This window comes from Vibrio sp. Vb0349 (assembly GCF_033338975.1).
The window spans coordinates 57,672-112,186 of sequence record NZ_JAWOTS010000004.1; the positions used below are offsets into that span (position 1 = coordinate 57,672).

Annotated in this window: 38 protein-coding genes (1 of these 38 only partly in view); 22 read left to right on the forward strand and 16 right to left on the reverse strand. The window is 44.6% G+C overall.

Annotated elements, in window-relative coordinates; genetic code table 11:
- Together R7Q47_RS06760 and pepT are read left to right on the forward strand one after the other, a co-directional pair.
- Window positions 1-528: the 3' portion of a DUF6279 family lipoprotein gene (locus R7Q47_RS06760; RefSeq protein WP_213962674.1), read on the forward strand. The gene continues 336 nt to the left of window position 1, outside the view; the window shows 528 of its 864 coding nt (coding positions 337-864); the start codon falls outside the window, past its left edge; it ends in the stop codon at window positions 526-528.
- A gap of 170 nt (window positions 529-698) precedes the next feature.
- Window positions 699-1,928, forward strand: coding sequence for a peptidase T (gene pepT, locus R7Q47_RS06765; protein WP_033906377.1), 1,230 nt, complete (start codon window positions 699-701; stop codon window positions 1,926-1,928).
- Between the two features lie 82 nt (window positions 1,929-2,010).
- Here pepT and R7Q47_RS06770 read toward each other — a convergent pair whose 3' ends face one another.
- On the reverse strand, window positions 2,011-2,475 hold the full coding sequence (locus R7Q47_RS06770) for a dCMP deaminase family protein (protein WP_005373515.1): 465 nt from the start codon (window positions 2,473-2,475) through the stop codon (window positions 2,011-2,013).
- 419 nt (window positions 2,476-2,894) lie between these two features.
- On the opposite strand from R7Q47_RS06770, the gene vmeY reads away from it, so the two are divergent.
- Window positions 2,895-4,022 carry a multidrug efflux RND transporter periplasmic adaptor subunit VmeY gene (vmeY, locus tag R7Q47_RS06775; RefSeq protein ID WP_064369359.1) on the forward strand — a complete coding sequence of 376 codons (1,128 nt, stop codon included), beginning with the start codon at window positions 2,895-2,897 and terminating at the stop codon, window positions 4,020-4,022.
- 8 nt (window positions 4,023-4,030) lie between these two features.
- The gene (gene vmeZ, locus R7Q47_RS06780) at window positions 4,031-7,183 is read left to right on the forward strand and encodes a multidrug efflux RND transporter permease subunit VmeZ (RefSeq protein WP_017635194.1); all 3,153 of its coding nucleotides are present in this window, start codon (window positions 4,031-4,033) and stop codon (window positions 7,181-7,183) included.
- A 90-nt stretch (window positions 7,184-7,273) separates the two neighbouring features.
- On the opposite strand, the gene R7Q47_RS06785 is transcribed toward vmeZ, so the two are convergent.
- Complete coding sequence (locus R7Q47_RS06785) at window positions 7,274-9,043, reverse strand: methyl-accepting chemotaxis protein (RefSeq protein ID WP_025767924.1); 1,770 nt, start codon at window positions 9,041-9,043, stop codon at window positions 7,274-7,276.
- A gap of 100 nt (window positions 9,044-9,143) precedes the next feature.
- Window positions 9,144-9,557: an alternative ribosome rescue aminoacyl-tRNA hydrolase ArfB gene (gene arfB, locus R7Q47_RS06790; protein WP_318088761.1), complete on the reverse strand. Its 414-nt coding sequence runs from the start codon at window positions 9,555-9,557 to the stop codon at window positions 9,144-9,146.
- 76 nt (window positions 9,558-9,633) lie between these two features.
- Between arfB and R7Q47_RS06795 the strand changes: the two genes are divergently transcribed.
- Window positions 9,634-10,236 carry a beta-phosphoglucomutase family hydrolase gene (locus R7Q47_RS06795; RefSeq protein ID WP_213901436.1) on the forward strand — a complete coding sequence of 201 codons (603 nt, stop codon included), beginning with the start codon at window positions 9,634-9,636 and terminating at the stop codon, window positions 10,234-10,236.
- An 88-nt stretch (window positions 10,237-10,324) separates the two neighbouring features.
- On the opposite strand, the gene R7Q47_RS06800 is transcribed toward R7Q47_RS06795, so the two are convergent.
- A complete protein-coding gene (locus tag R7Q47_RS06800) occupies window positions 10,325-11,317 on the reverse strand; it encodes an OmpA family protein (protein WP_005373499.1) in 993 nt (330 codons plus the stop codon).
- 459 nt (window positions 11,318-11,776) lie between these two features.
- On the opposite strand from R7Q47_RS06800, the gene aroG reads away from it, so the two are divergent.
- From aroG to R7Q47_RS06815, 3 genes are all read left to right on the forward strand, one after another.
- Window positions 11,777-12,829: a 3-deoxy-7-phosphoheptulonate synthase AroG gene (gene aroG, locus R7Q47_RS06805; protein WP_005389030.1), complete on the forward strand. Its 1,053-nt coding sequence runs from the start codon at window positions 11,777-11,779 to the stop codon at window positions 12,827-12,829.
- 159 nt (window positions 12,830-12,988) lie between these two features.
- On the forward strand, window positions 12,989-14,161 hold the full coding sequence (locus R7Q47_RS06810) for an MFS transporter (protein ID WP_021035943.1): 1,173 nt from the start codon (window positions 12,989-12,991) through the stop codon (window positions 14,159-14,161).
- A gap of 209 nt (window positions 14,162-14,370) precedes the next feature.
- Window positions 14,371-15,933: a methyl-accepting chemotaxis protein gene (locus R7Q47_RS06815; RefSeq protein ID WP_065275191.1), complete on the forward strand. Its 1,563-nt coding sequence runs from the start codon at window positions 14,371-14,373 to the stop codon at window positions 15,931-15,933.
- 141 nt (window positions 15,934-16,074) lie between these two features.
- On the opposite strand, the gene tkt is transcribed toward R7Q47_RS06815, so the two are convergent.
- Entirely contained in the window at window positions 16,075-18,066 is a 1,992-nt protein-coding gene (gene tkt / locus R7Q47_RS06820; RefSeq protein ID WP_318088766.1) for a transketolase, read from the reverse strand.
- A 125-nt stretch (window positions 18,067-18,191) separates the two neighbouring features.
- Window positions 18,192-19,142 carry a transaldolase gene (gene tal, locus R7Q47_RS06825; protein WP_005373488.1) on the reverse strand — a complete coding sequence of 317 codons (951 nt, stop codon included), beginning with the start codon at window positions 19,140-19,142 and terminating at the stop codon, window positions 18,192-18,194.
- A 466-nt stretch (window positions 19,143-19,608) separates the two neighbouring features.
- On the opposite strand from tal, the gene R7Q47_RS06830 reads away from it, so the two are divergent.
- Window positions 19,609-20,610, forward strand: a complete 1,002-nt coding sequence (locus R7Q47_RS06830) for a sugar-binding transcriptional regulator (RefSeq protein WP_005387670.1) — start codon at window positions 19,609-19,611, stop codon at window positions 20,608-20,610.
- Window positions 20,611-20,775: 165 nt separating this feature from the next.
- On the opposite strand, the gene R7Q47_RS06835 is transcribed toward R7Q47_RS06830, so the two are convergent.
- The 5 genes from R7Q47_RS06835 to moeA all read right to left on the reverse strand — a co-directional run bounded on the left by R7Q47_RS06835 (window position 20,776) and on the right by moeA (window position 26,524).
- Window positions 20,776-21,606, reverse strand: coding sequence for a sulfurtransferase (locus R7Q47_RS06835; protein ID WP_318088768.1), 831 nt, complete (start codon window positions 21,604-21,606; stop codon window positions 20,776-20,778).
- 129 nt (window positions 21,607-21,735) lie between these two features.
- On the reverse strand, window positions 21,736-22,236 hold the full coding sequence (locus R7Q47_RS06840) for a hypothetical protein (RefSeq protein WP_137282758.1): 501 nt from the start codon (window positions 22,234-22,236) through the stop codon (window positions 21,736-21,738).
- Window positions 22,237-22,248: 12 nt separating this feature from the next.
- On the reverse strand, window positions 22,249-24,354 hold the full coding sequence (locus tag R7Q47_RS06845) for an LruC domain-containing protein (protein WP_256902770.1): 2,106 nt from the start codon (window positions 24,352-24,354) through the stop codon (window positions 22,249-22,251).
- Between the two features lie 175 nt (window positions 24,355-24,529).
- Complete coding sequence (gene moeB, locus R7Q47_RS06850) at window positions 24,530-25,279, reverse strand: molybdopterin-synthase adenylyltransferase MoeB (protein WP_010647133.1); 750 nt, start codon at window positions 25,277-25,279, stop codon at window positions 24,530-24,532.
- Between the two features lie 9 nt (window positions 25,280-25,288).
- Complete coding sequence (gene moeA, locus R7Q47_RS06855) at window positions 25,289-26,524, reverse strand: molybdopterin molybdotransferase MoeA (protein WP_256902769.1); 1,236 nt, start codon at window positions 26,522-26,524, stop codon at window positions 25,289-25,291.
- A 287-nt stretch (window positions 26,525-26,811) separates the two neighbouring features.
- Between moeA and folE the strand changes: the two genes are divergently transcribed.
- Window positions 26,812-27,465, forward strand: a complete 654-nt coding sequence (gene folE / locus R7Q47_RS06860) for a GTP cyclohydrolase I FolE (protein WP_005373478.1) — start codon at window positions 26,812-26,814, stop codon at window positions 27,463-27,465.
- A gap of 45 nt (window positions 27,466-27,510) precedes the next feature.
- Here folE and R7Q47_RS06865 read toward each other — a convergent pair whose 3' ends face one another.
- Together R7Q47_RS06865 and clcA are read right to left on the reverse strand one after the other, a co-directional pair.
- Window positions 27,511-28,458 carry a TDT family transporter gene (locus tag R7Q47_RS06865; RefSeq protein ID WP_318088773.1) on the reverse strand — a complete coding sequence of 316 codons (948 nt, stop codon included), beginning with the start codon at window positions 28,456-28,458 and terminating at the stop codon, window positions 27,511-27,513.
- Between the two features lie 261 nt (window positions 28,459-28,719).
- A complete protein-coding gene (gene clcA / locus R7Q47_RS06870) occupies window positions 28,720-30,123 on the reverse strand; it encodes a H(+)/Cl(-) exchange transporter ClcA (RefSeq protein ID WP_005373473.1) in 1,404 nt (467 codons plus the stop codon).
- 456 nt (window positions 30,124-30,579) lie between these two features.
- On the opposite strand from clcA, the gene R7Q47_RS06875 reads away from it, so the two are divergent.
- The gene (locus R7Q47_RS06875; RefSeq protein WP_080659228.1) at window positions 30,580-31,194 is read left to right on the forward strand and encodes a hypothetical protein; all 615 of its coding nucleotides are present in this window, start codon (window positions 30,580-30,582) and stop codon (window positions 31,192-31,194) included.
- Here R7Q47_RS06875 and R7Q47_RS06880 read toward each other — a convergent pair.
- On the reverse strand, window positions 31,175-31,588 hold the full coding sequence (locus tag R7Q47_RS06880) for a helix-turn-helix domain-containing protein (RefSeq protein ID WP_005373470.1): 414 nt from the start codon (window positions 31,586-31,588) through the stop codon (window positions 31,175-31,177). The genes R7Q47_RS06875 and R7Q47_RS06880 overlap by 20 nt on opposite strands.
- Window positions 31,589-31,683: 95 nt before the next feature.
- Between R7Q47_RS06880 and R7Q47_RS06885 the strand changes: the two genes are divergently transcribed.
- From R7Q47_RS06885 to R7Q47_RS06905, 5 genes are all read left to right on the forward strand, one after another.
- Window positions 31,684-32,592: an aldo/keto reductase family oxidoreductase gene (locus R7Q47_RS06885; RefSeq protein WP_005387688.1), complete on the forward strand. Its 909-nt coding sequence runs from the start codon at window positions 31,684-31,686 to the stop codon at window positions 32,590-32,592.
- Between the two features lie 367 nt (window positions 32,593-32,959).
- Window positions 32,960-33,964 carry a response regulator gene (locus R7Q47_RS06890; protein ID WP_005373466.1) on the forward strand — a complete coding sequence of 335 codons (1,005 nt, stop codon included), beginning with the start codon at window positions 32,960-32,962 and terminating at the stop codon, window positions 33,962-33,964.
- The gene (locus tag R7Q47_RS06895; RefSeq protein WP_005373463.1) at window positions 33,964-34,401 is read left to right on the forward strand and encodes a PAS domain-containing protein; all 438 of its coding nucleotides are present in this window, start codon (window positions 33,964-33,966) and stop codon (window positions 34,399-34,401) included. The genes R7Q47_RS06890 and R7Q47_RS06895 overlap by 1 nt, the downstream gene beginning before the upstream one ends.
- 86 nt (window positions 34,402-34,487) lie before the next feature.
- The gene (locus tag R7Q47_RS06900; RefSeq protein WP_318088774.1) at window positions 34,488-36,029 is read left to right on the forward strand and encodes an NAD(P)H-hydrate dehydratase; all 1,542 of its coding nucleotides are present in this window, start codon (window positions 34,488-34,490) and stop codon (window positions 36,027-36,029) included.
- 436 nt (window positions 36,030-36,465) lie between these two features.
- Window positions 36,466-37,509, forward strand: a complete 1,044-nt coding sequence (locus R7Q47_RS06905; protein WP_005373458.1) for a GMP reductase — start codon at window positions 36,466-36,468, stop codon at window positions 37,507-37,509.
- A gap of 618 nt (window positions 37,510-38,127) precedes the next feature.
- Here the strand turns inward: R7Q47_RS06905 and R7Q47_RS06910 are convergent.
- Entirely contained in the window at window positions 38,128-40,272 is a 2,145-nt protein-coding gene (locus R7Q47_RS06910; RefSeq protein ID WP_213966607.1) for a TonB-dependent receptor, read from the reverse strand.
- Window positions 40,273-40,414: 142 nt separating this feature from the next.
- Here R7Q47_RS06910 and R7Q47_RS06915 point away from each other — a divergent pair, with 142 nt between their 5' ends.
- Genes R7Q47_RS06915 through R7Q47_RS06935 form a run of 5 tightly spaced genes read left to right on the forward strand, consistent with a single transcriptional unit; the run spans window position 40,415 to window position 44,966 of the window.
- Entirely contained in the window at window positions 40,415-41,374 is a 960-nt protein-coding gene (locus tag R7Q47_RS06915; RefSeq protein ID WP_047101249.1) for an ABC transporter substrate-binding protein, read from the forward strand.
- Complete coding sequence (locus R7Q47_RS06920) at window positions 41,358-42,341, forward strand: FecCD family ABC transporter permease (protein WP_213966606.1); 984 nt, start codon at window positions 41,358-41,360, stop codon at window positions 42,339-42,341. Before R7Q47_RS06915 ends, R7Q47_RS06920 begins: the two co-directional genes overlap by 17 nt.
- On the forward strand, window positions 42,341-43,303 hold the full coding sequence (locus R7Q47_RS06925; RefSeq protein WP_213886143.1) for a FecCD family ABC transporter permease: 963 nt from the start codon (window positions 42,341-42,343) through the stop codon (window positions 43,301-43,303). Before R7Q47_RS06920 ends, R7Q47_RS06925 begins: the two co-directional genes overlap by 1 nt.
- On the forward strand, window positions 43,303-44,106 hold the full coding sequence (locus R7Q47_RS06930; RefSeq protein WP_213966604.1) for an ABC transporter ATP-binding protein: 804 nt from the start codon (window positions 43,303-43,305) through the stop codon (window positions 44,104-44,106). The genes R7Q47_RS06925 and R7Q47_RS06930 overlap by 1 nt, the downstream gene beginning before the upstream one ends.
- Entirely contained in the window at window positions 44,106-44,966 is an 861-nt protein-coding gene (locus tag R7Q47_RS06935; protein ID WP_213966603.1) for a (2Fe-2S)-binding protein, read from the forward strand. The genes R7Q47_RS06930 and R7Q47_RS06935 overlap by 1 nt, the downstream gene beginning before the upstream one ends.
- 153 nt (window positions 44,967-45,119) lie before the next feature.
- Here the strand turns inward: R7Q47_RS06935 and R7Q47_RS06940 are convergent, their stop codons facing one another.
- The gene (locus R7Q47_RS06940; protein WP_053304503.1) at window positions 45,120-46,094 is read right to left on the reverse strand and encodes a peptidoglycan DD-metalloendopeptidase family protein; all 975 of its coding nucleotides are present in this window, start codon (window positions 46,092-46,094) and stop codon (window positions 45,120-45,122) included.
- Between the two features lie 253 nt (window positions 46,095-46,347).
- Between R7Q47_RS06940 and R7Q47_RS06945 the strand changes: the two genes are divergently transcribed.
- Window positions 46,348-54,515, forward strand: an 8,168-nt coding sequence (locus R7Q47_RS06945; RefSeq protein WP_318088776.1) for a hypothetical protein, incomplete at its 3' end; no start/stop codon positions are given.

Below are 54,515 nucleotides of genomic sequence, written 5' to 3' on the forward strand. Positions count from 1 at the left end.
AGCAAAGCAGCACCAGATCTTTTTGCGTTAAGTTTGCAATTAACGAAAGAGCAAGAACGCGAGTTTTTGAGTAATGTACAAGAACACTATCAAGAGCGAAACGCAAAATATGCCGATAAGACAGAAGACGAAGTGCGTGAAATTATTCTGGATAACACTGAAGAGTGGATGGAAGAATGGCTAGGGAATCTATCAGGAAATCAGCGTCAATTAGCTCAAACATTTTCTCAGCAAGTTATTTTAAACAGCCCTTTATGGAGAGATTATCGAGCCACGGTATATCAAGAGCTCGAATACTTGTTCGACAACAAATCTAATGTTGTGACTTATCAAGATATATTTATGCGACTCTTGTTCGAGCCAGAGAGTTATTATAGTGAGCAGCTTTCTCTGAATATTGACTCTAACTTTGCATTGGTTGATCAACTGACATTAGATGTTTCTCGTTCGATGACCGATAAGCAATGGCGTCATTTTCGTGAAAAGGTTAAAGAGTGGCGAGTACTGGCAGAGGAACTTTTAGATTAAATTCATGCTTCAATGAGCGGAAGCAAAGCGCAAAAGCCTTTCTTATCAAAAAATGATTCAAAGCAAATTCTTATTGAACTAAGAGCGTAACATAGCGTGAGGTTTGATGAGGCAACGTCAGCTTATCAATGTGTGATAAGGCCTCATCGTACAAAACAATGAGAATAAATATGAAACATTTAGTTGAAAGATTTCTTCGATACGTCACGTTTGATACCCAATCCAATCCACATGTGACGCTTTGCCCAAGTTCACCTGGTCAGCTTGTGTTTGCTGAGTTACTTAAAAAAGAGATGATCGAGCTTGGTTTAAGTGACGTGACTTTGGATAAAAATGGCTATTTGATGGCTAAACTGCCAGCCAATATTGACTATGAGGTTCCTCCTATCGGCTTCATTGCCCATATGGATACCGCGCCGGATGCATCTGGCAAAAACGTAAAGCCGCAATTCATCGAAGATTACCAAGGTGGCGATATTGCATTAGGGTTGGGGGATGAAGTGTTATCTCCCGTGCAATACCCCGATTTACATCACCTACATGGCCACAATCTTATTACTACCGATGGCACTACATTACTTGGCGCGGATAACAAAGCCGGTATCGCAGAGATTCTTTCCGCGGTAGCTCTGCTACTGGAAAACCCAGACATTCCACACGGCGACATTTGTATCGGTTTTACTCCGGATGAAGAAATCGGTCGTGGTGCAGATTTGTTTAATGTTAAAAAATTTGGCGCGAAATGGGCATACACTATAGATGGTGGCCCGCAAGGTGAGTTGGAATACGAAAACTTTAATGCAGCAAACGCTGATGTAATTTTTCATGGTGTTAGCGTTCATCCAGGTACTGCAAAAGGCAAAATGGTCAATGCGATGAACTTGGCTGCGAAATTTCAAGTTCAAATGCCCCAAGATCAAACTCCGGAAACAACCGAAGGTTACGAAGGGTTCTTCCATCTAAAATCGGCAGAAATGGGCGTTGCACGAAGCGAGCTAGGTTACATTATTAGAGACTTTGACCGTCAAAGACTTGAGGATCGAAAAGCCTTTATGCAGAAACTCGTCGATGAAATGAACACGGGTTTACGCCATGGTTCTGTAGAGCTAAAAATAAAAGACAGCTATTACAATATGAGAGAAATGGTTGAGCCTTACCCTCATATCATTGAGCTGGCAAAGCAAGCGATGGAAGCGTGTGATGTGGAACCGATTATAAAACCTATTCGTGGTGGTACAGATGGTGCTCGTTTATCTTTTATGGGTTTGCCGTGCCCGAATATCTTCACCGGCGGTTTTAACTTCCACGGAATTCATGAGTTTATTTCTGTTGAAATGATGGAAAAATCAGTACTCGTTATCGTCAAAATTGCTGAGCTTACAGCGAAAAAACACAGTTAAAAGACTACGTCGAGACCTCTTGCAGATTTAATAACAAAATAGCCCAGATCTTCCTGGGCTATTTAAATATTAAGATGGAATACTAGCGCACGTCTTTGTCTTCAATTTCAATGTCTTCTAGTGGTAACCAGTCGACTTTCACACCCGCTTGATCGAACATATCTTGACTGACTTGGATTTTATCTCCCCAGCGAGATAAAAAGTCTTCAGACTGCTCAGGGCAGTGTACGTGTGAGATCCCTGTTTGAATGATCTTTGCCGCGCAGTTAGGGCAAGGAAAATGCGTTACCCAAATATCACATCCGTCTAAGTCACGTTTTGAGAACAAAATTGCGTTCTCTTCCGCGTGCAGTGTTTTAAGGTATTTCAACTCGCGCTCATCGGTGTCGACACTGTCAGAAACACCATGCGGATAGCCATTAAATCCAACAGATACAATGCGATTCTGTTTAGTAATAACGGCACCGACTTGTGTTGATGGGTCCTTACTCCAAGATGCCACTAGTTCTGCCATCTGGTAAAAGCGTTTCGCCCATTTAGAAATCATAGTCATCCTCTCTGTCGAAGGCGTTGAATTAATTGAATGATAACCCATTTATATTAAAAAAATAGTCAAAATCGGGGTCTTGAGTATGAAGGCGTCACTTTTTACCTTTTTAGCCATAAAACGTTCTTATCTTGAGCACTGAATCTCACTTTACGCCCGAATACAATACTCCCGTTAGTGTTTCCAAACTCAAATTAAAACTCGCGATCTCCTAAGGCGTATATTAAATAGTTATGATTGAGTTGTATGTATATTGCTCATTGAATACCACTGTTAACTAAATTACTTTATTTTCCTTTTGTTTCTCATGTTTACATTTAGAAACACCTTGGGCGCTTTTCAGTGAAGTTTTCAGTGGCAGCAAGGAGTAAGGTTGATAGGAATTCAACAATATCCTGTTCTATAAAGACGGTAAATACATGCAAAAGAAACCACTTGTCGCACTAATGGCGGCTACAGCAATCCTCGCTGGATGCGGGGAAGCTAATAATGCCCAAACGAAAGGTCAAGCGCCTCTCGTAGTGACTCAGGATGTCACGGTTATCGACTACCAACCGAGCAAGTCTTATATCGGTCGCATTGAAGCAGTAGAAGATACCAATATTACCGCGCAGATTTCTGGCTACTTAAAAGCTCGTCACTTTGAAGAGGGGCAAATGGTAGAAAAAGGGCAGCTCCTTTACTCTATCGAGCCATCTTCTTTTGAAGCCCAAGTCGCGAGTGCTAAAGCCGCACTTGCACAAGCTAAAGCGGCGCTAAAAAAAGCCGAATTAGATCATACTCGAGGTAAAAACTTGTTGCCTCGCGGTAGTATCTCTCAATCTGAGTTTGATGCTTTAACTGCGGCACTTCTTGGTGCGAGAGCAGAGCTAGAAGCGGCAAATGCTCAACTTAAACTTGCTGAAGTTAACCTTTCCTATACTCAAATCCGAGCACCTTTTAGCGGACGTATTAGTGATACCAAAGTGAGTACGGGTGATCTGGTTTCTCCATCATCTGGCGTGCTGACGACATTGGTGAGCTTAGACCCAGTGCATACTTCATTTAGTGTGAGTGAGCGCGAGCGTTTAGCTATGGGTATGGATCAAGTAAAAGGTGATGGCTCGGCTGAATCAAACCGCGTTGAAGTTCAGCTTGAACTGGAAAATGGACAGTTTTTTGAGCATCTCGGTAAGCTTGATTTCTTAGGTAATCGTATTGACACCAAAACGGGTACGATTGCTATGCGCGCGCTAGTGCCAAACCCAGAGCAGAAGTTGCTTCCGGGTCAACACATCAAAGTGAACTTGAGAGATAAGAACACGAAAGACGTTATTGTTATTCCACGACGTGCCGTTCAGACTGACTTAGAAGGTGACTTTGTGATGGTGATGGCTGAGGGAAATGTGGCAGAGCGTCGTAACGTCGAGCTTGGCCCTCAGGTTGAACAAGGCATTATCATTCGAGAAGGGCTCGATCAGGAAGATACGGTTATTACACAAGGCCTACAACGTGTGCGTAATGGTGTAGAAGTGCGCCTTCAAGCACCTGCTGAAGACAAGCAGTAGGGGGCACTATGTTAAGTCGTTTCTTTATTCAGAGACCTAAATTCGCGCTGGTTATTTCGATCATATTAACGCTAGCCGGCGCGATCTCACTGGCGATTTTGCCAGTGGCTGAGTATCCACAGATAAGCCCGCCATCAGTAAGCGTTTCGGCTTACTACACTGGCGCGAGTGCGGAAGTTGTCGAGCAGGCCATTGCGGACCCCATAGAGACCTCAGTCAACGGCGTTGAGGATATGATATACATGTCTTCAAAGAGCGCGAACGATGGCTCTTATAGCCTAAACGTCACGTTCGATGTCGGCACCGATCCAGATATGGCGCAAGTTAACGTGCAAAACCGCGTGTCACAGATTGAGTCAAAACTGCCTCAAGAAGTTCGCATGGTTGGTGTGACGGTGAAAAAGCGTTCACCTGACTTGCTGATGGTGCTTAACTTCTATTCACCTGATGGCAAATACGATGATCAGTTCTTGATTAACTACATTAACTTGAATGTAAAAGATCAGTTGGCTCGTGCGAAAGGTATCAGTGAAGTTAACGTGATTGGTGGTGGCGAATATGCAATGCGTGTTTGGTTAGATCCTGAAAAAATGGCCAACCTTAAGCTAACCACGTCAGACGTATACGCCGCTTTGGCTGAACAGAACGTTCAAGTTGCGGCAGGGCGTGTAGGTGCAGCACCATACAACAATCCGCAAGAAGTTCAGTTTAACCTTGTGACCAAAGGTCGCTTGGAAAGCGTGAGTGAGTTTGAGAACGTAGTCCTTCGAGCTAATCCCAATGGCTCTACGGTTTATCTGAAAGATGTTGCTCGCGTTGAACTAGGCAAAAAGTTCTACGATGGTAACGGTAAGTTCCGTGGCCAGGACGCGTCAATCGTTGCGTTGTCTCTTCAATCGGATGCGAATGCGTTAGAAAGTGGTCAGGCCGTCATGGAGCTCCTTGAAGGCTTGAGCAAAAACTTCCCAGAGGGAATGGAATACGAGACCAGCTACGATACAACCGTGTTCGTATCTGAATCGATCAAAGGGGTAGTAAAAACACTGATTGAAGCGATTCTATTGGTGATTGCTGTAACTTACTTGTTCTTGGGTAGTGCGCGTGCAACGTTGATTCCTGTTGTCGCGATCCCCGTTTCTCTGATTGGTACGTTTGCCATCATGCAGGCAACGGGCTTCACCATTAATACGGTTACTTTGTTTGGCTTGATCCTTGCGATTGGTATCGTGGTGGACGATGCGATTCTGGTTATCGAAAACGTCGATACTACCATGGCGAAAGACCCAACCATTTCACCGCGTAAAGCGACGTTGCTAGCGATGAAAGAAGTCACGGGACCAATCATCACGTCGACCTTGGTTCTACTTGCGGTATTCATACCCGTCGCCATGCTGCCAGGTATCACCGGTATCATGTATCGCCAGTTCGCTTTGACCATCTGTATTTCGGTTGTGATTTCATCCATCAATGCATTGACGCTGTCCCCAGCACTTTGTTCTCTGGTATTGAAGCAGGGTGGGGGCAATACCGCTAACTGGTTCCAGGCTTTCAACCGAGGCTTAGAGCGCATCACTACGCGTTATGGCCAGATCGCTGGTTTCTTGGTGAAGAAGTCTTTACTGCTCGTGACGTTCTTTATAGTTGCTATCGCAGCGGTCACTTTCTTTGCGAAAACCACCTCTACAGCGTTTGTTCCTCAAGAAGATAAAGGCATTTTGCTGGTTAACGTACAGCTACCAGATTCAGCCTCTTTATCACGTACTGAAGAAGTCACCAATGATTTAATGAAAATGATCGGTGAAGAACCTGGTGTGGATGGTGTGACGGTTGCGAACGGTTACTCGTTTATGACAGGCGCAGCAGCATCAAACGGTGCTTCTGTATTTATCAAATTGCATGACTGGGATACTCGTAACTCGCTGCAAGGAGAGCACTCTGCTAATGCTATCGCGGCACGTATTAACGGTCGAGCGGCGACAGAGTTACCTCAAGCGGTTGTTTTTGCGATGGGACCACCAGCGGTTCCTGGTATGGGCGCTGCGTCTGGTTTTGAGTTTGTGCTTGAAGACACGCTAGGGCGAAGTCGTACCGACTTGTCGATGGTCATGGGAGAAATGATCCAAGCGGCTAACCAAGCGCCTGAAATTGCCTACACGTTTAGCACGTTCCGCGCGAATGTTCCGCACTACTACGTTGATATCGATCGTGAGAAAGCGCAGCAATTAGGTATTTCGCTGTCGTCTATTTTCCAAACCTTGCAAGGCAACTTAGGTTCGCTTTATGTGAATGACTTCACCATGTTTGGTAAGAACTTCCGCGTAACCATGCAAGCTGATAGCCAGCACCGTAGCAGCATGGAAGATCTAGAGCGTTTCCATGTTCGTTCTTCGAACGGTGATATGGTCCCGTTAAGTACGCTAGTGAGCTACGAGCAAGTGTTTGAGCCTGATGTGGCGTGGCGTTACAACATGTACCGCAGTGCTATCATTCAAGGCCAACCAGCTCCGGGTTACTCTAGTGGTGATGCGATTGCAGCAATGGAACGCGTTGCTGCTGAAGTTCTTCCGCAAGGGTACACGTATGAATGGACAGGTATGGCTTATCAGGAAGTGCTCGCGGGTAACCAAGCCATTTATGCGTTTGCGCTGGCTTTGATCTTCATTTACTTGTTTATGGTGGCTCAGTATGAGAGTTGGAGTATTCCACTGGCTATTATCTTGGTGGTCCCAGTAGCAACGTTAGGTTCCTTCCTTGCGTTGAATCTAACTGGCACGCCGCTTAACTTGTATGCCCAAATTGGTCTTGTCTTGCTCATAGCCTTGGCGGCGAAAAACGCAATTTTGATTGTGGAGTTCGCCAAGCAAGAGCGAGAAGAAAAAGATGCTGATATCGATAGTGCAGCGGTTAAAGGAGGCACTTTACGTTTCCGCGCTGTGAATATGACATCTTGGTCATTTATTTTGGGTATCTTCCCGCTTATCTTTGCCGCTGGCGCGGGGCACGTGAGTCAAAACTCACTCGGCGTGTCGCTGATTGGTGGTCTATTGTGTGTGCTTCTAGCAGGTACATTCTTGATCCCAGGCTTCTACGCTCTGGTGCAAAGACAGCGTGAGAAAGTTCATGGTGGCAACACCAAGCTGGTTCCTCTTGATGATGAATAATCACATCCGAAGTGCGCAGTAAGCACGAAGTGACAATTGAAAAAAAGCCCGAAGCAATGATTGCCTCGGGCTTTCTATTTTGAAAAAGGGTTATTTTAGCGCAGTTTTGAATTGTGCAACGGCTTCATCCATATCATGAGCTTGAGCAGAGACAGAGTTCACTTCATGCAAGCATTCCTGAGCGGATTGCATGTTATTCTCAGATATTGCGTTTAGCTCGGTGATTGAACCGCTAACTTGGTTCATCACGATACCTTGTTCTTCAATTGCTGAAGCTATGCGCTCCGAATTACCTTGAATTGAATGCATGTCAGTGATGATCTGCTGTAGGCTAGAATCCAGTTTTTCAGAAGCATTAAGTGTTTGTTGCCCTTGATCGTTACATTGATCAATATCAGCAACAACTGTCGACATTTGAGTTTGAATATCTGCAACGACCCGCGTGATTTCCTCTGTGGATTGATGAGTTCGGCTAGCTAGGGCGCGTACTTCATCGGCAACAACTGCAAACCCGCGGCCTTGTTCGCCTGCTCGCGCGGCTTCAATTGCTGCGTTGAGAGCTAGTAGGTTGGTTTGCTCTGCTATTTCTTGGATGATGTTCACGGCACCACCAATTTTATCTACATGCTGATTCAGCGAGCCAATCGACTGCTGGCTGTTTGATAAAATCGTGGTTAGTTGACCGATGTTGGTTACCGTCGCCTCAACAACTCCTCGACCTTGTTCGGCATTATTCGCTGCCTGATGTACGCCTTCTACCGCAACTGATGTGCTTTCAGAGATTTCACCTATTGTGGCAACCATTTGCTGAACTGCCGTCGCCATTGATGCAGTGTGGTCAGTTTGAGTGTGGAATTGCTCCATAACGCCTTCTAACTCACGATGCATATTATCGGTACTTGCAGTGAGTTGCGCCGATTTTTCTTGGGTACTACTAATTAGATGCTCAAGCTTATCCAATAGGTCATTGAGGTGATGACTGATATCAAATAGCTCGTCTTGACCTTTCAAATCAGATCGAAGTCCCATGTTGTTCGTTTCGCTGATACTTCGAATGGTGCCAAGTAAGCTATTCACTCGCGTATTGATTGAACGTGAAATTTGCCAAATCAATGCGAAAATAACGACTAAGATCAGAGCTGTAATGACCTGCTTGATGGTCGACATTTGTTCATCACGTTGTGCGGCAGCAGAGCTAAGGGCTGTGGAAAAGGTTTCAAATTGCTCTTCTACGGCATGAGATAATGCGCGAGTTTCACCGAGTAGGCCTTTGTCATAAGCAACCCCAACAACTTGCTTTTGGGCCGCCAATTGCTTACCTGTTTTGATAAGCTCCGGAGCATATTGCCCCTCAAGCAAGTCACTATTGAATAGTCCTGCTTTTACCGCAGAGTCAAAACGGACTAATGCCAATAACTGCTGGTGGTCTGAACGTTGTTTAGCTTCTAATAGTGCTTGTTCGTAACCGGCGAGAAGCCCACTCTTTGAATCAAGCCCGTATCGTTGGTAAGCGCTGACCAGATTCTGAAAGCCCCTTTGGTATGCGAGCAAGTCTTGCTTAAATTGTTGACTGGAAGGTAATTCATTACTCTTGAGTATGTTCGCAAGCTCTTTTTCTGTGTCTATAAACTTGTCAACATTGGCGTCAAACTTATTTAGATATTTGTCATTACTACGCAGTAGGAAATCTTTTTCATTTCTGCGTAAGTTGAGTAAGCGTATTTCTAGATCACCAACGAGTTTGATGGCGTGATTAAGATCATTGCTCTTATTTTCAAAATGGGATGACGTACCCAAAAGGGCCACGATGCCTAAAATGGCGATAACTCCGAGGAAGTAGAGTTTTTGCCTAATAGTCATATTGTTGTTTCCTGAATAAGTAACTAAAAAGAGAAATCCAATGAGATTTCCAAGGGCTAGCAAACGTTGTTCAACTAACATGTCGAGAAAACGACATGCACTAATACAGCACTTTTTTACGTTGCTGTTTTTTCGCTCCGTGCTTGTTTTTTGTATCAAGTCGTCGGCGTTGAGAAGCGCGGGTTGGTTTCGTTTTAATACGCTTCTTCTCCTGTAAAGCGGCAGCTTTTATCAATGCTTGAAGCCGATTTAGGGCGTCTTCCTTATTTTGTTCTTGTGTCCGAAATTGTTGCGCTTTGATGATGATCACGCCATCTTTACGTATACGACTATCAGAAAGTGCAAGTAATCGCTCTTTGTAAAAGTCAGGTAAGCTTGAATGCCGGATATCAAAGCGCAGGTGTATAGCGGACGCTACCTTGTTAACGTTCTGGCCACCATTTCCTTGAGCTCTAATTGGGGATAATTGAATTTCCCACTCTTGAATTGTGACGGAGTTCGAAATTTTGAGCATGATAAGTAAATGCCGGTAAGGACGATTGAAAGAGCTGATAAATTAACATTACAGATGCACAAATAGAAGAAAAGACATGAGCACGATTGATTTTAGACCCTATGAGGGATTCATATTTGATATGGATGGTACTCTAATCGATACCATGCCAGCCCACTTGGCAGCTTGGCAAGCAACTGCTGAGCGTTTTGATTTTCCGTTTTGTCAGGAGTGGTTTCACAGTTTAGGAGGGATGCCGAGCTTTAAAATTGTTGAGGAACTAAATCGTGTGCATGAGCTTTCATTAGATCCTAAAACTGTCGCGACATTTAAAATGGAAACATTCGCTGCTATCGAGCTTCATGTTGACGTTATTCCTTGCACGAACATCGTGTTAGAGGAATATTTAGGCCATAAGAAAATTGCAGTCGGGACTGGCAGCCAACGAGAAAGTGCCATGCGCTTATTAAGCCATGCAGGTTTATTAGACAAGTTGGATGTTGTAGTAACCGCGAGTGATGTAGAGAACCATAAACCCTTTCCAGATACTTTTTTGGTGGCCGCGGAACAACTCGACTTGGAGGCGTCACAGTGTCTTGTGTTCGAGGATACTGAGTTGGGGAAGCGAGCGGCGCATGCAGCTGGTATGGATTGTGTTATGGTGCAAGATAATGAGTTGATCTTTTTCCCAAAACCATAGTGGCAATATCCCTTAATATGAGATCAAAATGGGGTGCAAATGCACCCCATAAATTTTTGCCACATCATCGATCATGAATCATAGATGCTTATTCTGGTTGAACTAGCTCTTGGTATTCAAATGAAGGTACTACAACTTCTACGCGACGGTTTTTCTCACGACCTTCGCGAGTGCTGTTGTCAGCAACTGGGTTTTCTTCACCCATACCTTTGACTGTCAAACGATCTGAACCAATGCCAGCTGCGGTTAGGTAATCAGCAACAGATTGAGCACGACGCTCAGACAGTTTTTGGTTGTATGCCGCAGGGCCTGAGCTATCTGTGTAACCAGTAATCTCTACTTGAGCTTGAGGATATTCGTTCAAGAATGAAACAAAGTTGTCCAGACGTTCAGAAACGGACTCTGTTAACTTAGCACTATCGAATTCAAACGTACCTGTACCGTACTCTTCTTTGTGCACCTTGCTCATCATCACTGGTTCTGGATCTGGCTCGATCACTTCTTCCGTTACAACTGCTGCAACAACTGGAGCTGCTGCGAATTTGTAGTTAACACCGATACCAAAGAAGTTAGCATCCATGTCGTCCCACACGTCGTCAGACATGTCTTGGTAACGTTGGTATTCAGCGCGAACACTCCAGTTTCTATCGATCGAGTATTCAGCACCCAAAGAACCTGTTGGGACAAAGTCTGTTTCGTCATCAGACATCATGTAAGCACCACCGATCTTAGCAAATAGATTCCAAGAGTCGTTTAAGTGCCAGTTGAATTTAGGTGCAAGTGTTAAAGCCGTTAGATTGCCGTCAATCGTATTAATCGTATTAGCCCCTGACCTAGAGTTTCCTTCATAGTCGCCTAAGAAGTCTACGCCGTACTCTAGCCCGATGATATCGGTAAAGTCATAACCGATATGTAGTCCTGCACCGAACGCTTCATCATCACAAGGGCTATTTAGATAGCAAGCGTCGTCAAGTGTAGTCATGCCCACTTTGCCCCCGATGTACATTTCAGCTTGAGCAGAGTTTAAAAGCGCGCTACTACCAGCTACCACTGCTGCTACTGCAATTGCTACTTTGTTCATAATGTTTCCTTGTATTGATTGCATATTAACTTCTACTTCGTTTTATCAAAAAATTAGAAAAAACCAGCGTTTATAAGAAATTAGTTTAATATTCTAATCATTTCATATCAAGCAACAATATATTTGAACTTGATCAACATTTACTACCCAAAAATACCTCACAAACTTCTGATATTTCTTACATTGTAGTAAAGATTTTTTGGTGCATAAGAAAATTGATGATTATTTTGAACTTTTTTTCGTAAACTTTACTTTACATTGTGCGCGGTGGTTAACAGGTGGTTTTTATTTGCATTTATTTGCAAAAACTGATTGCAAGTCTACGCCTAAGCCGATAAGTTACTTAAACGCTAGACAGAAAATGACCACAGCCCTTGATGCTGCTCGCTTTGTGAACAATGTTGCAATGAGTTCAGTTGGTAAAAATGGGGTCGGAAATAAAACCAGGAAGTAGAAGTAATGTTTCAAACTGATGATGTAAGAATAAATAGAGTAAAAGAGTTATTGCCACCTGTTGCAGTATTAGAGAAGTTCCCAGCGACTGAAACCGCTTCTTCGACCACTTTTGATTGCCGTAACGCCATTCACAATATTCTTGAAGGAAAAGACGATCGATTACTCGTGATCGTTGGCCCGTGTTCTATTCACGATCCGGCTGCCGCGGTTGAGTACGGCAAAAAGCTAAAAGTACTACGTGATGAACTGGGCGAGCAGCTTGAAGTTGTTATGCGAGTTTATTTTGAAAAGCCGCGTACGACCGTTGGTTGGAAAGGCCTTATCAATGACCCTTACTTAAATGACACCTATAAGCTAAATGATGGTCTACGTATCGGACGTAAACTTCTTCTTGATCTGACCGATATGGGCTTGCCAACGGCAAGTGAATTCTTAGATATGATCACACCTCAGTACGTGGCGGATTTGATCAGTTGGGGCGCTATCGGTGCTCGTACGACAGAATCTCAGGTTCACCGCGAGCTAGCTTCTGGTCTTTCTTGTCCTGTAGGTTTCAAAAACGGTACTGACGGGAATATTAAAATAGCGAGCGACGCGATTCGTTCTGCAAGCGCTTCCCATCACTTCCTTTCAGTAACAAAATACGGTCATTCCGCGATCGTAGAAACCGCTGGTAATCCAGACTGCCATATTATTCTACGTGGCGGTAAAGAACCAAACTACAGTGCAGCACATGTAGCTCAAATTAAAGATGAGCTGGACACTGCAGGTCTGCCGAAAAAAGTGATGATTGATTTTAGCCATGCTAACAGCTCGAAGCAGTTCAAGCGTCAAATGCTGGTGTCTGATGATGTATCCGAGCAAATCTCTGGTGGCGAAGAAGCCATTTTTGGAGTGATGATCGAGTCTCATTTAGTTGAAGGTCGCCAAGACTTAGTGGATGGTAAAGCAGCCACTTATGGTCAGTCGATCACTGATGCATGTATTGGCTGGGAAGACACGGAAACGGTACTTCGTCAGCTTTCTGATGCAGTAAAAGCGCGCCGCAACAAGTAAGCTCAACAGAAAAACTTTTTAAAAGCGAAAAGTGAATAGTGAAGAGCCAGAGGTACTATGCCTCTGGCTCTTTTTGTTGAGAATTACTCTCATATCTTTCTATTGTTTCTGCTTTCCTATATGTTATCTGTATACGTTGTAACCAAAAGGAATTTGGAATTGAATCGTAATGTATGGCTTCTATCCCTCTGCCAAGCCTTATTAATGACAGGGAATATTTTACTCATATCTGTTATTGCCCTTATTGGCAAAACACTTGCGCCGTCATCAAGTTTTATCACATTACCAGTTGCACTGCAGTTTTTGGGACTGATGGCCGCGACAATTCCTGCGTCGCTAATTATGGGCAAGTTAGGGCGTCGCCTTGGTTTTAGCCTTGGTAATGTCATTGGCATTTTGGGTGCTAGTCTAGCGACGTATGCATTAAGTCAACAAAACTTCTATCTGTTCTGCATGTCTACGTTTTTGCTTGGTGTTGGTATAGGTTTCGGTACTCTATACAGGTTTGCTGCCATTGAAGTGTGTGAAGAGTCGGCAAGGCATAGGGCGATTTCGATATCTATGGCGGGTGGGGTGTTAGCGGCGATCCTTGGGCCTAATTTGGCCGTGTACTCGCAGCAGTGGTCAGATGATGGCTTATACATTAGTGCATTTGCTGTGCTTGTCGTGCTTTATATAACCGCGTTGGTTGTGCTACAAACCATTCGTTTTCCACCTGCACACACGCAGGCGCTACACGCTAAGGCGGATAAGCTGAGACTGATTATTCGTCGACCTAATTTCATGCTGGCCGTTATCGCGGCAATGGTTGCGTACGCGGTGATGAACATTTTAATGACAGCAACTCCTTTAGCGATGATTGGTTGTGGCTTTGATTTTGATAAAGCGGCGGGAGTGATCGAATGGCACGTGTTGGGTATGTTTGCACCTGCGTTTGTCACGGGCCGTCTGATAGAGCGGTTTGGCGCTAAGAATATGATTTTGGCGGGTGGGTTGCTATTTGTTGCTTGCATTGGAATTAATATACATGGAGTGTCTATCTGGCATTTTAGTCTTGCTTTAATCCTGTTAGGAATAGGGTGGAACTTTATGTTTATCGCAGCAACCGGGCTGTTTAGTCAAAGCTATGAAGCGAAAAACAGAAGCAAGGCTCAAGCGTTTAATGAATTCTTCGTGTTCAGTTGTGTCACCATCACCGCATTACTATCTGGTTGGCTTGAGTCTACCGTAGGTTGGCAGAATCTTAATTTGTATGTTCTTCCATTTGTGTTACTCGTTATCGCGATGTTTGCGTTAAAAACGAATAAAAAGCCAGAATCACAAACCGCTTAATTAAGTCTTAATATATAACCCGGCCTATCGTGTCGGGTTTGTTTATTAGCTCAAATCAACAATCTCTTCTTTATGTTTTTATCGATAATGTGAATTCCCACAATAAAAATGTCGATTTGATAAGACTTTTTATCTAACTTTTTGTAATAAAAATAAAAATCCTGTATATATCTTGCCGAAAATCAATAAAAACTAAAGAAGTTTCGTCTATGTCAGCCAATATTTCTCATAAAGCTCAAGAAACTCTCGTGAGGGAGTCTGAGGAACTCGTCTCAACAACGAACTTACAAGGTGTTATTACATATTGTAATGAAGCCTTTTGCCGCGTTGCTGAATACACTCACGAAGAACTTGTCGGTCAGAACCACAATATAGTTCGTCATAATGATATGCCTAAAGCCGCTTTCGGTGATATGTGGGCACGCCTTAAACAAGGTAAAGCCTGGCGTGGAATGGTTAAGAATGCCACTAAGTCTGGCGGTTACTATTGGGTTGATGCTTATGTCACCCCTATCTACGAAGACAACCATGTTGTTGGGTATCAATCAGTGCGCGTGAAACCAAAGCGAGAGTGGGTTGATATTGCGACAAAAGCCTACAAAAGCATGCGTGCTGCAGAGAAGTCTGGCCGAACTTGGTCGTTGAAAATCAATGAAACCATTCGCTATGCGATTCTACTTGGTGCACTAACCGCACCTGCAACCGCATATGCGTTGTCTGTTGAAGGGCCGTTGGCTTGGCTTGCAAGTGCGTTACCTGCAAGTGTTCTAGCTCTGTTATTCCGCCAAGAGTTAATTGATACACCTCAGCAACTTAAAAAGTTACAAAAGCAATATGACAGCGTAAGTCGCTTGATCTATTCCGGTAACACGGCATTTTCGATTGCCGATTTCCATATCAAAATGCTATCCGCAAGAATTCGAACCGTGTTAGGAAGAATGACTGACTCCGCATTGCCTTTACAGCATTGCGCCGAAGAGCTTAGTCAAACAACGGCAGAAGTCTCGGCTGCATTAAATCAGCAAAATACCGATATTCATCGTGTGCGAGATGCTACCCAAGAGGTGGAGTTGTCGGCAAATTCGGTTTCTTCGAGTACCAATGATGCCCATATGTTGATTGATGATACATTGAAGTCATGCTTGATGGCGAAGGAGACCATTGATCAAACGCACACCAATCTAGCGCAATTAAGCCTTCAAGCTGAAAAAGCGACGGAAACGACGTATCAACTGAGTGATCAGGCGCAGAAGGTGAACCATTTGATGGAAGAGATTGGTGGGATCGCAGAGCAAACCAATTTACTGGCACTTAACGCGGCGATTGAAGCAGCAAGGGCAGGGGAGCAAGGTCGTGGTTTTGCTGTTGTAGCTGATGAGGTCCGCGCGCTTTCTGGGCGTACATCCAATGCAACTGAACAAATCCAAGCTTCTATCTCCACTATGTTGGCAACGATTCAAAGTTGGCAGAAAGATATTCTGGCAAACAAAGAGCAAACCGATGCCTGCTCTCAAGTAGCAGAACAAAGCGCGTTGCGTTTGTCTGAAGTTGAACAGATGATGCAAACCATGAGTGGGCTGATGGTTGATGTAGCAGAAGCGGCGAATAACCAGTTAAAGCTATCTAGTGATGTAAACCAGCACATTCATTCTATCGCTTCGACCGCAGAACAAAACTTGGCAGCAACACATTCAGTTGAGCAAAATAGCCGACAGTTGAAAGACCAAGTACAAGATTTCTATCAGCTCGCACTTCGATTTGAAGACAAATAGTCGTAACGAAAGTTGTGATGTTTATGCCCTGGCTGCGTTTATGCGAATAGGAGCCAGATAAAAGAAAGCCCCGCCATTGCTGGTGGGGCTTTTCAGTTTTCACATTCGCAATAGAGAAAACTGACTATCTTTTTACTGCAATTACGCGAATAGCTCTTTTGCTGTGTTCACTACGTTTTCAGTCGTGAAGCCAAACATTTTGAATAGTTCGCCAGCTGGTGCAGATTCACCGAATGAAGTCATACCGATGATGCGACCGTCGAAGCCTACGTACTTGTACCAGAAGTCAGCAATACCTGCTTCAATTGCGATACGTGCTGTTACGTCTGATGGCAGTACAGCTTCACGGTAAGCGGCGTCTTGTTTGTCAAATGCATCTGTTGATGGCATTGAAACAACGCGTACTTTCTTACCTTCAGCAGTTAGCTGTGCTGCTGCTTCTACTGCTAGTTCAACTTCAGAACCTGTTGCGATAAGGATTAGCTCTGGCTTGCCTTCGCAATCTTTCAGAATGTAAGCACCTTTCGCGATGTCTGCTACTTGTTCTGCTGTGCGCTCTTGTTGCGCAAGGTTTTGACGAGAGAAGATAAGTGCTGTCGGTGCATCTTTACGTTCAATCGCTAGTTTCCAAGCTACAGCGGACTCAACTTGGTCACATGGACGCCATGTGCTCATGTTTGGTGTTAGGCGTAGCGATGCCATTTGCTCAACTGGTTGGTGAGTTGGACCATCTTCGCCAAGACCGATAGAGTCATGCGTGTACACTTGGATGTTCTGAATTTTCATCAGCGCAGCCATACGCATTGCGTTACGTGCGTACTCCATGAACATTAGGAATGTTGCGCCGTAAGGAACGAAACCACCATGTAGCGCGATACCGTTCATGATCGCTGTCATACCGAATTCACGTACGCCGTAGTGGATGTAGTTACCAGAGAAGTCGCTTGCTTCTAGAGACTTAGAACCAGACCACATGGTTAGGTTAGAAGGTGCTAGGTCAGCAGAGCCACCCATGAACTCTGGTAGTAGAGCACCAAATGCTTCTAGAGCATTTTGAGACGCTTTACGTGATGCAATGTTTGCTGGGTTAGCTTGAAGATCAGCAATGATTTGGCTTGCTTTCTCTTCCCACTGTGCAGGAAGCTCACCGTTTACGCGGCGTTTAAATTCAGCTGCCAGCTCAGGGTACGCTGCTTCATAAGCTGCAAATTTCTCGTTCCACGCTGCTTCCTTAGCTGCGCCTGTTTCTTTCGCTGACCATTCTGCGTAGACTTCTTGCGGAATTTCAAAAGGACCGTGCTCCCAACCTAGTTCTTTGCGTGTTGCTGCGATTTCTTCTGCACCTAGTGGCGCACCGTGACAATCGTGTGAACCAGATTTGTTTGGTGAACCAAAACCGATGATAGTCTTAGTACAGATAAGTGTAGGACGTGGATCCGCTTTCGCCGCTTCAATTGCTGCGTTGATTGCGTCAGCATCGTGACCATCGACTGCAGGGATTACGTGCCAACCGTAAGCTTCGAAACGCTTAGGTGTGTCGTCAGAGAACCAACCTTCAACGTGACCGTCGATAGAGATGCCGTTGTCATCCCAGAACGCGATCAGCTTGCCTAGACCAAGAGTACCTGCAAGAGAGCATGCCTCGTGCGAAATACCTTCCATCAGACAGCCGTCGCCCATGAACACGTAAGTGAAGTGGTCAACGATGTCGTGGCCTTCTTTGTTGAATTGCGCTGCTAGCGCTTTTTCAGCTAGAGCCATACCAACCGCGTTAGTGATGCCTTGACCTAGCGGACCCGTTGTGGTCTCGATACCTGGCGCGTAACCATACTCTGGGTGACCAGGAGTTTTAGAGTGAAGCTGACGGAAGTTTTTCAGATCGTCGATAGACAACTCGTAACCTGCAAGGTGCAGTAGAGAGTAAATCAGCATTGAGCCATGGCCGTTAGACAGTACGAAACGGTCGCGGTCTGCCCACTCAGGGTTTGATGGGTTGTGGTTTAGATGAGAGCGCCAAAGAACTTCAGCGATGTCAGCCATACCCATAGGTGCACCTGGGTGACCAGAGTTAGCTTGTTGAACACCATCCATGCTTAGCGCACGGATTGCATTTGCTAGATGTTTACGATCCATAGTGATTACTTCTCGATATTTGATTTAAATAGAGGGAACTCGCCGAAACAAGTTCAAATAGAATTTTTTGAAAATAGTGCTGATGGTAAAAGCGAGTAGACGGGCTACTCGCTTTTGGTAAGCAATTAAAGCTTAGCTTCGATCATCGCTTCTAGTTTGCCTTGGTCAACGGCGAAGTTGCGGATACCTTCAGCCAGCTTCTCAACAGCCATTGGGTCTTGGTTATGTTCCCATAGGAACTCTGCGTGAGTCATTGGTGCTGGACGCTCAGCTGCGCCTTTAGAATCAACTAGTTTCTCAACTACTTCACCTTCAGCTGCTTCTAGTTCTGCAAGTAGAGCAGGAGCGATAGTTAGACGGTCACAACCAGCTAGTTCTAAGATCTCACCGATATTACGGAAGCTTGCGCCCATAACTACAGTTTTGTAGCCGTATTCTTTGTAGTAGTTGTAGATCTTAGTTACAGATAGTACGCCTGGATCTTCTTGAGCTTCGAAGTCACGGCCTTCTTTCGCTTTGTACCAGTCCATGATACGACCAACGAATGGCGAGATTAGGAATACACCCGCTTCTGCACAAGCACGTGCTTGAGCGAACGAGAATAGAAGCGTTAGGTTACAGTTGATGCCTTCTTTTTCTAGGATCTCAGCTGCGCGAATGCCTTCCCAAGTTGAAGCCAGTTTGATAAGGATACGGTCGTTAGTGATGCCAGCATCGTTGTACATTTTCACTAGTTGACGAGCTTTCGCTACGCTGCCTTCCATATCGTAAGATAGACGAGCGTCTACTTCTGTAGAGATACGACCTGGGATAGTTTTTAGGATTTCTTTACCGATGTTTACTGCAAGCATGTCACAAGTATCTTGAACTTGTTGAGCTTTGTCGTTGCTCTGTGCTTTAGCGTATTCGATTGAAGCATCGATTAGAGGTGCGTACTCTGCGATTTGAGCGGCTTTAAGGATAAGAGAAGGGTTAGTTGTTGCGTCTTCTGGCTGATACTTTTTAATTGCATCAATCTCGCCAGTGTCTGCTACTACAGTCGTTAGTTTACGAAGTTGCTCTAACTTGTTGCTCATAATCGATCATCCTATTTAAATGGGCTTAAGCGTGATTTTTGTTATCACAGCTTGTGCATTTGCAAGCGAGTTAGCTAACCGTCTCATCGCATTTAATGAGACATCTGCTCAGCCAACTACGGAAAATTTCGTTACCGAACAAATGCTATGAACATTTGATCGATAGCTGAGTAAATGATGTGTCCATATTTATCCTATCTATGCTGAAAGTCAATCGCTGAAATGGACTTATAGTGAACTTCATCAACGTTTTTTTACTGTGTGTTTAGTGGTTAACCCAAATAAACGTTTGCCCTTATTGTTCAAAGCTTGAGCGTTGTCCAAGAGGGTAAAAAATTGTAGTGAGAAAATGTTATTGCGATGAGCAAATGTAGCGTTTAAATTGATAAAGAACATATGCTAAGTCAATGAGCATATGTTCACTTATTGCATACAATATCGATCCTCTTAAAGGGCGAGAGAAACCATGAGCAGTTCTAATCAAGATATTTCCATTGAAAACACGGATTTGTTGACAGAGATTTCCGTCGCGTATTATCAAGACGGTGCGACTCAGGAAGAGATATCGAGAAAATTTGCCATATCACGCGCAAAGGTCGGGCGAATGCTCAAGCAGGCGCGTGATGAAGGCATTGTTGAAATTACCGTTAAATACCATCCGGTGTTCAGCGCCAAGATTGAACAACGTTTGATCGAGCGATTCGGCGTTAAGCGCGCGCTTGTTGCTCTTGATCAACCGAATGAAGAAGCGCAACGACTACAGGTATCGGGATTGGTGTCCAATTATCTCACTAGCACGCTCAAAAACGGCATGGTGGTGACGGTCGGACAAGGGCGCAACGTATCGTCCGTCGCTCACCATATAGGTGTTATTACGCCGCGTGACTGTAAATTTGTGTGTGGTATTGGTGGTATTCACCCGCGTGGCGGTATGTATAACGCCGACCATATTTGTCGTCAGTTGGCGAAGAAGTATGGGGGAACCTCTGAAACCCTTTATGCGCCGGCATACGCAGAAAATAGAGAACAGAAGTTGGCCTTCATGCAAAATGCAACCGTGAAACAAACGCTCGACCTAGCGCGTAAAGCCGATGTCGCTTTGGTTGGTATTGGTGACATGAGCGAAAACAGTTACATGGTCGACTTAGGTTGGTTTACGCCTGATGAAGTGGTTCAGTCGAGACTTCAACAAGGTGTGGTAGGGGATTTTGCAGGTTATGACTTCTTTGATATTCACGGTAATGTAGCGAACACGGTAATGAGTGACCGAGTAATTGGACTTGGTATTGAAGAGTTTCGGCCGATCTCGGAAGTTATTGCGATCGCAGCTGAGAACAGCAAGCCACTCGCTCTACTCGGAGCATTAAGAACTGGAGCGATAGACGTGATCGCCACGAGCGTTAGCAACGCATTAACCGTGCTCAACTTAGATGAGCAAATGCACGGTAACGCGACATCTGAACGCTAACGGAAATAGTCGGCTTTTGATGTAGTCAGGCTATGAGGAGGGACAAATCACTCATAGCCAGTTTCTATTTCGAAATGATAAGTTTGGTTTAGAAGCTGCGTTTAGTTTATTGGAACACATCATCTTTAGATAAACGTAAGATACTATGTTAAACAGACACTTGTCTTAACGCTCGATAGGTAGAGAGTGGTCTGCACCCCATTCGGTCCAAGAACCGTCGTACACCGACAGGTTGTCCAGACCAATTTGATACGCCGCGAGTAATAAAATGCATGCGGTTACACCGGAACCGCAACTAAAAATAATCGAATTGTCACTATCTATCGTTAGTGCGCTAAATATCTGTTGCAACTCTGAATTTGGTTTAATGTGACCGTTGGTCAAGAGTTCTTGAAACGGTAAGCAAACCGAATTTGGAATGTGCCCACTACGTAGACCTTCTCGTGGCTCAGGCACTTCACCAAGGAAGCGAGCTTTGGCTCTGGCATCGATGATATTGGCACTTTTATTGGTTGAATGAGCAAGAACATCTTGTGCACTCAAAAAGGCATTTTGGTTGAGCTTACCCGTAAAGTTGCCTTCTTCGCTTGGTTGCGATAGGGCACTTTCGGCAGGGAGTCCTGCTTCAATCCAAGCTGGAAGACCGCCATTTAAGACTCGAACATTATCATGTCCCATAGCTTTGAACATCCACCAAGCTCTTGGCGCGGCTAAAGTGCCAGAGTTGTCGTAAACCACAATCAAATCTTCGTTGTTCAAACCGAGTTCTTGCGCACTTTGGTTGAAGCCTTCTTCTGTTGGCATCATATGCGGCAGGGAGGAACCGGGTAAACAAAAGTCATTGTCGTAATCAAAGCGTAAAGTGTTTGGAATCCACTTATCTTGGATCTTTTTACCTTCAGAAGGGATTTGAAACGCAATACTAGCGTCGAGGAGCTTGACGTTAGGTTGGCCGAGAAGGCTATTGAGTTCATCAGTACTAATCAGTGCTTGCATTGTCTTTAGTTTGCTAGGTGGATAATCTTACTGTTTTACAACAAAAAAATCGCATGTTCAAAAGAACGATGCGATTTTTAAGTTAAAGATTGAAGATTTGTTCTGAAAGACAGCTTTCGATTTACCCAGTTACATGGTCCAAGTGTTGTCTCCAGAAGTAATCACTTTCTGAATTGGGTCACTACCGTCATAGAACCAAATTTCAACAAGTAGGCTACCTTGGCTATCAGAAACATTAAAGTCGACATTTGCTGTACCATTGTTGAGTGGAACCGATGCGACTTTGCTTGGGTATTTTGCATCGTAGTTACCTGAACTGTTCTCGACAAACTCTTTGTACACGCTTAGGTGTGCTCGTTGTGAAGAAAAACCACTGATGTCTACATTGAGCGTACCTTCCGTCACTGGGTTGTAGCTAAAGCCATCCGGTACTACTAGATCCTGCATGGTTGCATCTTCCACTGTTACCGTTGTCTCTTCTTCAGTAGTTTCTTCCTGCTGGGTAGTATCTTCCTCTGGCACCGTGGTTTGGGTTGGTGGAGGTGGTGTACTGTTACCACCTCCGCCGCCACCGCCTCCGCCACAAGCCGTTAGTGCTAATCCCATGATGATTGTGATAAGTGCTTTCATAATGTTATCTCCCTATGGAATGTAGCATTTGTTAGGTGTTGGAGCGGTGTGCCAATCTGTGCTTAGTTCGCCACCAGACTCAGCCCAAGTTTGGAATTGAGGGTATGCATCGACCATGTCTACACGCTCTAGCGGCCAATCCCAATCTTCTACTATCAACAGTGCCCAAGGTAAGTTGTTTGCTGTTTTGAAGTACACACCTTGTGCTGGGTCACTTGCATCGACGCCGACACCGAAGAGGTTTTGGTCATCAAACTGTTCTGTTGGTGCTTGGTCTGCTAAGTGAACTTCCCATTTACGACCTGGTTGGAAGGTAATACCATCGCCATGGTAAGTGCCCGGTGTTGCAAAGATGAACGGGTCGTATGGCATGGCTTGAATGGCTGAACGGTCAGATCCTTCAGTGAAGTACACATTCAAGGTAAAGGTGAGTGAAACGTTATCATCACAGCCAGACTCTGTGCGGAAGTAGCTACAGCTGCTCGCCGCGTGTGTGCTTAAGTCTTCACTGATGATGAAAATTGCTTCATCAGAAATACTTTCCAAGCCATTAGATGCTTGCTCTACACCATTGAAGGATAGCGTCGTTAATCCATTTTCAATCGAGCTTCTCAATACACCCGGTAGTCGGATTGCGAAGCCATTTTTGTAGCTTGCGCCGTAAGCCGCTAGGTCACCTGTAATCTGAATATTCTCAACATGACCAGCAAGACTGGTTTCAGTGATGCGGAATTTCACGACCACATCGTTCATGTCGTAGTCTGCGGTGTATGGCCAATTATCTTCATAAGCCACGGTGGCGTAATCTTCTGCACTCGGGAAATATTCCACTGAGTAGCCATTACCAGTGATGGTAATTGGGTAATCTTCCACCTCACCAGATGTCGAACCACCATCGTAGTTTAATCCGGTTTGTTGGCTAAAGCGGAATCGACTCCAGCTTGAACCTTCCGTTGCAGCGGTTGAAACGACAAACGGTAGGGGATTATTACCCGCAGACAGTAGTTGGTCGGTAAAGACTTGCTCGCCTTCATCATCAAAGTCACCATCGCGGTTCCAGTCAAACCATGCTGATAGGTAGCCAGAAGTGGAAGCTGTCACATTCACAATTGAGCTTAAGCCTGGATCAAGTGCGGATACAAAACCAACACCATCTTCATCGGCTGTGCCCACAGAGTTATCGTTTGCCTGTCCGTCGGCATCACCATCTGGAGCAACAGAGCCAAGCCAAGTTGCACCGTCCACTTCGTGGCGAGGACCGTTTGACGCAAGCGTGGTGTGGTAGCTGTCTGGAGCATCACCAAAATCAATTGGCTCGTCTTCGTTAATCACCGGAGCATTTGCACAACGTGCACCGTCATTTTGGCTTGAGCTTGGACCGTTGGATACAAACTCAACCGCAGGAACGATACCTGCTGCGATATTGGCTGCGTTATCTTCCGAAAGGTCAACGCGATAAATTTTGCCATCTTGGTTACGTGACACGTAGTAGTTGCCGTTTACATCGAAGTAGCCAGCACCAAATGTGCCTTTCTCACCTGTGTCACCTATCGCAGTTGCGCTACCATTTGATGGGTTGAACTGATATAGCACACCAGAGTTGTTGTCGATGCCGTAAAGGGAGCCATCACCTGGATGGAATGCAAAGTCGGTTAGGTTCACAGTCGCTGTTGAGCTGATTTTCACGATGCTCAATGTCGCATTTGGATCAGAATCGAGCGGAGAAAGGTCAATGGAGAAAAGTCCTTTGCCTTTGCGGTACAAGTAGTAGACGTGGTTGTAAACGTCACCTACGTAAAACGTGTGGTCGGTAGGAAGACCCGAAACATCAAGTGTCTCTGCTTGGAAGTCTTGACCAAGACGAACAATCTTTTTGTTTGTGGTGTCGTAGCCGTAGATATAACGGTCAGTGAAGTTAAAGCCTACACCGTTGATGCCCGAAGCCAAACCTGTGTCGTCCTCTAAAAGAGTCGTAGAGCCTGTAACCAAATTGACGCCATAGATTTGAACCGGGGTTGATTGGAACAGGTATGCTTGGCTTGGGCACGTATCAAATGGCGCCGCTTGTGCGTAAGCGCTCGCTATTAGAGACCCAAGTAGTAGTGATGTCCTTTTCATAATTCGCCCTCTCATTGGTTCGTGATATATGCAATGAAAGGAATGTGCCAAGTTTTAAGTTGTTGAATTTTATTGATTTAATGTTTGTAAGAAGAAGGGTTGTAAATCTGATTGTCAAAATGAGAAAAAGCCCAACATCGAGTTGGGCTTTTTGGGAATGATTAGAGGTTTAGAACTAACTACAAACCGGACAGGTGGGCATTTTCATCAGATTCATTTCTCGCCAAGACATGCTGAGCGCATCCAAAATCAGAATTTTGCCTTTCTTTGGTTGGCCGTAATCAGCAATCACTTTGATCGCCTCCATCGCCTGTACTGCGCCAACAATACCCACAACAGGAGCCATGACTCCGGCTTCGACACAACTTAACGCACCGCTGCCGAAGAGGGCACTTAAGCACTGGTAACATGGTTGCGCTGGGTCGTCGTAAGTAAACACACTCACTTGTCCTTCCATACGAATGGCCGCGCCTGAAATTAGCGGTGTTTTGGTCGCAAAACATAGGCGGTTAAGTTGATTGCGCGTATCGACGTTATCTGATGCATCAACAACAATTGTGTGCTGTTCGATCAAGCTTTTTAGCTCTGTATCATCAAGACGCTTTGCTATGGTATCTACAATAATGTGCGGATTAAGTTCACGTAGTGCATCAGCAGCCGATTCGACCTTCTTACGACCAATATCCGCATCGTGGTGCAGAACTTGGCGCTGAAGATTAGACAACTCGACGATATCATCATCAATCAGCGTAATTTTACCGACACCAGCAGTGGCCAAATATTGGCTTGATGCACAGCCTAAACCGCCAGCACCAAGCATCAATACTGATGCTTGTTTGAGTGCTTCTTGTCCTTCAAAGTCAAACTGACGAAGAATGATTTGGCGGTTGTAACGCAGCATTTCCTGATCGGAAAGAATATCCACAACGACTTCCTAGTAAAGGGTTGAGTTGAATAGTTGAATCTGAACCGTTTCGCCCACTTCAACTCGGCCGCGTTCACGTTCCAATACAACAAAGCAGTTCGCTAGGCTCATTGAGCGGAACGCACCAGAGCTTTGGTTGCCCGTTGTTTCAACCACAAACTTGCCATCTTCCAATGTGTAGATACCACGTTGGTAATCGGTACGACCTGGCGCTTTCTTAAAGGCGGTTTTAGTTGCTGCTGGAATAGATTCGGGTGCTTTCCATTCTGTATGGCCTGCAAGTTTTGCCAGCATTGGTTGAACAAGCACATACATAGTCAGAACTGCAGAAACCGGGTTCCCCGGCAGACCACAGAACCAAGCTGTACTTAACTTACCAAACGCGAAAGGTTTACCCGGCTTGATTGCTAGCTTCCAGAAACCGATTTCCCCAAGTTCTTCAAGAATGTCTTTGGTGTAATCCGCTTCGCCCACACTGACACCGCCTGAGGTCACGACCACATCTGCCAATGTTTGTGCTTTCTCAAAAGTTGCTTTCAGAGTCTCTGGGCAATCTGGAATGATGCCAAGATCAACGGCTTCACAACCGAAGTTCTCGATAAGCGGTTTAATGCCGTAACGGTTGCTGTCGTAGATCTGACCTTCGTCTAGCGGTTCGCCCAGTGCTTTAAGTTCATCACCAGTAGAGAAGAAAGCAACTTTGGGTTTACGCACTACTGTCACATGGCTTATACCAAGAGACGCAATCATCGGAATATCGCGAGGTGTCAAACGTGCACCTTTTGCCAGTACGATGTCGCCTTGCTTGATGTCGTCACCTGTTGGGCGGATGTTGTTTTGCGGCTTCACGTCAGTTTGGTTGAACTGAACGCCAGCATCTGTTACTTCAGTGTTTTCTTGCATGATAACGGCATCACAACTCTGTGGGATTTTTGCGCCAGTCATGATGCGAACACAGGTACCTTGAGGCCATTCACCTTCAAAAGGTTGTCCTGCAAATGATTTACCTGCCAGAGGCAATACAGAAGATGACTCAAGATCTTGAATGCGAATAGCGTAGCCATCCATTGCTGAGTTATCGAATGGTGGTACGTGAATAGGAGACAAAATGTCTTCTGCCAGTACAAAACCCAGTGCGTCAGCAAGTGGAAGAGAAAGCGTTGTTTGGATAGGTTTGATTCGCGATAGCATTTTGTCCATCGCTTCTTCAATTGGCATCAAGCCAGGTGCGTCGCAGCAGCCCATTGAGAAAATCCTGTGTTCTTTTGTTTTGTGGCAACTTTACCATAAAAGGGGACTGAGTAAGAATGTCCACCTATAAAATATGGGTGTAATTATTCAAAAATCCGAGTATCCTTGTCAGCCATCCAAAAGGGGTAAAAAACCTGCGGAGCTCAAGAAAATCAGCTCAGTACCTTCATCTGATGTGACTTGGTGTAAAGACACGAACTGAGCAACTCAAAGCGAAAAGTATGAATGCAATTTTGATTGGGTTTGTACGAAGGCTGAAGTAAAACAAAAGAGGAAGTGGAATGTCAGGTCTTAGCGAGTCAGCGAAGTTAGTAAAAGAAGCGCTAGAGCAACGCGGTTTGGAAACGCCAATGCGTCCAAACAACGTAAGTCGTGAAGAGAAGAAAGAGAAGATCGAACACCACATGCGTGAGATCTTAGGTCTACTTCAACTTGACCTCACTGACGATAGCCTAGAAGAAACCCCTCACCGCATTGCTAAGATGTACGTTGACGAAATCTTCTCTGGTCTGGATTACTCCAACTTTCCTAAAATCACGGTGATTGAGAACAAGATGAACGTGAGCGAGATGGTTCGCGTGAAGGACATCACAGTGACCAGTACTTGTGAACACCACCTTGTGACCATCGATGGCAAGGCTGCTGTGGCTTACATTCCACGTGGCAAGATCATTGGCCTGTCAAAGATCAACCGTATCGTTCGCTTCTTTGCCCAGCGTCCACAAGTTCAAGAGCGTATGACTCAGCAAATTCTTGTTGCACTTCAAACGCTGCTTGAGTCCGATGATGTGGCAGTGACGATTGACGCAACACACTACTGCGTGAAATCTCGCGGTGTGATGGATGCAACCAGCGAAACCACGACAACAGCATTGGGCGGTATCTTCAAAAGCAACCCAGCAACGCGTGCCGAGTTTCTGCACGGTTTACGTTAGGTAACCAAGCACTATTCTAAGAGGATGGCAAACGCCATCCTTTTTTTATGCTTGTTTAGAAAATGACTTCATGATTTCTGGCCAGTACATTTTGACGTAACCTGCCGATACCCAAACAACCAATACAGTCGCGATACTGAGCTCTAGAAAACCAAAGTCGTGTAGCCAGTGCCAGTGAGGGTGCGATTCGGCAAAAAAAGAGGTTAAGCGATGCATTGCGATAGCGCTGATCACGGAAGGAAAGGTTACTGCCGCGATAGAAGGTTGAAACTTCAAGCGAAGTAAGCGGAAGTAACATAAGTAGATCAATAAAGTCATAGTGATGGCGATCCCTGCCAATGCGCCTGTTAGTATCGGATCAGGTAAGGGAAAGTTCACCAAGTATGCTGCTAATGACAAGTTTACCGGCGCGGCCATAATCGCGAGGGTCGGTCTTGCTCGCTTTGGTAGAGAGCCGAAAAACACCAAACGATACAACACGAGTGGCAGCATGAAGAAATAAATACCGATGCACATCATCGCTAGCGTTTCGGAGAATAAGTTGTGACCTAGTTGAGAACCGGCTAGTGAACTACTGATCAGCCCCACCGGATAAAGAAACCAACTCGGTACGATATTGGACATTTTGAAGTTCATTAGCTGAAAGCTAAAAAACAGCACCATCATAGTAAAATGCAGCAAAAGCGCCATAAACCAAAGTGGATAAGCGATGATAGGCGCTACAGCGGCAAGATAATCTGCAAGGATCAGTAACGCCATACTCATTGGTGCCATTAAACTACCACTTAGCGGGTGACGAATGTCGACCATGAATAATCGTGGATTAGCGGCATATTTTATGAGTACAGGGGCGAGTAAAAGTGCGCCGAGTGACGCCAAAAATGGGCGTATCGGTTCACCAATCTCGGGAACATAGAGTGCCCAAGCTTGCCCTAAACCTATCATACCTAGTGCCAACGCGGCTTGAGACGGCGGGACACTATAAAACTGCACAAGTCTTCTCCAGTTCAAATCTACTCCATTTGATTTTTGCCTGAATGAAACGAAACATGACGATTTGGATGAAATGCTCTATTTAAGTAGCAAATACTAACAAGTATGGAGAGGGGTTTCTCATGAAAGGTGGTGAGCAAATATCAGAGAATGATAATTTTGTGAGTTTGGTATCGAATATTTGGGAAAAGATGTAAAAATGCAGAGTTTATCGCTCCAAACCCTTCGATAGTCTGGAGCGAAGTGATAACAAAGAGAATGTTATGTTGATTGATTCTCCGGTAGATCCTGCTGGCGTAACTTTTCGTTTTTGATTGTGCGATGCAGCAACTGGCTGTAAATAGGTTGTCCACCCAACAATTGAGCAATAATCACAGCGCCCAAACAAGTAATGATCAATGGCAGGATTAAGTAGTAGTTATTCGTCATTTCAATCACTAACAGAATACCTGTAATCGGTGCACGTACCGTCGCAGCAAACAGGGCACCCATGCCCGCAATCGCAAATACACCAGGCTCGATATCAAGCGCAGGGAGCAAGACATCAGCACTTGCTCCGAACGCATAGCCAAATAAGGTTCCCAGAGCAAGCATAGGTGCAAAGATGCCTCCCGGCGCACCAGAACCAAAACAGAGCAGGGTTGTAATTACGCGACCAAAGAAAAGCAAAACTAAAATAGATACCGAGTAGTTACCGTTAGTAATGTCAGGAATAAGGCCGATACCACCACCAGTTAGTTGGGGTACGTACAAAAGAAGCAAACCAAACACGCCTCCCAGTAGCGAACCCACAATCAAGTAGCGCTTACGATCGTTTTTGTGAATTGCGACAAAACTGTCTTGTGCCACGGTAATCAGTTTATTGAAGATCACGCCAAACACGCCAAACAATGCGCCAAGCAATAAAAACAGCCATAGGGTTTGAAGCTCTGGCGACTGGTATTGCGGCATAGTGATAACGGCGTCTTGCCCGTTGATGGCGCGAAACACTATGTTCGCCATAATGGCAGAAATGATCACTGCGCGAATTGAGATCAAAGAGTAGCGAAACTGAGGTCGCATTTCCTCCACAACGAACATAATGCCTGCGAGTGGGGCATTAAAGGCCGCAGCCAAACCGCCCGCAGCACCAGAAGCGAGCAGGGAGTGGCGGGTATCGTCATCCTTTACGCGGAATATATCGGTCACCATTCGACCTACAGCACCACCCATTTGAACGGTTGGGCCTTCACGACCAAGCACCATACCAGAGCCAAGTGCGCCCATGCCGCCGAAGAATTTTACTGGTAGCACGCGCCACCAGCGCACTGGACGAATATTATCCATTGCCCCTTCGATTTCAGGAATACCAGAACCTGCCGCTTCTGGCGCAAAGCGGTGCACAAGAAAATAGCCAATAAAAGCTAAAAGTGCGCTAATGAGAACCGCTGCCAGCCACAATGGTAGAACATTACCAATTTCGCTTCTTAACCATTCTGTTCGTGTTTCAGAAACGAAATGAACGGCAAGCTCGAAATACGTACCGACAAAACCAGCCAACGTACCTACAATGGCCGCCATAATGAGAACAGAAAATGGTGTTGACCCTCGAGAGACAAACTGGTTAATCGCATCTTTCGGTACGTGCGCTAACACAGATTTCACAATTCTCTCGCGTTTGGTCATTAAAAAGCTCTCCTGTTGCTGGGGGGAAGGGACGAAAGAAAGTATACGCTTCGCAGAGTCTAGACCTAATCAATAAAGATGCAATTTAGCTTTTCACTATTGAGTGTTCGAAGTGTCGCGATATTATTCATTCACTCAGATTGTGCTATTGCTCTCATAATTTAGGATAAAAAACTTGTTTTTTGAGAAAAATGAACCATGCTTTAAATGTAAAGCAACATGACTGCTTCAGAAGGAGGGATGTGAGGTTTTACACACAATTTGGATGGATTCAAACCCTACGGTAAGTCCTCGTTTTATGTTCGGGATGCATCAATAGACATCGCCGATTCGCACACTCACGATTGAGTAACGAGGTAGAGGCGCACGCACATGTGCGCCTTCTTAATTTCTGCGTTATAACTTTCATCACCACCTGCCACTATTTTTCTCTTGAACATTTTCTTGCAGTTAGTAATGTCTTGGTTCGATGTCAACCAACTAGAGCAGTGCATGCGCTTTTATCTTCGACTCTTACTTTCTTTATGTTGTTGTTCGGTAACGTTTCCGGCACTTTCAACGCCGAGCTGGTGGCAAGACACGTTGTCAGCAATGCCATATTCCAATCTAAAAGAACGTATAGAAAAAAGTGGAAGCTGGTATGGTTGCGAAGTGCAGTTGCGAGACAACTCAACGTTTATCAGCGCTTTTTGTTTGGATGATTTTTCGTACTACCAGCAGCACTTGTATGGTGAAGTGGTTTTGAGAAGAGAAAGTGCTCAGTTCTCGTTTCTCACTGAATACGAGTGGCAGCGTCTGAATGACTTACTTCTCAACTTAAGAAAGGATGGGTTAGTTTTACGCAGAGTTACTATCGGACAAGAACACTATGATGTCGTTGAAGCTCTGGAAAAGAAATCTTCCGAGCTTGTCGATAAAGAAGTTATTTTGTTGATGAACCGCTATCCACAAGAAACGATTCGAAGTTTGCTTTGGGTAAAACCGGACGAGTTTCTGACGCCATCACCGTCCTTAAATGTGCAATTGCGCAGTGATGGCGAAATTATCGAGGTCAAAGTGACTCGTTTTTAGATTCTTTATGGAGAGATAGGAAGGTCGCCATTGCAGACTCATCCAAAAAACCATCCGATTTTTTGTGAGCGCGCAGGTATTGATAGCCTGCGATTAGCTTGCGGTGTATCTCTTCTGCATCGTCTGACAACGGCTGATTCATAACGTGTTGAAAGGCAAGTTTGTACGCATCCATATCCACGACTTCAGCACGGCGATATAAATAACCACATCCCGTTGCTAACCATTCAAGAGAGCAATTGGCGCGCATTGCAATTTGATTTGCTTTAGTTAGGCTAGGTTCACTGCCTTTAAGGTATTTGCGTATTAAAGCTTCAGACACATCGACGCGTCGAGCGAACCCGCTGATGCTTTCTTCTCCGATCAGGGTGGCTAGGCGTTGGGCAAAAGACATATTTCGTACTCCAGTTCGAATTGCGAAAGTTTACCCGTTGAGCCGGTACGAAAACAAGACTACGATGAATGCAGATCAATTGAAGGAGAAAACCCATGGTTGCAAAAGTAGTAACTGCACCAAAAGGCCCAGAGTTCTCAGAGCTGGTTCAAGGATATTGGCGTGCAGTTGAGTGGGGCATGACGGCTCAAGAGCGTTTGTCATTTCTTAAGCAACACATTGAGTTAGGCATTACGACAGTCGATCACGCCGACATCTACGGTAATTACGAGTGTGAGGCGTTGTTTGGTGAAGCGTTAGCTTTAGACAAGAGTGTTCGTGAGCAAATTCAGATCGTGACGAAATGCGACATCAATTTGTGTGGCGATAAAACGCCAGAGCGTAAGATCAATCACTACGACACGAGCTCAGCACATATCTACCAATCGGTGAATAACTCGCTAGAACGTTTGAATGTGGATGAAATCGACGTGCTTTTAATTCATCGTCCTGACGTGTTAATGGATGCGGACGAGGTTGCAGAAGCATTTTCTGAGCTTCACAAAGTCGGCAAAGTGAAGCACTTTGGCGTGTCTAACTTCACTCCACGCCAGTTTGAACTGCTGCAATCTCGCTTAGGTAAGCCGTTGGTTACTAACCAAGTGGAAATCAACCCACTTAACTTTGAGGTTGCTCACGATGGAACGCTTGACCAAATGCAAATGTTGCGTACGCGACCAATGGCTTGGTCTTGCCTCGGTGGAGGTTCAATTTTTAGTGGTGACAGTGAGCAAGCTGTTCGTGTCCGTAACGAATTAGAAGCAATTCGTGAAGAAGTGGGCGCAGCGAGTATTGACCAAGTAATTTATGCCTGGGTACGTCGTTTGCCATCTAACCCTATTCCAATCATTGGCTCTGGTAAAATCGAGCGTGTGCAAACTGCAGTTAATGCATTGAACATCGAACTTACTCGAGAGCAATGGTATCGCGTATGGGTGGCTTCTAAAGGTCATGGTGTGCCATAGAATTGATATCTTATCGATGAAATTGTTATTAAAGGCATCCTCTAGCAGGGTGCCTTTTTAGTTTTAGCGCGTTACTGTTTACCCATTATGGAAATGGAAAGAATGAAATTCGAGCAAAAATGGGCTTTGGATGTTAGCTGCAACTTTTTGCTTACTTTGGGTGGAGGAGTTTTACCCATGTTTGTTTTATGTCACTAAACAGCGAATGTGATGCTTGCTTTTTAGTCATTTTGTTCACTCATTCATTCATATTGCGTATGCTTATTGAATAATAAAGAAATAAAAAACTCGTCAGTTTTCTCGTATTACATGCTGTAACAATCTGTTAGACTCCGGCGCAGATTGTGGAATATAAAAAGGTGATTGAATGTCTTTTCCCGTACTCATCTGTGATGATTCAGCGTTAGCACGCAAACAGATGGCGAGATCACTACCAGCCACATTGAATGCCGATATTACGTTTGCTATCCACGGAAAAAACGCGCTAGAAGAACTCGAAAAAAACGAGTTTAAATTGATGTTTCTTGATTTGACCATGCCAGAAATGGATGGCTTTGAAACACTAGAGCACATGCAACGGTTGGGGGATAAAACTCCGGTGGTTGTTGTGTCGGGGGATATCCAACCTAAAGCGAAAGAGCGCGTGTTCGCACTGGGTGCAAAAGCGTTTATTCAAAAACCGATCGCCAAAGATGAACTCAAGAAGGCGCTTAAAGAGTTGGTCGAGCCAGAACCTCGTCCTCAAATTATCACGCCTGTCTCTATTGAGTTACCGATTTTACGTCGTCGCGATATTTACATGGAAGTGGCTAACGTTTCAATTGGTCGAGCAGCCGATGCATTGGCGCGTCACTTTGATGTGTTTGTGCAACTACCTCTGCCGAACGTCAATATCTTTGAAGTGAGCGAACTTCACATGGCCCTACGCGACTTGGCGTCGCATGACAACGTATCGGGTGTTTGTCAGGGATTTTGTGGCGAAGGTATTGCTGGCGAAGCGCTAGTGATCTTGAGTGACTCAAGCGTATCTGATCTCAAAAAGTTGATGAAAGTACCAGCAGACAGCGAAGAGCTAGAAGAGCTTGAGCTGCTAATGGATATTTCTAATATTTTGGTGGGGTCGTTCTTAAATGGTTTAGGCGAGCAGTCTGAAGTCCGATTCTTCCAAAGTCCACCAGTACTCCTTGGTCAGCATATCTCAATTGACTCGATCATTGAATCTACAACTGGAGCATTCAGCCGCACGATGACATTCGAAGTGAGCTACAACATTGAAGGAACGTCGATTCGTTGTGACTTGTTGTTTATGTTTGTGGACGAATCCTTGCCGCTGCTTGATAACAAACTGTCTTATCTAATGGAGGAGTTCTAATGTTGAATATGCCAGCAGAGTTTGAACAATTCCATTGGATGGTGGATATGGTACAAAACGTTGACATGGGCTTAGTGGTCATTGATCGAGATTACAATGTACAGGTCTGGAATGGGTTTATGACTCATCACAGTGGTTTGCAGTCTCATGATGCGATAGGTCGTTCTATATTTGATATCTTCCCTGAAATCCCACAGGAGTGGTTTAAATTAAAAACAAAACCAGTGTATGACCTAGGCTGTCGCAGCTTCATCACATGGCGACAACGACCTTACTTATTCTGCTGTCGCAATGTTCGACCAGTTACGCAGCAAGCGGAGTTTATGTACCAGAATGTTACGTTGAACCCAATGCGCACACCGACTGGAAAAATCAACTCGTTGTTTTTGTCTATACAAGACGCGACGGCTGAAGCTCTGATGTCTCAGAATCAATAGCGATAAAAAACTTTCTCAAAAGCCAAGGTCCGCCTTGGCTTTTTTGTATACTTATAATTGTGTTTCCCAATGCGTAGAACGTGAATATGGACTTTAATCTCGCCCTAAAACTCTACACCGCAGAGCAAGTAAAAAACGGTGAAACGCTGGCTGCGCAAATGGCTGGTGTTTCTATGTATAGCTTAATGCAACGCGCTGGTATGGCCGTGTATGAGCGCTTTTTACATCTGTATCCTAAATCAAAAAATATCTTAGTGATTTGCGGTAAAGGGAATAATGGTGGCGATGGTTACGTATTTGCATCTCTTGCGAAACAAGCTCAACTCAATGTACATGTTTTCCAAATTGGTGATGTATCTGTGCTAAAAGGTGATGCTTTGCGCGCATACCAAGACTGGCAGTCAATCGACGGTGTTAACAATGATTGGGATGAATGGAATACCGCATTGCTAGAAGCAGATGTGATCATCGATGCCATGTTAGGCACTGGTTTAAGCGGTGAGGTTCGTTCGGAGTATCGTCGTTATATTGACCAAATTAATCAAATTCATACCCCTGTGATTGCAGTCGACGTTCCTTCTGGTCTGTGTGCTAATACAGGTGCAGTTTTAGGTGATGCTATTCGTGCCGAGCATACTGTAACCTTCATTGGGGTTAAACAAGGCTTATGCACTGGACAAGCGAGAGATCGAGTTGGCGAGCTCTACTTTTGTGGTTTAGGCGTCAATACTAAGTTTGATACTATCGAAGTAGAAAGTGCATTAGGTATTGATCATCAGGTTGTTTCAAGATTAATGCCCAAGCCAAATCCAACGGTCCATAAAGGTGACAACGGGAAGTTGCTTTGTGTTGGTGGCAATCAAGGGATGTCTGGAGCGATTCGTTTATGTTCCTCCGCTGCGATTAGAGCCGGAGCGGGTTTAACTGCCGCAATTACTCACACGAGTAGCCTTATTCCACTGCAGGTTGGTTGCCCAGAAGTAATGAGCCAGAGCATCACCGCTGACTTACTCAGGGATACTGAGAACGACTTAACTAAACGCATTCGCTGGGCTGACGTATTCGTGTTTGGTCCTGGCTTTGGAGATGATGAGTGGGCTTATCAAGCCTATCAATATCTGGCTCAAGAGCAGAAACCTAAAGTTGTTGATGCTGATGGCCTCAATATTCTAGCGATGCTGAGCCAGCGATGCGATGGCACTCTGGTGTACGACAACCATCGAGTGATCACGCCGCATCCTGGAGAGGCAGCTCGACTACTAAATGTAACCATTCAACAAATAGAAAGTGACCGATACTCTGCTGTAAGACAACTGCAAGAGCGTTATGGCGGTGTAGTGGTTTTAAAAGGCGCGGGGACGCTTATTTACGATGGAACGAGAATGTACGTCTGTCTAGCGGGTAACGCCGGAATGGCGACGGGGGGAATGGGAGATGTGTTATCTGGAGTCATTGGTGCATTACTAGCCAAAGGTTTACCAATTTCTGTTGCCGCACGTTTAGGTGTGGTACTTCACAGTCATGCTGCTGATATAAACGTGAGTCAGAATGGTCAAATTGGTCTTTTGGCAAGTGATGTCGTTAGCACTCTTCGTACCGCTATCACCCAAGAACTCTATCGAAATTAATTAGATTTCATGCATTGCTGAGAAAATTCGTCGATTTTTTTGAGTACTTTTTTACGAATTAGCAGGGCATCTTAGTATTAGGTGATTGAGTTTTAGGCAGATTTGAGAGGTGATGCGTTTTAATTTTTAAGATATGACGCAAAGGTTTGCGCAATGGGTTAACTTAAGTGCTTTCTCAAGTTGTTGATAGATATAAATAATAAGAGGTTTTGATGACTTGGGGAGCGTTTTTGATATGCGATTATCAAGATGGTATCACAAAAAAAATTCAAATATCAGACTTGTAGGAAATAAATCACAGCCTATAATGCTGAAAACCGGAGCGTCTGCCAACGCTCCGGTTTTTTTGTGTCCGAAGAACAGTGAACTCGTCTGCCAACGAAATCACTACGCACTCTGAGATGACACATATACATATGAATCAAGGAATTACACAATGCGTATCGAACAAGAACTTAAGTTAGGTTTTAAAGATGTACTGTTTCGCCCGAAACGTTCTACCCTTAAGAGCCGTTCTCAAGTAAATTTAACCCGCGATTTTACATTCAAGCATAGTGGTCGTCAATGGTCTGGTGTGCCAGTAATCGCAGCAAACATGGATTCGGTTGGTAGCTTTGCAATGGCTAAAGCGCTGGCTGAGCATGGTGTAATGACCGCTGTTCACAAACATTACACGGTAGAAGATTGGGCTGAGTTTGCTAAATCAGCAGATAAAGTAACCATGAATAACGTTATGGTGTCTACGGGAACATCTGACGCAGACTTCCAAAAAACCAAAGACATCATGGCGCTTTCAGATGAATTTATTTTCATTTGTATCGACATTGCAAATGGTTACTCAGAGCATTTGGTCGAGTATGTTGAACGCGTGCGAGCTGAGTTCCCAGACAAGGTCATTTCTGCAGGCAACGTGGTTACTGGTGATATGTGTGAAGAGCTAATCCTAGCTGGTGCAGACATCGTTAAAGTGGGTATCGGCCCAGGCTCTGTATGTACAACTCGTGTAAAAACGGGTGTTGGTTACCCGCAGCTTTCTGCAATCATCGAGTGTGGTGATGCAGCGCACGGCCTTGGTGGCATGATCGTCGGTGACGGTGGCTGTTCTTGTGCGGGTGACGTAGCGAAAGCATTCGGTGGTGGCGCGGACTTCGTAATGCTAGGTGGGATGCTAGCGGGTCACGAAGAGTCAGGCGGCGAAGTGATCGAGAAAGACGGCGAGAAGTTCATGAAATTCTATGGCATGTCGTCGAAGAGCGCGATGGATAAGCACTCAGGTGGTGTCGCTGGCTACCGTGCGGCTGAAGGTAAAACCGTATTATTGCCATACCGTGGTAGCGTTCACGGCACTATTCAAGACATCCTTGGAGGCGTTCGCTCAACATGTACATACGTAGGTGCAGCAAAGCTTAAAGAGCTAACCAAGCGTACTACATTCATCCGTGTTCAAGAACAAGAGAACAACGTGTTCGGTAAAGAGTAAATCGACTGAATGTAAAAAGTGTAAAAGCAACCATATATTGATATTTGGTGCAACCATAATTTGATATTGCCTCTTCATAAGTCTATTGCTTTTTATGTTTATGACATTTTTGAAGGGGCTATTTTATATCTGCTTTAGGATGAAATACCTAGCTAAGTGAGTTTGTTTAACACTTCTATCATGGCGTAGGTTTTTCCAACTTGAGCATTGTAATTTCTCAAACTTAACTAAGCGGCAATGAAAATACATGCTTAACCATAGGAGCCATCGTAATCGCTAAGTCATTAAATAGGCGAGGTCTTCCAGGTTGGTTCCCTTGCTTGATTTGCTTCCATAGCTGAACCGTCTCTTAATTAAAAATGTCCGTTAACAGCGGGTGATTAAAGCTTGGTTGTTGTGTTTCCAATTGGTTGTTCTGTAGCGAGGCTGGCTATTAGCCTAAGTATATGAGTGAACTTAGCTGCTCAGCTCATGGGTTGAAGATTTAGTTGCCTGATTTAGGAAACAAAGCTAGTACTCGGCACTAATTTGAATTTTAAGGTAATAAATCACGAATATAACAGTAGAAGTGGAAGACATGCGCTTAATCTGATTAAGCGCATTTTCTGTGTTTTAAGTTTAGTATTTCACTTCGTAGTTCAAGTGGAAGCGACGACCCGGTGCGTTGTAGTAACGTGAGTTGTTACGCTCTGATTGCGCGTACGCCGTCATGTAGTCTTCGTTGAATAGGTTTTCAACAGCGAAGCTTAACGTACCGAACGGAAGATCGTAGTCCACACCAGCGTTTGCAACGAAGTAGCTGTCTACTGCGTATTTCGCGCCAGAAGTGATTTCATCTTCTTTATCACGGTTGCCTGAGTAAACCAGCGTCATGTTGTAGCGACCGAATTCGTAAGCGTCGTAACTGATAACAGACGTTACTTTCAATGGTGCGATACGCGTGCCGTCTAGTGGTTCCCAGCCGCTGTCTTCGTTAAGTTTACGCTCACCTTCTTGCCAAGAGATCGTGCTGTCTGTACGAAGGTTAGCAAGAATGCTGTAACCAAGCGTTGCTTCCGCACCCCAAACTTTTTCTGGTGCACGAGTACTTTCTAGCGCATCGCCGGCTTCGTTTACGTTCAGTGTCGAACCTAGGTCAGATTCGCTGTAGAACGCTGCAAGAGAGTAGTCCGCTTCACCAAGGAAACCGCGCACACCCACTTCGTAGTTGTCAGTAGTAATTGGCTTGATAGCACCTTCAACTGTTGAGCTGTTGCCAGAACGAATGTCACGTAGTGCTTCGTTCGTTGACATACCTTGCGCGAAAGATGCAAACAGCTGGTGGTTGTCGGTCAGATCGTGTGTCACACCAATGTTGAATAGGAACTCGTCAAAGTACGGATCACCGCCTTGAACTTGATCACCTGCATTGTTGTGCGTGTTACCTACCGTGAAATCATCCACGCTTAGGCGAACGTACTCGTAACGGATACCGTAAGAAAGAACCGTGTTATCGCTTACATCAGTAATGAACTGTGCGAATGGTGCGATAGCAAATTGCTCTACATCCGGTGTGTTGTTGTAGAAACCGACGCTGTTTGGCTGTTTGAACGACTGTTGTTCAACGTCCATACCCCAAGTCACGAATGCCCAATCAATTTGGCTAGAGATGTTGGCTTTCACGCCGAAACGATCAAAATCTGTCTCGTTGTGGCCATATAGCGTTTGACCAAAGGTTGGAGAATTTGGGTTCTTATCTTTCATCGCAAGCGTGAACGTCTCAGTATCTTGAGCCATCCAGTAACCCGTTACATCGAGCATACCTAAGCTAAAGCCCAGATCTTGGTAACGCGCTTGGTAGTTAGCGAACGTACGTGTCACATCGTTTGGTTTCGCGCCATCTTTGCCTGCAACGCCGTTGTTGTAACCTGGGCCACAGTGAACCGCTTCGGCAGGTTTGCCGTTAGCTGCATCGCCATTCGCTGCACACCAGCCGTCGTTGTCAGTAATGTTACGAACGCCAACAGTCAAAGTCAGTGAACGATCTTCGTCGATGTTACGGTTCCAAACGCCGTTTACGTTTAGGTTGTCCATGTCATCTTCGTTGTTTACCGAAGGTAGGCGGTCACCGTTAGCATCGTAGCTGCCGCCACGTTGCTCGTAACCCAAACCTAAACGCCATTGATCTTTCTCATCACCGCCTGTCGCTTCTTGGTACACGTTCCAAGTGAACGCATCGCTACCAAACTCTTGGAAGCTTGTGCCAACTTTAGTGCGGTACTCTACTGCGCCTTCTTCTGGCATTTTGGTGATCACGTTGATGATACCGCCCTGTGCGCCAAGGCCGTATACCGCAGAACCACCGCGGATAACTTCGATACGCTCAACGTTTTGCGGATCAATCGCCGACAACTCTTGGCCAAAATCTAGGAAGCTGTTGTTTTGTGCAACACCGTCAATCAATAACAGAACGCGACGACCACGGATTTGGTTTTGACCTTTGCTGCTCAGGTTACCGTGAACAGAAGTCCCCATACCTGGAACCAAGGTTGAAAGCACATCGTTGATGCTGCGGCTTTGGCTCAATTGAGATTGAAGTTGTGCTTGGTCGATAACGGTCACAGAGCGAGGAACGTCGTTAAGCAGCTGTTGAGAACGGCTTGCGGTAACAACCATTGTTTCCATTGCTTGGACTTGGTCGTTACTTTCCGCTGAAACGCCGAAAGGTGAAAGAGTAATTGCACTTACCACTGCAATATTTAGCTTAGATAGTTTGAGTTTCATAACTTCCTGCAACTAAAAGTTGTCTTTTATAAACTTGTTAATAAATTGATTTAGCTAGCGATTATTGAGCACTTTGTAATTACGTGGTAGTCTAGCACGCAAAGAAGCAATGTAAATATCAATAATTATCATTTGTAATTTAATGGGCAGTTTTACAGCAGTCGTTATCATTTCAATAATTAGCCAAATGCTGTCTATTCAGCTTGCTTATGCAAGTGGATTAAACGCATCAGTTGTCGATGATCTAGACCATACTATTTCGACGTCGAATGTGACCCATTTCCCGCGTGTTGCAAGCGTGTCTACTTTTGGTGCAGAGCTAGTAATAGCAATGGGTGAGAAGCCTGTTGGTGTATCCGATTATCCTGGTGGATTTCCTCCTTATCTTTCTGCTTTAAATGACGTGCCAAGTCTTGGTAATCGTTCAAGAACCAGCTTTGAAGCTTTGTACGATGCGAAGCCAGATTTGGTTGTTGGTTTGGGGCGAATGTTAGAGCCTTACTATCAGCGCTTCGTCGAAATCGCACCGCCTCTCGGTTTTGATTTGATTACTTTAGAAGACAGTTTTTCTGCGGTAGAGCGTGCAAGCATGGCAATGGGGCGAGAAGAGCAAGGGAAATCACTAAATATGTGTTTTCAGACTTTTCTTGATGAAATGCAATCAAAGCTCGGTAATAGACAGTTTTCTGGTTTATTTCTGACAAGTGCTGGCGTCACTCCGCGAGCATACTACTCACACTTTATGTCCGTTGCTCTTATGGAAAAATTGAATATCCGAAGTGCGAATGGTGACTCGCCGTACGCGACGAAAACGCCTTTTTCTGGGCAAGTGGGTCTTGAGTGGTTGGTAAAACTCGATCCCGATGTGATTTTTATGTACCAGAACGCCGAGCCACAATTTACCGAATCGAAAATTTGGCAAAGCCTAAAAGCGGTGAAGAACAATCGAGTTTACTTGGTTGATATGACATGGCGAGAGCCAGAAGGGCCACTTTCACGAATTTGGGTCGCGATGGATATCGCCCACAAAGTGTATCCCGATCTTTTCCCTGCGCCTTCTGTTGAACGAGTTTATGAGGTGATCAATGGCTCATGTTCTTAGGATAACCAAACCAAGTGCGGTGATGGTTCGCAGTTTGGCGACGGCTTTGTTACTAGGTGTGGTTTATGTGTCTTTGTCGAGTGGCATTTACCATTTTGATGCCCAGCAGATCATGGCGTTTTTGATTTCTGATTCAAGCAACCAAGCATCCTTAGTGTTTTGGGAACTACGTTTACCTCGCACCTTAATCGCACTCTTTGGTGGGGCGGCGTTGGCGGTATCCGGCTCGCTCATGCAAGACATCGTTCGCAACCCGTTAGCGTCTCCAAACCTGACCGGTGTGATGTCTGGCGCTGCGCTTAGCGTGTTAACGGCGACCATGTTCTTGCTGCCATTGCCAACTTTGTTTTGGGGGATTGTAGGTGGTTTGCTTGGCGGTGCCATTACCTTATCCATTAGTTGGAAACAGGGCGTCACACCAGCGCGTTTGGCGTTAGCTGGCATTTCCGTGAGTGCGTTTTGCCAAGCAGCGGTGACCTACATTCTTCTGTCGGATCGCGTAGACAGTGAGTCACTGTTTTTCTGGTTAACGGGCAGTAACGCAGGCGCGAATTGGTCGGTGTTTACGCCGCTTGTTTATACCGTCATTCCTGCGTTTATATCGCTTGCGGTGACACATCGACAGCGTGGTTACTTACTGCTGGATGACACGGTTGCTCGTGGTTTAGGTATCGCGATCAACCGTTATAGATTGGCGTTTGGTTTTGTCTCTGTCGTGCTTACTGCGGTTGCGGTTGGTGCATTTGGTCCTGTCGGTTTTGTTGGCCTTGTTGCCCCTCATCTCGCTCGCATGATGGGGTTGGGACTTGGCGGTGCAGCTTTGATTGGTGCGGCACTCGTTACCGCAGCAGATCTCCTTTCTCGAACCCTGCTTATGCCGTTGGAAATTCCGATTGGCGTCATTACCGCGACTTTAGGTGCGCCTTGGTTTCTTATGTTGATTGTTCGTAAGCTGAGAGGGAAATAATGAAAACGCGTTTCTTATTCCCTTGCTTGGCTTTGCTGGTGTTCGCTCCTGCACTGTTTATCGCTTCTAACCCAGAGCTTAGACAAGCAGGTGAACTGTTTATTACTCGCGGCACTTACCACCCATTTTGGTCGCTAACGTTACCAAGATTTTTGCTGGCGATTATGGCGGGTATGATGCTGGCAGTATCAGGCTTATTGCTGCAAACCACCCTCAAAAACCCGTTGGCAGACAGCGGTATTTTAGGGGTGAACGCTGGTGCTTCTCTTGGTGCTGTTTGTGCGATTTTGTTGCCCGCTTGGTTTAATTGGAATATCACCACAGAAAGCGCGTTACTGCTGTTTTCAATGGCGGGTGGTTTGCTCAGTGCGATTCCTGTTTTGATCGTTAGCCGAATCGGAAATACCAGTCTCACTCTACTCACAGGTGTAGCGATCACGGCGATTCTTGGCGCGTTGAGTTCGGCGCTAATCTTCACCATTGGTCAGGGTAAAACCGATATCGCATTGCAATGGATGGCGGGTGGTATGTACGGCCGAGGTTGGGAACAAGTGAGTTATCTTTTGCCTTGGTTCTTGGCCTGTTTAGCGTTCATTATTTTGGTGTATTTGCCATTGAAATGGGTACGCTACGATGACGCGATTTTGCGTGGCATTGGTATCAACGGTGCTCTGCTGCGTTTGGGGATTCTTTTAGGTACGGTATTTATTACTGCGCCTGCCGTCTCAGCAGTTGGGCCGATTGGTTTTGTGGGATTGGTGATTCCGCACATTGCACGTTTGCTCAGTGCGAATGATCCTTTGCGAACCATGTTCACGACTTTGATTTTCGGCGCTGGCTTCCTCGCTCTTTCAGATGTTTTAGCCAAACACTTACTGTTCCCAACCGAAATTCCTGCGGGCGTGATTACCGCACTGCTTGGTGTGCCATTTTTCCTCTTCTTGTTAAGGAAACACTCATAATGACCCTATCTTCAAACGGGCTTGAAGGGCAATCGCTCACTTCAGGTTACAACGATACGATGATCTTGAACGATGTGAACATCTGTCTTCAAGAAGGTAAGGTGACTGCGTTCATTGGCCCAAATGGGTGCGGTAAAAGTACGCTGATGAAGACCTTAACCGGTGCGATAAAAGCGAAAAAAGGCGACGTGACTTTTAAAGGCAAAGCGCTTAACCAATGGAAGCTTAAAGATCTCGCTAAGCACATTGCGATTCTGCCTCAACATCCTACGGCACCAGAAGGTGTATTGGTTGAGCAGCTTGTTGCGCTTGGTCGTGTTGCTCATCGCAAGTGGTATCAGGGCAACAGTGAGCGTGACCAAGAAGTGATTACTGAATCGCTTGCCTCTGTCGGATTGGCTGGTTACGAAAAGCGTGTAGTGAGTACGTTGTCGGGTGGTGAGCGTCAGCGCGTTTGGCTGGCGATGTGTTTGGCGCAAGAAGCGCAGTGGTTATTGTTGGATGAACCAACCAGTTATCTCGATTTAGGTCACCAACTCGAGTTACTTGAAGTGCTCTATAAGTTGAACAAGGAACGCAACTTAACCATCGTTTATGTCCTGCATGAACTGAGCCAAGCTGCGCAGTTCTGCGATGAACTGGTACTAATGAAAAAAGGTCAGATTTTAAAACAGGGATCGCCTTTGGATGTGCTCACTGAATCGACCCTTGAATCGGTGTTTAAAGTGGAAGGAAAAATGGAAGTCATTGATGGCTACGTTTACTGTTTACCAAAAGCTTATGTTCGTGAGGAAGCGCGTTAATGGGAAACCTGTTTAATCAGTTTCGTACTTTGGTGGCTTTGCCTGAGAATGTTAAAACGCTGAGCATCACCGAGCAGCAAGCCATCTTGAATCACCATGAACCTTTCTTCCGCTTACGTTTTGCTGAACAGCCGAATGGCACTAAAGCCAGTGAATGGTTTGAGCGTGAGTTTCCTGCTGTTGTGCAAGATTACGCAGGTTCTATTGAGGCGAAATTGCCATTTGCCGTGCCGATTTGGCAGAAAGTGTTCAACGCGATTTTGCTGACGTCACTGGTCGGTCACCGTGTGGTGTTTGATCGCGTGTTGCAGTTAACACTCGATGATCTGTATCTGACGATTGGTGAGGACCATCGTGTCGCAAGCATTGAAGTGTCGAGTGCAATCCCTTTCTTTGCTCTTGAGGCTGGCAACGAAAACGCGATGCAAGTGGAGTCAGAACTGGCTTTAGATGAGAAACTTGCGCAAGTCATTACGACGCTCTCTGAGCCATTGGTGCCGCTGTACAAAAAGCAGAAAGTTAGCCCGAAAGTGTTTTGGGGGAATGCCTTGTACGCGTGTGATTTGGCGTTTTCTAAACTTGCGCATCAACCATTAGCCAATGACAGGTTAGATCTAGACGTGCAAGCGGCATCAAAGTGGCAGCAAAACCTATTTAACGCGGTAACACCAAAAGGCGGTGAGTTAAACACGGTAAAAAAGGTGACCTTTAATGGCTTTCAAAAGCTCTACGTGAGACGAGAAACGTGCTGTCTGAAATACAAAATTGAAGGCAAAGAGAAGTGCTCAACCTGTAACTTGCACGATTCAGAAATCCAAGAAAACATCATGCGTATGAACATGCTTGGGTTATTTCAGTAAAATCGATAAATTATCATTTTTTATTGACCACATGTAATTTCAGTAAAAGTCGCTTATTTGAAAAGGTTTTATGTGATTTAGAGCAAAGTTATGGTCTACTGTAGTTGCGGATAAATGGCAGTAGGAAGAATACACGAATCGAAGTGGCTGTTGTTACCTATTTGACTGCTCATACCGTTGCCATTCCGCTGTTAACTCTGCTTTTTCTTTTCTCGCTGCAATCAGCATTTCTATATTTACGTCAGTGTTTGGGTGCCTTTGAATGTATCGCTCGTAATCAACCGGAACACCATTGATGTGCAGTTCAAGATGTAAATGCGGCCCTGTTGTTCTTCCTGTGTTACCCGTTTTCCCTATCACTTGTCCTCGGCTGATCTTCTCACCAACATGGACGTTGCGCTGAGATAAGTGTAGGTAGCGTGATACAGAGCCATTTGTGTGGCGGATATTAATGTAGTTGCCGGCAAAACGGTTGTAGCGGGACTTTAAAACGATGCCATCAGCAATACTACGAATCGGTGTACCTACAGGTGTGGCATAATCAGTGCCTAAGTGCGGAGTCGTTATATTGGTCACTGGATGTGTTCGCTTTAAGTCATAGTCAGAGCTCACTCTGTAGTTTTTATCAAAGGGTGAAGAAAACATGAACTGATTATTTATCGACACACCATGCTCATCAAATACGTTGCCGTGACCATCATTGATAATAAATAAATCAGTTTTACTGCCTAAATAGTAAAAAGAACTAATGTAAGTTTCATTTTTACTATTTAATTTAGTTCTTAAGATAAAGTTATCACCTCTTTTAATAGAGTCAATAATATTAAACTTGCTTTTGATCAGTGCTAATAGCAAGTTGATCTCTTTTTGACTCACTCCTGATTTTAATAATGAAGCGACAAAAGAATATTCAACCACACCGATAGTGATTTTTTGCCTACGAGTATTCTTTTTAATTGGTGGCTGCACATTCTCACTTTCGAATTCTAAAGGCTTGATGGTAGGTAGCCTATCCACAGGAGTGAGGAAGTAGTGAGAAAGCGATACGCTAATCAATATGATTAACGCAGTAGTGATAAGGGCTACGGTAGGAGCTTGCACACTCCTTTTTATTATTAAAATAGTCATTAGTTTTGTTGATTTATCAATACTGACAGTTGTGCGTAGAGTATAATATTTTAAATAAAAACTAGCATTAAAGCATGAGTAATTCCTCTGTTTTAACTAAGTTAATAATTATAGGATGTGAGAATAATTTTAATAATTCAGTCAAAGTGACGGTTGGCTTGGTGTTTATGCCTATTTTGTTGGTGTTAATGTCACGTTGAGAAAATATTTTTCAATAATATAATCTCGGGAAAATATATTTTTCCAAATTACTATGTTCGCTAAAAATACGCTGAAATTAACATTAGGTCTTACGCTTACATCTCTTTTATTGAGTGCATGTGGTGGTGGTGATGGAGGAGACAACACACCTCCAGCTAGAAGCAAAGGAAGCATTTCCGGTATGGTGTTTGACGCCCCAGTCAATGGCGCCAAGATTGAGGTTTTCGAGTTCAAAAATGGAAACTTAGGTCGGAAGTTGGCTAACACGACGTCTGATGCCTTCGGAAACTATCTGCTAGAGTTTGAATCGTCGTCAATGCCTCTTTTTGTTGTTGCAAAAGAGGGGAGTTATACCGATCCGTTTACAAATGAAACGGTATCTGTGAGTAATGCGAAGACACTTAAATTTGAAGGTGTTGTGAACTTTAAAGAGGGGAGTGAGCAAAAGTTAATGCTTACTCCGCTGTCGAACTTGGCAGCAGGCTTGGCAAAGTACAAAATTTCTCAGGGGGCCACAGATGAAAGTGCCTTTTCAACTGCTTTGGATAGTATCAATAGCATGTATGGCTTTGACGTAAATGAGACCAAACCTATTGATATTACCAAAGGTGGGCAAAGCAGCTTTGCTAGTGTAGGGCATCAATACGGCGCTTTATTAACAGCATACTCGTCTTACTCTTACGATCTTATTAAAAAATACGGCAACAGCGATAACGTCTACACTTCGATGCACTTCGCTGACATCCAATATCGGGATGTTATTGCAGATGGTGTTCTTGATGGTCTTGAAGTGAGCCAGACTTCCGGAGCAGTGACTCCCCTCAGCTTTGGACAGAAAAAGATAAACAGCGACGTTTATACACGTGACTTATCTCAACATGTTTTGATCGTGGTAAACGACCCAAGTATCAATATTTCTGGTACTGATGCTGCCGACTATGTCGACTTTAGTAAGAAGCTTAATGACTTAGGTACATATGGCAGTACAGATGGCGTCATTCCACCGCGAGATGGGACGGAGATCGATACCACAGCGCCTATCGTGACACGCATTGACCGTGATGTACTTGCTGGCACCGATAAAGTTGATCTAAAAATTGTTGATGATATCGGTGTAGAAGACGTATCCGCCTTTATTCAGTATCAGATTAATGGCTCTTGGTCTGGTGAATTTCAATGTAACGACATACAAGATTTTGGAAGCACATTCTGTTCGGTTGAATTTGATGATTTTGAAGTTGGCCTTCGAGAGACCAACGTAAAAGTTAACATTAATACCAAAGAGATCGATAGTGTGGATATGAACCCTGCCACAGGGCTCTCAAACGTAACAGCAGCACGGTTAGTCTTGTATACAGCGGATGTACTGGGTAATGAGTTAATTCCAGGCAGCCATTCGGGTCTTCATATCAACTTTGAATGGGATAACGATGCGCCTGTTATCGATATTACATCGGCGAGTGCAATTAATAACCAACTTAAAGAATACGTTCTGAAAGGCGTTGTAAAAGAAAGCTCGCAAGAGATTAGTTCGGTCAGTATTTCATTTAAAGATGGCTTACATGAGGGCGTCACATGTTCTCCTGTCACTGTAGAGTCTGGAAATGCTTGTGAGTTTAGTAAGGCTTACCCAACTGATGAATTCCTATCTACGACGGTCTTTGAGGTTCGAGCGAGGGATAGCAAAGGCAATACGGGCTCTGCGCAGCATGCAGTAAGTCGTGACGATCAAGCGCCAGCACAGACGATAACCTATCCTGAAGGTACGTCAATGACGTACGTAAATGTGGGTTTAGATGGTGAACGAACCACTTACGATGGTATCTACTCTCAAGATACGTACACCCCAGACAATGTTCAAGCAAGCCGCGATTTCCTGAAGATTGATTATGCGTACGCAAGTTTAGGGATTCAGAGCTCATTAAAAGGGATAGATTTTAGTAACTTCAACGCTAATTTATTGAAAGAGAATAAAATCCCTTATGTTCGTGTGAAAGTTTCAGACGTAAATACCGATACGGTTTTAGGCTCTAACGCTAATAAGCTTAAGCTTGTCGTCAAGTACTACGTAAGCCAAAACAACGATAATAATTACTCACTTCAGCAAGTTATTGATACAACCGCATCAGATGACGATTACATCGCAAAAATTCCGCACGAAACACTGTTAGATAGCAATGGGCGAGTAGAGGATGTCATTTATTACATTCCTTTTGTAAGAGATATTTTGGGTGACAGCTTTAAATCGGTATCAGAAAACAGTAGTCAAAAGTTAGTCATTCAAACCATCGATGAGTCTGATAACGAAAGCACTCCAAGAGAAGTATATTTTAGAAGTAGCTTTGACCTACCAACCATAAAAGTGGTGACACCATTTATTGGTGCGCGAGCTCAACTTGAAGGGTTGAGCCCAAGTGGTGAATTCACTTCACTTGCAAGTTGTACCACTATCCAGCAACTGGAAAGTGACCAGTCCATGGCTCTTGACGTAGCGAGTTGTGAAACCACAACTGACGTAGTGAATTATGATTTCATGCGTGTTCGTTTAATTGGTATCGAAGGCAGTGAGCCATACTATTACCAATGGAAAAGAGATCCAGGGACCAAGAAAGTAACGGTTGACTTAAACAAGGCCAATATTGGTGTGTATTTTAAGCTCAAAGGTTCTCAAACTTACTATATTACTGAACTATCGACATATCAGACTGGTTTGTTTGATTTCCAGTGGGATCAAGTGACAGCGGGAGAGAAAACTTCAGAACGTGCGATTCAAATTCTTGATGAGGTGCGCTACGCGTTATCAGGTACGAATAACAACTCATTCTTTGGGTTTGACCCAACGGTTGTGTCTTATGCAACCAATGAAATGCTTACGACTAAAGCGATTCCAGACAAGCCATCAAATGACTATCTACACCGATTCCTTGTTGAAGCAATTGATAGTATTGCCGAGAGAATGCCAAGAAATAACTCATTAGATTTTGCATCTGCTATTTACGATGATTTTAGCTACGATGGAAAAGCAAATGGTGTAGGGGCAGGAGGAAGTCAAGTTACGCTCGATTCTTACACGTTTGGCGCTGAAACTTATCGAAAAGATCTGGCGCAATCCTATTATGAAATCATGGCGAGCAAATACGGTATTGAGACCAATATCGCGCAGCTCTATGCTGATGATATTTCGATGGCTAATCCTGACTTAAATGGTAAGAACATTTTTGATACAGAGGGTAGCAGTATCGATACCTTGCCTCCGCAGCCAAAATTAACCATTGAAAGCGGTAGAGAGACGATGGTTGGTAATAGGCTTTATATCGCTGGCGAGGTTGTTTCTAAAATTGTCCTAGACGATCCTTCTGGTATTGTAGGAACCGACGCTCACGGCCCGAAGTTTAACACGATGTGGTATCAAGCCAATGAGCCAAATATTGAAATACCACTGGACATCAACATCGTAGAAAACTCAGACAGCAGCAATACTTATCGAAAAGAGTACTTCTTCACCCTTAACTCCCAGTCTAGTGAACTAAAAGATATTATAGAGTTTGCCGTGGAGACCAGTGCTATGGACCCACATGGCAATGCGTATGGTTACAATGGTAAATCTCCGTTTATAGAATCGGTGTTTATTGATAACGACTTCCCTAAGGCCAGTTACCTTCCACCCAATGATGTCGATGGTAAACCTGTAGAAAACGGTATTTATTTAAATGCGAACAATACTCATGAATTAACCTTCAAGGTTGAGGATATTGTTGGTGATAAGCTTGCCTCGAGGGGCCTTGTTTTCTACCAGCAAACCGGTGAAAAAGTAACATACACACCAGAAAACTTTGCAAGTAACTCGAAAGACGCGTTTAAAGTCAAACTATGTACGGGCGAGATTTGTTCAAATCAAGGCTCTACGATTTATCCTGGTGATGGAGATTGGTTAGTTGTTGCAGCAGCAGAGGACAACTTAGGTAACTCCGTTTCAGAGTTAACTAGCACCGCTCCGAGATTCAATATTCGTATCGACTCTGAAGCCCCTATTGTAAAAAGTGAGCAGGTTCAAAGCCGTTTAGGTGGTAATAACCAATGGGCACCTGTCATTGATTGGGGGACGTTAAGCTCTGGCAATAACGTAAAAATAGATTTGCGCCGCGGATCTGGTCAGGCTCTGACATTAGAAAGCTGTGACCCTCTAACAGAGGCGTGTGACGTACCATACCTAGTTGGTGAACAGCCTGACGTCAAAGTCCAACTGGTTTCAAAAGCATTTGATTACGATGAATGGAATGAATTTTACGTCACTGCGACGGACAACGCTTACCCTGCCAATGTTAGTACAACAGGGAAATTTACCTTCCAAGTCGATAACAAAGGCCCTGAAATCATCCTAAATACGCCTTGGGTTGAAGACACATTGTCTAAAGAGAACTATGTCATAGGGCGTGAGTTCAATGTGCGATTTAAATCCGTAATAGACGATTCAGACCTTGAGCAAGTCTCGCTGTATCAAAGTGGTAAAGATTCGCCAATTAAGACAATTGTGCCAACGGATTCATCTAAAGAGTTTGTCATGTCTCTTATCAAGAGTGACACAGATAAAATAGACATTTCTGAAGATGAAAAAACAACGTCATTGTATGTAAAAGCAACCGATATTTATGGTTTTGAGTCTAGTTCTAACACGCACAAGGTTATTCTTGATCGTGATGGACCAACATTAGGATTAAGTGGTTTCAATGCGAATGACTACTACTTAGGTAACTATGTCTTTGACCTAACGGCGCTCGACCTAAATGCAAACGGTGATGTTTCAATTAATGGTGTCAATCGAGAAAGCCTAGAGTATTGGACGTTTAGCGATCTGGAACCATTACCTGGCTCTCCCGGTACAAAAATCAATGAGGATCTCAAAGTGAGCCTTGGTGATTTAGGTACGGGTACACACAAGGTTCGTTTAAAAGGGTCTGATGTTCGTGGCAACACAACCTTAACCAGTGATGAGCAAGATTTTACCGTCAAAGTGTACAACTCCATCCCGCAGGTGACGCTGGCGATGAGTTACACGGATGGAACGCCAATTACAAACAACACCATCTATCAAGATGGGAATATCGTACTTACGCTTGATATTGTTGATGATAGTGGCGTTGATCGAATTGACTCAACTTATAGATTCTCTGGAGAGCAAAACGGGACTAACTTTACGTTCTCAGAAACCGCAGATGGCACTTGGACTGCAACGTTGCTTTCTACACAAATTGCCAAAGATGGTAATTATGAACTTGATATCAAAGTTTATAACAAAGTTCGTTACCTTGATGAAAAAGACCGAAAGGTTGGAAAAGTAAACCAAACCTTTAGCGTACAGCGTGAAGGCGTGGTTCTAACAGTTGAAAGCCCGCTGGACTTCCAAAATTACTTATCTGATGGTGTTCTTGATGTCATCTTTACTACATTGAGTGCGGTCAAAGCCAAAACGTTAGAGTGTTGGGTTCGTGAAGAATACAACTCTCTGGATGCGCCACCAACTAATGAGCAACCAACTTCTGGTGTTATCAACGTATCGCAAGAACCTTACAGTTGTAGTGTCAATGTTGGGCAAAACATGACCAAAGCACCTGTTACTTTGATCACTAAAACCTTGGGTACAAATGGGCGTGAAACGATCAACAAGTTCAATTTCTCCGTGGTGGATATTGATGCACCGACAGTCGTAAATGGTAACTCATACAGTTTTAAAGGAAGTGATGTTTGGTTTGATGAAGCTTTGAAGAAGAAGATGCTCACATTTGAGCTCTCTTTCAATGATGCTTTATCAGGCGTGAATACCGAAAGTTCAGATGAATATCCAAAGTTGGTTCGTAATCTTGGCAACAAAGCTTATACACCAACGACTTGTGCCAAAGGTGTTGGAAATATCAAGTGTACGTATTCTGAATCCTATGCCGATATTATTGATGGCCTGAGTACAACTCAAGAATACAAAATCAAGAACTTATCTGATTTAGCAGGAAACTTGACGCCAGAGCACGATCTACTGCTTGAATTACCTAAAGGTTCGGTAGTCGTTGAAATTACTGATCCGGTTGGAAACACAACCATTAATGGTCAGCAGCTTGTCGCCAAATTCAGAATTAAGCTGTATGAAAACTCTAGACTAGACAATGTGATGGCCAGGTTTGGAACGGAATCCTACAACTATAAAGATAATCCGGAGAAGTTTGCACAATTAGAGGTGTGTGCAGATGATCCAACCTACAAGTGTTCAACATTTACAAGTGAACTTCCTAGCGATGCGGATGGAAAAACGATCAGGACAACGATTACCGCAACGGATGTGTGGTCGAGAGTCGGTGAAGCGACCGTTGATATTAAAGTTGACAACACACCTCCAAGTGTTGGCGATGAGATTATCGTAACCGAATCGCCAACAAATCCTGATAATGTTCGTTTTCGTTTTGACATAACGGACACTGGTAGCAGCCTGGCAACAGTAAACTACTCGGTTTTAAACCCGAGTTATCAAGAAGAAAGAGTAGAGGATGGGAATGGTTCATCTACGTACTTTGAACTACCGAAATCTCAGTTAGAGGGGCGTGGTTCAATCACAGTAGACATCAAAGCGACAGATAGCGTCGGACTGTATTCTGATATCAGAAAAGTCATTGATATTAGTGTTCCTAAAGTCACAGTTGATTTCGATGGAATTACGAGTTTGCAGGGTGGGAAACTGTTCTTAACCAAGGCAAGCCAGCCGTTTACGGTATCTACGGTGGAAGGAGAAAGAGTGAAAGCTTCACAATATTCTGTGGAGCTTATTCCAAGCCTCGGTGATTCCTTGCGTTACTCAGGTGATGTTATCTCATCTAGTGGTAATGGAATGATGAGCTTTGCCGTCGATAACCAAGGGTCATATACCCTTAAGGTGACGGTGACGGACTCAGTTGGAAGAGAGAATACAAGCTTTGAATTACTAGGCAAAAGTTATGATGGAAAGGTTATCGAATCTATTGTTGATTATGACGCTCCAAGTATTTCGGGCTTAAGTGCTAATCAAACCTCTAAGGTGCCGACAAACGATAAGTATCAACTAGAAATTAGTGCATACATTACAGATAAAAATTTAAATCTCGTCACGTCAAAAGCGGTGAGTGGTGGTAGCACAGTAGCTCCTCAAGCGATTACTGAGCCGACAACCGAAGCGGGGCCTTATGTCATAAGCTATTTGTTACCGAAAGGCGATCATACGATCACGGTGGCAGCAACAGACAAGGTGGATAACAAGAGTGAAAGTTCTATTGACGCGCATGTGGAAGCGGCAACCGTTCCCGGGCTAAGTATCTCTACCGCCTCAAGCGCCCCTCTTTTTGGAGGCGAAGAGATTACGCTTGCGTTTAACTTTACAGAAGAAGTTACGAACTTTGATATCTCAGATGTCCATCTTGTCGCTAGTGATAGCGGTGTAACAGGAACGTTAAAACAAGATACTTGGTCGACTTCAGACAATATTACGTGGACGGTTAACTATGTCAGCCCAGAAAAACAAGATAAAAATATCACTATTCAGGTAGAAGACAATAGCTATCAAAGTACCAACACAATTCCTGGAAAAGGAAGCAGCTTAAGTATCGCGGTTGAAGGAACCTTACCAAAACTAACCAATGTGACATTTAACCCCGAGCATCAGAGCGTGGGGCAAAGCGTGAGTGTCTCGCTTGAGTTTGATAAAGAGCTCCAAGAGGCGACCGCTACGCTTGGCGGCAATCGCATTAGTTCTCTGTCAGCAACGGCAGATAAAAAGGTCTGGGTTGGTGATGTACAAGTTCCGAGCACCGCGCTGTTAAGTGTCGACTTGGTTGTTAGTCAGTTTAAAGATTTGACTGGCAACATAGGTGAGGATAACACCGCTCACGAATTGCCAATCACGCCAACCTTAGCTATTAAGCCAGTGGGCAGTGTGGATGAAACGCATGCCGCCACACTACAATTCGAAGGCACGTCGACACGTTTTGACGGTCAGTCCCTGCGTCTTGAAGTGAAAGCCCAAGGCAGCGCGACGGTACTAAAAAGCGGCAGCGCGACAGTACAAGCCGGTGGCACTTGGATCAGTGACGCAATGGACATGAGTCACCAAACCAATGGTACTTATACTGTGATGGTGACGGGGACGAACTCAGCGGGCATTGAAGTGAGTGAAAGCCAGAGCTTTACACTGGCGCAGTCTCTGCC

Bases quoted from the DNA above. Each gene is read 5' to 3' on its own strand.
- folE (WP_005373478.1), top strand. From the start codon at position 26,812: ATGTCAGGTCTTAGCGAGTCAGCGAAGTTAGTAAAAGAAGCGCTAGAG.
- R7Q47_RS06905 (WP_005373458.1), top strand. From the start codon at position 36,466: ATGCGTATCGAACAAGAACTTAAGTTAGGTTTTAAAGATGTACTGTTT.
- aroG (WP_005389030.1), top strand. From the start codon at position 11,777: ATGTTTCAAACTGATGATGTAAGAATAAATAGAGTAAAAGAGTTATTG.
- R7Q47_RS06785 (WP_025767924.1), bottom strand. From the start codon at position 9,043: ATGACTATTAGGCAAAAACTCTACTTCCTCGGAGTTATCGCCATTTTA.
- tal (WP_005373488.1), bottom strand. From the start codon at position 19,142: ATGAGCAACAAGTTAGAGCAACTTCGTAAACTAACGACTGTAGTAGCA.
- pepT (WP_033906377.1), top strand. From the start codon at position 699: ATGAAACATTTAGTTGAAAGATTTCTTCGATACGTCACGTTTGATACC.
- R7Q47_RS06770 (WP_005373515.1), bottom strand. From the start codon at position 2,475: ATGATTTCTAAATGGGCGAAACGCTTTTACCAGATGGCAGAACTAGTG.
- R7Q47_RS06935 (WP_213966603.1), top strand. From the start codon at position 44,106: ATGGGAAACCTGTTTAATCAGTTTCGTACTTTGGTGGCTTTGCCTGAG.
- R7Q47_RS06890 (WP_005373466.1), top strand. From the start codon at position 32,960: ATGTCTTTTCCCGTACTCATCTGTGATGATTCAGCGTTAGCACGCAAA.
- R7Q47_RS06800 (WP_005373499.1), bottom strand. From the start codon at position 11,317: ATGAACAAAGTAGCAATTGCAGTAGCAGCAGTGGTAGCTGGTAGTAGC.
- R7Q47_RS06900 (WP_318088774.1), top strand. From the start codon at position 34,488: ATGGACTTTAATCTCGCCCTAAAACTCTACACCGCAGAGCAAGTAAAA.
- R7Q47_RS06830 (WP_005387670.1), top strand. From the start codon at position 19,609: ATGAGCAGTTCTAATCAAGATATTTCCATTGAAAACACGGATTTGTTG.
- vmeY (WP_064369359.1), top strand. From the start codon at position 2,895: ATGCAAAAGAAACCACTTGTCGCACTAATGGCGGCTACAGCAATCCTC.
- R7Q47_RS06910 (WP_213966607.1), bottom strand. From the start codon at position 40,272: ATGAAACTCAAACTATCTAAGCTAAATATTGCAGTGGTAAGTGCAATT.
- R7Q47_RS06885 (WP_005387688.1), top strand. From the start codon at position 31,684: ATGGTTGCAAAAGTAGTAACTGCACCAAAAGGCCCAGAGTTCTCAGAG.
- R7Q47_RS06940 (WP_053304503.1), bottom strand. From the start codon at position 46,094: ATGACTATTTTAATAATAAAAAGGAGTGTGCAAGCTCCTACCGTAGCC.
- R7Q47_RS06930 (WP_213966604.1), top strand. From the start codon at position 43,303: ATGACCCTATCTTCAAACGGGCTTGAAGGGCAATCGCTCACTTCAGGT.
- moeA (WP_256902769.1), bottom strand. From the start codon at position 26,524: ATGGGCTGCTGCGACGCACCTGGCTTGATGCCAATTGAAGAAGCGATG.
- R7Q47_RS06925 (WP_213886143.1), top strand. From the start codon at position 42,341: ATGAAAACGCGTTTCTTATTCCCTTGCTTGGCTTTGCTGGTGTTCGCT.
- R7Q47_RS06880 (WP_005373470.1), bottom strand. From the start codon at position 31,588: ATGTCTTTTGCCCAACGCCTAGCCACCCTGATCGGAGAAGAAAGCATC.
- R7Q47_RS06840 (WP_137282758.1), bottom strand. From the start codon at position 22,236: ATGAAAGCACTTATCACAATCATCATGGGATTAGCACTAACGGCTTGT.
- R7Q47_RS06875 (WP_080659228.1), top strand. From the start codon at position 30,580: ATGTCTTGGTTCGATGTCAACCAACTAGAGCAGTGCATGCGCTTTTAT.
- R7Q47_RS06915 (WP_047101249.1), top strand. From the start codon at position 40,415: ATGGGCAGTTTTACAGCAGTCGTTATCATTTCAATAATTAGCCAAATG.
- R7Q47_RS06845 (WP_256902770.1), bottom strand. From the start codon at position 24,354: ATGAAAAGGACATCACTACTACTTGGGTCTCTAATAGCGAGCGCTTAC.
- R7Q47_RS06795 (WP_213901436.1), top strand. From the start codon at position 9,634: ATGAGCACGATTGATTTTAGACCCTATGAGGGATTCATATTTGATATG.
- tkt (WP_318088766.1), bottom strand. From the start codon at position 18,066: ATGGATCGTAAACATCTAGCAAATGCAATCCGTGCGCTAAGCATGGAT.
- vmeZ (WP_017635194.1), top strand. From the start codon at position 4,031: ATGTTAAGTCGTTTCTTTATTCAGAGACCTAAATTCGCGCTGGTTATT.
- R7Q47_RS06920 (WP_213966606.1), top strand. From the start codon at position 41,358: ATGGCTCATGTTCTTAGGATAACCAAACCAAGTGCGGTGATGGTTCGC.
- R7Q47_RS06895 (WP_005373463.1), top strand. From the start codon at position 33,964: ATGTTGAATATGCCAGCAGAGTTTGAACAATTCCATTGGATGGTGGAT.
- R7Q47_RS06835 (WP_318088768.1), bottom strand. From the start codon at position 21,606: ATGCAAGCACTGATTAGTACTGATGAACTCAATAGCCTTCTCGGCCAA.
- R7Q47_RS06815 (WP_065275191.1), top strand. From the start codon at position 14,371: ATGTCAGCCAATATTTCTCATAAAGCTCAAGAAACTCTCGTGAGGGAG.
- arfB (WP_318088761.1), bottom strand. From the start codon at position 9,557: ATGCTCAAAATTTCGAACTCCGTCACAATTCAAGAGTGGGAAATTCAA.
- clcA (WP_005373473.1), bottom strand. From the start codon at position 30,123: ATGACCAAACGCGAGAGAATTGTGAAATCTGTGTTAGCGCACGTACCG.